The organism is Vibrio sp. CUB2, from assembly GCF_001557945.1.
GTDB lineage: Bacteria > Pseudomonadota > Gammaproteobacteria > Enterobacterales > Vibrionaceae > Vibrio > Vibrio owensii.
Genome location: NZ_LNRB01000001.1, coordinates 1 through 57671 on the forward strand (window position 1 = coordinate 1; position 57671 = coordinate 57671).

The window sequence follows — 57671 nt, forward strand, 5'->3', positions numbered from 1 at the left end:
ATACATTGGTTTCTCGTCAGTATGCCCCGTAATATTGAGGTCACACCGGAGAGAGGAACATTCCCCGCAAGTAAATGCATTGTGCGTCCTTTAGGAAAAGCCCTCACATAACACTCACCCTGCGGTAGCCATTCATCTTGTATATGCGTAGAGCCAAGTTCGGTATCAATAATGTCGTAAAGCGCACTCTTAGAGCAAAGGAGCATTGCAATCCAATTTGCTTCTAGTTTTGCCATTTGTGGTGAATACCCCAAATAAGTAATAAGAGACCGAATATATGCCCTTCTTCTTGAATACTCTTCGCTCTTCCAACGCTGCCCCGTTGTATAAAGAAAATTGATGATGTTATTTATATTTAGATTATTTAAATAATCATGTGTAACCATCTTGGTTAAGTGAGCATGATTAAAGGAATCAATCTTAACTATTTTTTCTTCAAAACTGATCTCAAATCGATTTTCTTCAGTAGAAACTATCTGCCCATTTATTATTAAAGGTAAGTGTTTTTCCATATCAAGAGCTTCTCTTTTAAATTTTGGAAAACATTAATTCCTTGGATCATTTTTTTAAAGTTAATTAAAAACTTTTAACCAAATACATTAAACAGATCAAAGTAATGAGAACTATTATCACTTAATTTAATTATAGTTCTCCTTATCTATAATTAGTCGTAACACTTAACAAATAACTAAATTTCAAACACTTTAGTTTTTGATTTTATCAGCGCTATTAAACACTAGCGGAATCATACTCATAAATATTGCATAAATTATTAATGTTATTTGTAACACTATAATAAGTAATGATGTTTAAGTAGTTGTTACTACTAGAGTTAATTGTAATTCCTCAATAATACCCTCTCAGCCAAAGTAGTACTTTCGGTGAAAAAGTATGGACTTCATGAGAAACCACCAATGGGATCGATCCCAATTACGTGCAGGATAGATGTGCGAGGGTTTACGTACGGGGCTTTTGGCAAGACGCCTGTTTTGAGCGCCGATTTATCTGCTTAAACCGAGAGTCATTTTGAGATTCATATTAAAAATAGTGGCGAACGTATATTTAAGGCATTGATATACTGCATGTTATCAGTTGGCACATTCCTTTCATTGCATATATCACGAACCAATGAGAGGGCGAATTATGAAAAGGACATCACTACTACTTGGGTCTCTAATAGCGAGCGCTTATGCACAAGCGGCGCCATTTGACACATGCCCGAGCAAAGCATACCTATTCCAATCAACCCCGGTTCAAATCTATGGCGTCAATTTGGTTACAGGTTCTACGACTCTTTTAGAGGACGACACAGGTTTGGCTTCGGGTATCAACGGCGTAGGTTTTAACTTCACTGACCGTTATATCTACGGATACGACACCACAAACAAAAAGATTGTTCGTCTTGGTCAAGACTTCCAAGCAGAGACGCTTGATGTTTCGGGTCTTCCTACCGATCACACCTTTTACGTTGGCGACGTTTACAACCACGTCTACTACTTGTACCGCAAAGGCAAAGGACTTTTCTCCATTGACCTTTCTCCGCTCGATTCTGATCCAAATGCGACATTGAGCATCGTGAAAATCAGCTCTACAGCGACTGTCAACCTAACCGACTTTGCATTCCATCCAGGCGACGGCTCCCTTTACGGCATCGACAATAACTCTGGAGTGCTGTACCAGTTCAACCCATCGAATGGTAATACGACTGCGATAGGTGACACAGGTGAGTTAGGCACATTTGGCGCTGGCTACTTCGATGTAAACGGCAACTACTACGTGTCACGCAACCAAGATGGCAAAATCTATCGCGTTGACCTTTCGGAAGGCAACGCAGCCAATATCGCAGCAGGTATCGTTCCAGCGGTTGAGTTTGTATCCAACGGTCCTAGCTCAAGCCAAAATGATGGCGCACGTTGTGCAAATGCTCCCGTGATTGACGAAGACGAGCCAATTGATTTTGGTGACGCTCCAGACAGCTACCACACAACACTTGCGTCAAACGGCCCTCGCCACGAGGTGGACGGTGTCACTTGGCTTGGTTCAGTCGCTCCAGATGGTGATGCCGACGGTCAAGCAAACGACAACTCTGTGGGCACAGCTGATGAAGATGGTGTTGGTTTTGTATCCGCACTTGACCCAGGCTTGAGCTCAATTGTGAATGTGACGGCTTCTACTTCTGGCTACCTATCAGCATGGTTTGACTGGAACCGCGATGGTGACTTTGATGATGAAGGCGAACAGGTCTTTACTGACCAATTACTGTCTGCGGGTAATAATCCCCTACCGTTTGTCGTTTCAACCGCTGCAACGGAAGGTTCAAGCTGGAGCCGATTCCGCTTTAGCCAACAAACCGGATTAAACTACGATGGTGGCTCAACGTCTGGTGAGGTGGAAGATTACCCAATTACCATCACTGGTAATGGCTACTCAGTGGAATATTTCCCGAGTGCAGAAGATTACGCCACCGTGGCTTATGAAGATAATTGGCCATACACCGCAGACTACGACATGAACGATGTGGTCGTGAAATTCCGCATCACTGAAACCAGTCTTGCTGGTCATGTTGAGAATATTCAGATTACAGGTGACCTAGCGGCTTACGGCGCAAGCTACAAAAATGGCTTCGCAATCCGACTACCGGGTGTATTGAGAAGCTCGATTGAAAATGGATTAACGACGCTATCCTTCAATGGTGTAGAGCAAGCATCTAATGGCTTGGAAAGTATTTCTGATGAAGCAATTTTCATCATCAGTGAAGACTTAAGCACACACGCGGCGAGCAGCTGTAGCTACTTCCGCACAGAGTCTGGCTGTGATGATAACGTTTCACTCACCTTTACCTTGAATGTGTACTTCACTGAAGGTTCTGACCGTTCAGCCATTCAAGCCATGCCATACGATCCGTTCATCTTTGCAACACCGGGCACTTACCATGGCGATGGTATTACCTTCCAACCAGGTCGTAAATGGGAAGTTCACTTAGCAGACCAAGCACCAACAGAACAGTTTGATGACCAAAACCTCTTCGGTGTCGGCGTCGATGCAAGTGACCCAGCACAAGGTGTGTACTTCAAAACAGCAAACAACTTACCTTGGGCACTGTTGATAGTAGAAGATTGGGATTGGCCGCTAGAGCGTGTAGACATGGTCGATGCATACCCTCAATTCCAAACTTGGGCTGAGTCTGGTGGCGAACTAAGCACAGATTGGCACACCGCTCCAACACCTAACAAATGCTACATTCCATAGGGAGATAACATTATGAAAGCACTTATCACAATCATCATGGGATTAGCACTAACAGCTTGTGGCGGAGGCGGCGGCGGAGGTGGTGGTGGTAACAGCACACCTCCACCAACCCAAACCACCGTGCCAGAGGAGGATACTACCCAGCAGGAAGAAACGACCGAAGAAGAGACAACGGTAACAGTAGAAGAAGATGCAACTATGCAGGATCTAGTAGTACCAGATGACTTTAGCTACAACCCAGTGACGGAAGGTACGCTCAATGTAGACATCAGTGGTTTCTCTTCACAACGAGCACACCTAAGCGTATACAAAGAGTTTGTAGAGAACAGTTCAGGTAACTACGACGCAAGATACCCAAGTAAAGTCGCATCGGTTCCACTCAACAACGGTACAGCAAATGTCGACTTTAATGTCTCTGATAGCCAAGGTAGCCTGCTTGTTGAGATTTGGTTCTATGATGGTAGTGACCCAATTCAGAAAGTGATTACTTCTGGAGACAACACTTGGACCATGTAACTGGGTAAATTGAAGGCATAGCGAAAGCAGCCTTTCAGAATAAATCTTCAATCTTTAACTTAAAAATCGCATCGTTCTTTTGAACATGCGATTTTTTTGTTGTAAAACAGTAGGATTAATCATCGAGCGGGAAAACACGTTGGACAACCCGAAAACCTTCATTTTGGTCTTTGTTGCTGCCATCGTCGCATTATGTTTGACTCTGTGGCTAACATCTTCTGATGAAACACAAACCATCACCGCAAAAGTGATTTCAAATACCCTGACACAATCCCTCGATGGGCAAAGACGCTATCTCACCGTCGAATCAGAGTTACTCGGAACAAAGCGTGTTGCGGTTCCAACCTCTGTACATTGTCCTGAAGGTGCCTTAGTGACATTCAACCAAGCTACGGATTCACTCTTCGAGCAACCGCTCACGTTTTTAAGCTGCGAATGAGCCTACTCTTCGAATTCATGTCAAACGTCATACTACTTTGAGGAAATGAAAAACAATGCAAGCACTGATCAGTACTGATGAACTCAATAGCCTTCTCGGCCAACCTAACGTCAAGCTCCTCGACGCTAGTATTGCGTTTCAAATCCCTTCTGAAGGTAAAAAGATCCAAGATAAGTGGATTCCAAACACTTTACGCTTTGATTACGACAATGACTTTTGTTTACCCGGTTCCTCCCTGCCGCATATGATGCCAACAGAAGAAGGCTTCAACCAAAGTGCGCAACAACTCGGTTTGAACAACGAGGACTTGATTGTGGTTTATGACAACTCTGGTACTTTAGCCGCACCAAGAGCTTGGTGGATGTTCAAGGCCATGGGACATAATAATGTTCGAGTCTTAAACGGTGGGCTTCCTGCTTGGATTGAAGCTGGATTACCTGTCGAAAGTACCCTATCGCAACCAAGCGAAAGAGGTAACTTTGCGGGTAAGCTCAACCAAAATGCCTTTTTGAGTGCACAAGATGTTCTTGCTCATTCAACCAATAAAAGTGCCAATATCATCGATGCCAGAGCCAAAGCCCGCTTCCTTGGTGAAGTGCCTGAGCCACGAGAAGGTCTACGTAGTGGGCACATTCCAAACTCGGTTTGCTTACCGTTTCAAGAACTCTTAACCAACGGTCACATTAAACCGAATTCAGAGTTGCAACAGATATTTAGCGCACTAACAATAGATAGTGATAATTCAATCATTTTTAGTTGCGGTTCCGGTGTGACCGCATGCATTTTATTACTCGCGGCGTATCAAATTGGTCTGGACAATCTGTCGGTTTACGACGGTTCTTGGACCGAATGGGGTGCGAACCACTCTCTACCTATCGAGCGTTAAGATCAGGAGCAGTAAAACGATATGATCGGCTTAAAGAAGAACATTTGGACGCTCTATATGACACTGTTTGCAATTAGTGTCGGATTGTTCTCTCTGTTTGGTCACTATCATTACGAATCCACTCTCGATAAATATAAGGACAAACAGCTCCTTCAATTGGAGTTGTTTGCTTCTTCTGTCGATTCTCTATTCAAAGGGCAAGAAACGCTGTTAGAGGTCGTTGGGCATCAACTGATTGACCAAAACGATTTCACTCGCACCGCGTCATTGCAAATGCGCCCATTGCTTGATGACTTGATGGACATCCATCCCGCCATCGCCGCTTTTGGTCTGACGAATCCTGAAGGGGATTATCTCGCCATTAGTTCTAATCTGGATTTACAAAAACTCCACAACCTCAAGCAAGATCCTCAGACTAAACAGACTTTCGAAGCCGCACTGCAATCTGAGCACATGGTCGTCGGTAGAACCTATTTCATGCCTGCGCTCGATTCGTTAGTGATTCCAATTCGAAAAGCGATTCGAGATAAAAGTGGTAAGGTGCTGGCGGTGATGACAGCAGGCTTCAACATGAACTCGTCTTTGGTGTTTAGAAATGATGTGCACGCCAACAAACACAATCGCGTGTCTTTGGTCCGAGAGGACGGCTACCTAACCTTTACCTCAGCAGAACAAGCAAGCCTATTCAGTTATACCCTTCCTGCTGATGGGCACAAAAAATCCATTGTTTTTGAACAGGTTGAGAAAAAGTACGGGTGGAGCCGAGAAACCGTCAAGGCATTATCTGGTGCGGTTAACATTGTTGCTGATGATCCAAGAATCAATCAACTCGTCACGCTGAAGTACCTGCCAGATTACAAGTTGTGGGCCTCGTCTTCCACTGATCTACGCTACATCCAAAGTGGTTTTTTTGACCAATTTGCGCTGTATTCCATTGTCTTTCTTTTTATCCAAGCGGGTTTTTACGCACTCGTTCGCTCTATTGCCAACAACGAACTGGCGACACGCCAAAAGCTCCTTTACCAAGCGCATCATGATCACCTAACGTTGCTGCCAAATCGCGAATATCTCAGAACACATATCAAAAGTTGGTTAAGCGAGTCTTCAACGCCATTTACTCTGATGTTCATCGACATCGATAACTTTAAATCGGTCAACGACACCTATGGGCACGAGTTCGGCGACGAAGTGTTGAAGCAAATCGCACTGCGCTTGAAAAGCTTCGACAGTGATGGTCGATTGATTGTCAGAGAAGCCAGTGATGAGTTCATACTGCTCGTCAACCGTACCGATGAAAATGCCGTGCGAACGCTAGCAAGTGATCTGATTCATTACTTGTCTGAGCCTTACCTTGTGAACGAAAACCAGTTTCTATTGAGTTGCAGCATCGGCGTTGCCATCTACCCTTCACACGGCAAAAATTTAGACGCATTGCTTCGCTCTGCAGATATCGCGATGTATCAAGCAAAAAAAGAGCGCAATGCATACAGTGTGTTCGACCAACAAATGCAAGCCAAACACCTGCATAAAATGAAGGTTGAACAACGTTTGAGGTTAGCAATAGAACGACAAAATCTGTTCCTAGTTTATCAACCACAATTGAACGTCAGCGGTGAAATCTATGGTGTTGAAGCCCTAATTCGTTGGCAAGATGAAGAGCTTGGTTTTGTTCCACCAAATGAATTTATCCCCGTGGCGGAAAGCTCAGGCTTGATGGTGAGATTGGGTGAGTTAATCATCGAGAAAAGTTTGATTGATATGGCTCGCCTAACCAAACTAGCCTCTCAACCAATTCAAATGTCGATAAACATCTCGGTCAAACAGTTCATTCAAGTCAACTTTATAGATGATTTAGTGGCATTGATTGATAAACATGGGGTCGACCAACATCGCATCACACTCGAAATCACCGAGAATCTATTTATTGAAGACCTCAACAAGTTTGCCCCGATTTGCGAACGCCTACACACTCTAGGCTTCAAGATTTCTCTGGATGATTTTGGGACGGGCTACTCTTCACTTTCGATGCTCAAAGCGTTGCCGATTGATGAAGTCAAAATCGATAAGAGCTTTGTCGACAATATCGAGAACGACGAAAAAGCACTGAACATGGTACAAAATATCATAGCTATCGGTAAAAACTTTGGGATGAAAGTGCTTGCTGAAGGGGTTGAAACACGTCAGCAACGCGATCAACTTGCCGCTTGTGGCTGTGATTTGATTCAAGGCTACTTTTATTCCAAACCCCTGCCTTTTGAGCAATTGATTAGCTTCGCCGCAGAGAACCACAACGAAAAAGCCGTCGAACGATAGCGACGGCTTGATTTAAGTAGTTATAGCGTAAGGGACAGAGACTAGTTCTGCATTTCCTTATACATTACTTCGACTAACTCCCCTTTTGGATCTCCTGATAGTTCCCATGTAAAGATCCCACCAAGGTTTGATTGCTTCGCCCAGTCTGCTTTGGCTTTTATAGAGCGCTGATCTTCGAATGAGATGAACACCTTCTTATCTGGGTTCCACAGGTAAGGCGCTTGAGCTTGCTCATCATATTTGTATTCATATCCCTGTTTCGTGCTGTAGTTCTTCATCAGATCCCAAAACATGAAGTAACCATTCTCACCAGTACCGAACTGTGCGCCTTGCTCAGAAACTAGGTCTTGAGTTGGTAAACCACCAGAAAAATCTTTGGTACCTTGCCAGCCACGGCCGTAGAACGCCGCACCAATCACTAGCTTTTCACTCGGAATGCCCAACTCAATCATTTGATTAATAAACACGTCTGCGCCCATTCCCCACCAACTGCGGTCAGTCGCATGTAGGTTAGTTGTATGCCCTGTTTGCTGCCCCCAACCACCAAGGAAGTCATAGGTCATTGCAAACATGTTGGTTAGGTAAGGCTGCGCCGCTTTCCAATCGATGCCCGCCGCTTTTGGACCAACACCCACCGCGGTTGAAAGCTCGTACTCACGCTTGGTCTTTTTCGCTAGTGTATCTAAATCACCACGCATGGTTTTAACTAGATATGTGAAGGCGTCACGTTCAAGCGCTTTCTGCTCATCCGTCAGCTTAGTATCTGGGTTCCAAGGAGACGTCGTTAAACCGCCGCCACCTGGGTATTCCCAATCCAAGTCAATGCCATCGAAGAAATCGTATTGAGCAATCAACTCAACAGCCGTTTTGGAAAACTGATCCATCGCTTGTTGGTTTTTAGCCATTGCATGGAAAGGTTCAGACATGGTCCAACCGCCAAAAGAAGGGAGAATTTTCAGATCAGGGTGTTGCTTCTTAAGTTCGGCTAATTGAGCGAAGTGCCCTTTATATGGAACGTCGACAGAGACCGGACCAAAGTCTTTTTCAAGTGCCGCCTCGGTATCAACCAGAATCGCGGTATACGGCTCTTTGCCTTCACATTGCTTAGCGACTAACTTTTGAACCGTCTCAGATGCGCCAGTATGAGGGCCACACATGCTCAAAAACGCATAGATGATATGGGTCAGGTTATCAGCTGGGATGTCTTTTACTGTGTATGGGTTGTCTGCGTTAGCGTATTGCCAGTCTGCAAAATAGCCTGCCACGACTTTTTGCTCGGCGTGCGCCATGCCTGTTAACCCCGTAAATAAAGCAGCTGCGAGAAGTGTCTTTTTCATAATTTCCTCCAGAGTAATCAACTACAAATTACTCCTGAGGATTATTTTTAACTTGGAAACGAAATCAGGCTGCGAGTCATTTATAAATCCTCGCAGCCTGATTACATAGTTTGCATATTATTTGTGCTAAACCTCTGATGTACTGTTGCCGTGCATCTGCTCATCCAAGTTAAGAACCGTCAGTGCATTACTAACGCTGGTTGCAATAACATCTATCGCGCCAGTTCTTAAAGCGCCTAATAGTGCGAGTGGCTTACTGTTTTCCGCCGCAATCGCAATCACTTCTGCAATCGGTCTAAACTCTTCGATACCTAAACCGATGACTCGGTCACTCATCACTGTGTTTGCGACGTTGCCGTGAATATCAAAGAAGTCATAGCCAGCAAAGTCCCCGACGACACCTTGCATCAAACGAGATTGCACCACTTCATCTGGAGTGAACCATCCAAGGTCAACCATGTAGCTGTTTTCACTCATATCACCGATACCGACAAGGGCAACATCTGCTTTACGTGCAAGATCGAGCGTTTGTTTGACCGTAGCATTTTGCATGAAGGCAATTTTCTGCTCTCGGTTTTCAGCGTAAGCTGGTGCATAAAGGGTTTCGGAGGTTCCGCCATATTTCTTAGCAAACTGTCGGCAAATGTGGTCGGCGTTAAACATACCGCCACGAGGATGGATCCCGCCGATGCCGCATACAAACTTACAATCTCGTGGAGTAATAACACCAATGTGATGAGCGACAGAAGACACGTTACGCCCTTGCCCAACCGTTACTACCATGCCGTTCTTGAGCGTGCTAGTGAGATAGTTAGAGACCAAACCTGACACTTGAAGGCGCTGCGCTTCTTCATTGGGCTGATCCAATGCCACCAGCGCACGTTTCACACCAAAGCGATCAATCAAGCGTTGCTCGATCTTGGCGCTGAACACTGGATGGTACTTTACTGTGATTTCAACAATCCCTTCATCACGCGCCTGTTTGAGCATTCGCCCTACTTTGGCACGAGAAATGGAAAATTTTCTGGATATCTCTTCCTGTGTTGCACCATCTTGATAATAAGTAACGGAAATCTCCGTTAGTAAGTCTGTGCTTTCAATAGAAATATCTTGGTTAGAACTGCTCATGGTTTTTCTCGCCCTTTTAGAGGATCGACATTGTATGCATTAGTGAGCATCTGCTCATTGACTTAGCATATGTTACCTTCCAATTTTACTGCGACATTTGCTCACTGCAATGACATTTTCTCACTACTTAATTTTATTAATCTCAGCACTGCTCAAGCCTTGAACAATAAGGGCAAACGTTTATTTCGGCCATGCTCTGAACACACAGCAAAAAAACGTTGATGAACTTCACTTAAAGTCGGTTTCGGCGATTGACTTTCAGCATGGATAGGATAAATATGGATTCATCATTTACTCAGCTACCGATCAAATGTTCATAGCAAATGTTCGGTACCGAAATTTTCCGTAGTTGGCTGAGCAGATGTCTCGTTAAATATGATGAGACGATTAGCCAACACGCTTGCAAATGCACAAGCTGTGGTATTGAAAACCACACTTAAGCCCATTTATATAGGATGATCGATTATGAGCAACAAGTTAGAGCAACTTCGTAAACTAACAACTGTAGTAGCGGACACTGGTGAAATTGACGCAATCAAAAAGTACCAACCTGAAGATGCAACAACGAACCCATCTCTTATCCTAAAAGCGACTCAAATCGAAGAGTACGCACCTCTAATCGACGCTTCTATCGAATACGCAAAAGCACAAAGCAACGACAAAGCACAACAAGTACAAGACACTTGTGACATGCTTGCAGTAAACATCGGTAAAGAGATCCTAAAAACTATCCCTGGCCGTATCTCTACAGAAGTAGATGCTCGTCTTTCTTACGACACAGAAGGCAGCGTTGCTAAAGCTCGCCAGCTTGTAAAAATGTACAACGACGCAGGCATCACTAACGACCGCATCCTAATCAAACTGGCTTCTACTTGGGAAGGTATCCGCGCTGCAGAGATCCTAGAGAAAGAAGGCATCAACTGTAACCTAACGCTTCTATTCTCTTTCGCGCAAGCTCGTGCATGTGCTGAAGCAGGCGTATTCCTAATCTCGCCATTCGTTGGCCGCATCATGGACTGGTACAAAGCGAAAGAAGGTCGTGACTTTGAAGCTTCAGAAGATCCAGGTGTAATCTCTGTAACAGACATCTACAACTATTACAAAGACTACGGTTACAACACAGTTGTTATGGGCGCAAGCTTCCGTAACATCGGCGAGATCCTAGAACTTGCTGGCTGTGACCGTCTAACTATCGCTCCTGCTCTTCTTGCTGAGCTAGAAGCTGCTGAAGGCGAAGTTGTAGAGAAACTGGTTGATTCTAAAGGTTCTAAAGAGCGTCCAGCTCCAATGTCTCACGCTGAGTTCCTATGGGAGCACAACCTAGACGCAATGGCTGTTGAGAAAGTAGCTGAAGGTATCCGTAACTTCGCGGTTGACCAAGGCAAACTAGAAGACATGATCGCAGCTAAGCTTTAATTGCTTACCAAAAGCGAGTAGCCAGCCTACTCGCTTTTAGCATCAACGCTTTATTCAAAAAATTCTATTTGAACTTGTTCCGACGAGTTCCCTCTATTTAAATCAAATATCGAGAAGTAACTACTATGGATCGTAAATACCTTGCAAATGCAATCCGTGCACTAAGCATGGACGGTGTTCAACAAGCTAACTCTGGTCACCCAGGTGCACCTATGGGTATGGCTGATATCGCTGAAGTACTTTGGCGCTCTCACCTAAACCACAACCCATCAAACCCAGAGTGGGCTGACCGCGACCGTTTCGTACTGTCTAACGGCCATGGCTCTATGCTTATCTACTCTCTACTGCACCTTGCAGGCTACGAGCTATCTATCGACGATCTTAAAAACTTCCGTCAGCTTCACTCTAAGACTCCTGGTCACCCAGAGTACGGCTACGCACCTGGTGTCGAGACAACAACAGGTCCTCTAGGTCAAGGCATCACTAACGCTGTTGGTATGGCGATGGCTGAGAAAGCACTTGCGGCTCAGTTCAACAAAGAAGGCCACGACATCGTTGACCACTTCACTTACGTGTTCATGGGTGATGGCTGTCTGATGGAAGGTATCTCGCACGAGGCTTGTTCTCTTGCTGGTACGCTAGGCCTTGGCAAACTGATCGCATTCTGGGATGACAACGGCATCTCTATCGACGGTCACGTTGAAGGTTGGTTCTCTGACGATACACCTAAGCGTTTTGAATCTTACGGCTGGCACGTAATCCCTGCTGTAGATGGTCACGACTCTGAAGCGATCAACGCAGCAATCGAAGCGGCAAAAGCAGATCCACGCCCTACACTTATCTGTACTAAAACTATCATCGGTTTTGGTTCACCAAACAAATCTGGTTCACACGACTGTCACGGTGCGCCACTAGGTGCTGAAGAAATTGCAGCGACACGTAAAGAACTAGGTTGGGAGCACGGTCCTTTTGAAATTCCGCAGGAAGTCTACGCAGAGTGGTCAGCGAAAGAAGCAGGCGCAGCTAAGGAAGCAGCGTGGGACGAGAAATTTGCAGCTTATGAAGCAGCGTACCCTGAGCTGGCAGCTGAATTCAAACGCCGCGTAAACGGTGACCTACCGGCTGAGTGGGAAGAGAAAGCAAACCAAATCATTGCTGACCTTCAAGCAAACCCAGCAAACATCGCGTCACGTAAAGCATCTCAAAACGCACTAGAAGCGTTTGGTCAAATGCTTCCAGAATTCATGGGCGGCTCTGCTGACCTAGCGCCTTCTAACCTAACTATGTGGTCTGGTTCTAAGTCTCTAGAAGCGAACGACTTCTCTGGTAACTACATCCACTACGGTGTACGTGAATTCGGCATGACAGCAATCATGAACGGTATCGCACTACACGGCGGTTTTGTTCCTTACGGCGCAACATTCCTAATGTTCATGGAATACGCACGTAACGCTATGCGTATGGCTGCTCTGATGAAAGTTCAGAACATCCAAGTTTACACGCACGACTCTATCGGTCTTGGCGAAGATGGCCCAACTCACCAACCGGTTGAGCAAATCGCGTCTCTACGTCTTACTCCAAACATGAGCACATGGCGTCCATGTGACCAAGTTGAGTCTGCAGTAGCATGGAAACTGGCGATTGAACGTAAAGATGGCCCATCGGCGCTTATCTTCTCTCGTCAAAACCTAGCGCAACAAGAACGTACAGCTCAGCAAGTTGCTGATATCGCTAAAGGTGGTTACATCCTGAAAGACAGCGATGGTAAGCCTGAGCTAATCCTAATCGCGACAGGTTCTGAAGTTGAACTAGCAGTGAAAGCAGCAGAGCAACTAACCGCTGAAGGTAAGAAAGTACGTGTTGTTTCAATGCCTGCAACAGATACATTCGACAAACAAGACGCAGCTTACCGTGAATCAGTACTGCCATCAGACGTAACAGCACGTATCGCTATCGAAGCGGGCATTGCAGACTTCTGGTACAAGTACGTTGGCTTCGACGGTCGCATCATCGGTATGACAACATTCGGTGAGTCTGCGCCAGCTGACCAACTGTTCGAAATGTTTGGTTTCACTGTAGAAAACGCAGTAAACACAGCAAAAGAACTGCTAGCTTAATCGCATAGTATTATCAGTTTTCTCTATTGCGAATTTGAAAACTGAAAAGCCCCGCTTCGGCGGGGCTTTATTTTATCTAATCATTTTTCAACAACGATTCAGCTAGCTGGTTTGAATCACTTCTCTTCAAACTGAATAGCAAGTCGATAGAAGTCTTGAACTTGATCTTTCAACTGCTTACTGTTTTGTTCTACAGAATGTGTAGCCGCTAAGTTCTGCTCTGCTGTCGACGCAATCGAATGAATGTGCTGATTCACGTCGCTAGAAAGCTGCAACTGCTTATTGGCAGAGTCCGCGACATTCACCATCAAACCACTCATGGTTTGCATCATCTGTTCTACCTCAGACAGACGCGCCCCACTTTGTTCAGCCACTTGCGAACAGGTGTCTGTTTGATCTTTATTAGCGATGATATCCTTCTGCCAGCCTTGAATCGTCATTAGCATAGCTTCAATCGATGCTTTAATTTGCTCAGTCGCATTCGAGGTACGTCCGGAAAGCGCCCTCACCTCATCAGCCACAACAGCAAAACCACGACCTTGTTCACCCGCTCGCGCTGCCTCAATTGCAGCATTGAGTGCTAGCAGGTTAGTTTGATCGGCAATTCCACCAATCTCTTCCATTAATTGACTGACCTTTTGTGCTTGGTCACTCAATTGATAGGTCGTTTCTGTCGCCTTCTCAGCTTGCAAGCTTAGTTGCGCTAGGTTGGTATGGGTTTGATCTATCGTCTCTTTCGCCATTAAACAGGATTTCAGAGTATCATCAATCAGCAGATGAGCATCGTGAGTGCTGGATGAAACCGAATTCGCTGATGCCTCCATCGAGTCAGCAGCATCACGAACTTCATGAATGTCTTTGTTCTGCTGCGTCAAAGCAGTAAGTACTTCTGCTGTGGTATGACTTAACTCTTCAGCGCAATTTTGGAGCGGTCTTGCCGAGTCCGTCATACGACCCAGAACGGTACGAATACGAGCAGAGAGCATTTTGATGTGAAAGTCCGCGATAGAGAATGGTTTATTACCGGAATACACCAAGCGACTCACACTGTCGTATTGTGCTTGCAGTTTTTTAAACTGTTGCGGCGTATCAATGAGTTCTTGGCGGAATAATACGGTAAGCACGCCTGCCGGTAATAATGTCGCAAGCCAAGCGAGTGGCCCTTCAAGTGATAAAGCAAAGCTAGTGACCGGTGCGGCTAATGCACCTAGAAGAGTCGCATAGCGTAGTGTTTCATTTAACTTCAGTGACCATGCACGTCCCGACTTTTCCGCTTTCAAAAGCCCTTGGTAAGCCTTAGAAGCGATATCAACCCATTCACGCTTTGGTTTCACACGAACCGATTGATAGCCCACCATTTGATGGCCTTCATAAATTGGGGTTACGTAAGCATCGACCCAATAGTAACCACCCGACTTCGTACTGTTCTTTACAATTCCACGCCACGCTTTGCCTTGTTTTAGGCGAGCCCACATATCACCAAAAGCGGCTTTGGGCATATCTCCGTGGCGAACGATATTGTGGTTTTGTCCGAGCAGTTCGTCGTGGCTGTATTCTGCGATTCGACAAAACGCATCATTACAGTAAGTAATGACACCTTTAAGATCGGTTGTTGAGACCAGCTCGTCGTAATCCCCTACAAGGGTTTCTTGAGCTTTATTGGAAGTTGAGACTGACATAGATGAGGCTTCTATAGTTTTTATTAAATTGCGACAGGTTATATACACGATTGTTATATTTATTACAAAATGCTAGAGAAAAAACCTTACAGATGCGACATTTCGAGCTCGAAAAACTTACTTAGATAACAATAATTAACCAATTATTTTGTGGGTTGTGAGCCGATAGACAAAAAAGACCCAGCGTACATAACTGGGTCTTATAAAATCTTGAAGTTGATTTATGCAACTTGAGATTCAGAGTTATTATTCGCCTTGATAAAAAATATTCCCATCACCAATAGGACAAAAGGCAGAACGTACAAATTCAAGCTCTGCCATCCTACGGTAGATTCCAACCAACCAGACAAAAGCGCAGTAACGGTGACGCAGCTGAACACGAAAAATTCATTAAACGCCTGCGCTTTACTCTTGTTCTTTGCTTCATAACTCTGGCTAAACAAGCTTGTTGCAGCGATAAACATGAAATTCCATCCAACCCCGAGTAAGATCAACGCGGTACTGAAATGCCAAATAGAAAGTCCGTGCATATTAATCGCGATACACGCAATAAACAGTACTCCACCAGCTAAGATCATCTTCTTCGCCCCAAACTTCTCGATCAAACTGCCCGTAAAGAAAGCAGGAACAAACATGCCCAAGACATGCCATTCAATCACGCCAGCCGCTCTGGTGAAGTCAAAGCCACAACCAATCATCGCCAATGGCGTTGCTGTCATCAGAATATTCATGACAGCATAGGCAACCATCGCGGCTAGAACTGCGATCATAAAGTTAGGACGGCGAACAATGACTTTTAGCGAGTCTGTTTTTAAATGTGAATTCTGGGTGTGTGCCGGGGGGAATCGAATCGTTTGAAGCAAAATGAGGGCGGTAACATACAAACCAATCAATACAGCAAAAGCACTAATATACAGTCCATCGCTTGACCACTTTTGTGAATAGACAGCGAGGTTTGGCCCTAATACTGCGGCAAGTCCCCCCCCCGCCATGGAAATAGAAATTGCGCGGTGCCTCGCAGATTCATCACAAACTTCAATCGCAGCAAATCGATAGAGCGTACCAAACCCAATCCCTACACCTAATAAAAACGTAGAAGCACAAAACAAAGTGAAGTTTTCTAACGAAAGCGCATAAGTTGCTAATGAAGCGCCAAAGATGCCAATAACGTTACCCAAGCTAAAACCTAGACGACGCCCTAGTTTTCCCATAATTAAGGAAGCAGGAATCGTCGCTGACATTAAGCCTAGAAATTGCAACGCTACTGGCAGAGTAATCATGCTTGAAGAAGGAGCGATTTGCTTTCCGATGAGCGCGATGACTGAGATTAAGAGAATGTTCCCTGTCATTAATAAAGCTTGGCAAAGTGACAATAGCCAGACGTTTCTGTTCATCTCATTCCTTGAGTGTTTTTTAATCGATGCCCACACCATAACGGATTTAAAACTAAAACACATGACTTATGTGCAACACGTTTATTCTTGTTTTGGTTTAGTTGGATATAACCGATTTCATTCTATGTTTTCAGAACATTAAAAAAGCCAGCAAGTTGCTGGCTTTTATGGACACGAAATATTGATGCTTATTTAGCGCGACGAGCTTTTACAGCATCTGATAACTGACGAAGAACGGTTTCCGTATCTTCCCAACCAATACATGCATCTGTAATAGATTGGCCGTAGTTAGCGACTTTGCCGTCTACTAAGTCTTGACGACCTTCAACAAGGTGAGACTCAATCATTACACCGAAGATTGCGTCTTCGCCGCCAGAAATCTGCTCTGAAACATCATCAGAAACCAGCATTTGACGCTTAAATTGCTTAGAACTATTTGCGTGGCTGAAGTCGATCATGACTTTCTTCGGCAGACCAGCAGCATCTAGCTCATCTTTGATTTGTGCTACATGAGACGCGCTGTAGTTTGGCTCTTTACCGCCACGTAAAATGATGTGACAGTCAGGGTTACCTGCCGTTTCTACGATTGCAGAGTGGCCGTATTTTGTCACTGATAAGAAGTGGTGAGATGCGCTTGCAGAGCGGATTGCATCGCTAGCGATCTTGATGTTGCCATCAGTACCGTTTTTAAAGCCAACTGGGCAGGACAAACCTGACGCTAGCTCACGGTGTACCTGAGATTCAGTTGTACGTGCACCGATAGCCCCCCAGCTAATAAGATCAGCGACATACTGTGGCGTGATCATATCTAGGAATTCACTTGCCGTAGGAAGGCCCATGTCAGTAAGGTCAAGCAACAGCTTACGACCAATACGAAGACCATCATTCAGCTTGTAAGTATCATTTAGGTACGGGTCATTGATTAGACCTTTCCAACCAACCGTTGTACGTGGCTTTTCAAAGTAAACACGCATGACCACTTCAAGTTGCTCACCTAATTCATCACGAAGCACTTTGAGCTTTTTGCCGTACTCGACAGCAGCTTCTGGATCGTGAATAGAACATGGACCAACGATCACAAGCAGACGGTCATCTTTACCTTCAAGAATATTGTGGATGGCATTACGACATTCAAAAGTGGTTGTGGAAGCAGTTTCGGTTGCCGGAAATTTCTCAAGCACTGCAACAGGTGGCAATAGCTCTTTTACTTTATTAATTCTTACATCATCAGTTTGAAACATTACTTCTACTTCCTAATTACTATCCTAGACCCACTAATTTGCCCAAACTTTACTCAGTGCAACATTGTTCACAAAGCAAGCAACAATAAGGGCTGTGGGCTTATTTAATTGTGTCAATGCAAGTAACTTATCGGCTTAGAAGAACAGTTGCAATCACTTTTTTTAAAAAAATGCAAATTAACACTCTATGTTCAAAACAAAACACAGTGTAAATTATAATGTACAGAAAAAGTTCAAAATAATCATATATTTTCCTGTAACTTTGAAAAAGTTGTCTACAATGTAAGAAATATCAGAAGTTTGTGAGGGAGTTCGCGACTAAAAGTGTAGCAAGATCTAAGATATTGTTGCTTGATGTTAAATTAAATGACTATTAAACTAATTTCTTATAACTACCTAGTTTTACTCAAATTGTTAAAACAAAGTAGAAATTAATATGCAATCAATACAAGGAAACACTATGAAAAAAGTAGCAATTGCAGTAGCAGCAGTGGTAGCTGGTGGTTTAATTAACTCTGCTCAAGCTGAAATGTATATCGGGGGCAAAGTAGGCATGACAACACTAGATGATGCTTGCTATTTGAACAGCCCTTGTGATGATGATGCTTTCGGTGCCGGAATGCACATCGGTTACGACTTTACCGATATCATTGGTCTTGAGTACGGCGTTGATTACTTAGGTAACTACGAAGCTAACTTCAAGTCAGGGGCTAATACAGTTGATACGATTGACGGCGATCTGTGGGCACTAACGCTTGCACCTAAATTCAATTGGCATCTAAACGATACGTGGAACCTATTCGCGAAAATCGGTGGTGCTTACATGATCTCTGGTGACGAGAAAGACATCGTTCCTACAGGCTCATTGGGCGCTGAATACACTATCGATAGAAACTGGAGCGTTCGTGCAGAGTACCAACGTTACCAAGATATTTCTGACGACGTTCTAGATGATATGGACGCGAACTTCTTCGGCATCGGCGTTAACTACAAGTTTGCAGCAGCACCTGTTGTAGCGGCAGTAGTAACAGAAGAGGTGATGGAAGAAGAACCAGTAATGATGACGAAGACGCACAAAGAAGAGTACGGTACAGGTACGTTTGAATTCGACAGTGCAACACTTACTGATTCAGTATCTGAGCGTCTAGACAACTTTGTGAACTTCTTGAACGAGTACCCACAAGCTCAAGTTGAAGTCACTGGTTACACAGATAGCTCTGGTCCAGCAGCATACAACCAAAAACTGTCTGAGCGTCGTGCTCAAGCTGTTGCAGATTACCTAATCGCAGCAGGTATCGATGCAGACCGCTTCACAGTTGAAGGTATGGGCGAAGAGAACCCTGTAGCTGACAACAGCACTCACGAAGGTCGCGAGAAGAACCGTCGTGTTGAAGTTGTGGTTCCTGAGTTCCAATACGAAGAACTAGTTCAACCAGAATAAGAGTTACCGCTCTAATTTCTAGTCTAAGGGATGTTTCGGCATCCCTTTTTGTTTGCCTCTTATTTGTTCACTTCAGTACCATTTGCCGCTAGGCTTCTCTTAACTAGACCACTATCTAAATCAAACTTCTTATTTGCTCCGTCATAACACTTCTGGTTCGAGCTCTTACATTAAAGACGACAGTTTAAGCCCATAGATTAAGGATTTGTTCAGCAAGACTTGACGGGGTTAAACGGAAGCCGTGTGGCACTTCTTCATGAGCTCTCCTCCTCTCTCCCGTTACTTACTAAAGCGTGATTCATAAATCCTCAGCTATTGGCACAAGCGCTCAAAAAGTATTTATCAAACGGTTGGGGTCGCACCACTAAGCAGTTACACAACAAAATGGTTAGATATAAAGACCAACAAAAAACCACACCTGATCAGTGCGGTTTGGCGAAACAAAGAAGAGAGCATCTATAGCGAAAAGAGCAAACCAAGATAATGGTCTGCCAACAAAGCAACAAACAAGGCAAGTAAGTGATAAATGGAGAATTTGAATGTTTCCATAGCGCTGTTTTGTTCAGGTGAGAACTTCAATTTCCACGCGTGATACATAAAACCAATATTAAGAAGCAAAGAAGAGAAAAGATAAACCGAACCGACCATCCCCACCAGCACAGGCAGAATACAAACGAGCGTGAGTAGAACTGTGTACAGAAGAATCGAAGTTTTGGTGTACTCAATACCGTGAGTGACCGGGAGCATTGGAATATCCACTTTTCGATAATCTTCAACACGATGAATCGCCAATGCCCAGAAATGAGGTGGCGTCCATATAAAGATAATCATCACCAAAAGCCAAGCATGGGCGTGTAACTCTCCTGTCACTGCAGTCCATCCTAAAAGTGGCGGCATCGCACCTGCAATTCCGGCAATTACAATGTTTTGTGGGGTCGCTCGTTTAAGATACATGGTGTAAACCACCGCGTAACCGAGCAAGCTTAAAAACGTCATCCAAGCTGTTAACGGATTAACCAGTGCATACAGAAGTAGGAAACCAACAACACCTAACGTAACAGCAAACAACGCGACTGATAACGGATTCGTGTCACCAGAAGGCAGAGGACGCTTGTGAGTTCGGGCCATTCTCGCATCAATTCGGCGATCGATGAGGTGATTAAACGCTGCCGCGGAGCCAGCCATTAAGCCAATTCCGATAAGGCCAATCGCCGCTTGTAGCCAAGGAAAACTGGCCACCGGCGCTAAGCTCATTCCGACAATGGCGGTAATCAACATAAGCGCGACGACTTTGGGCTTTGTTAGTTTTAGATAAGTTGAACCGAGCTTCTTCTTACCACTTTCTAGAGGTAATGCGATTTCTTTACTCATAGCGAACTCCTTTCGCTTGATGACTCCAACGAGCTTTACCCTGCCATAGGTAGAACTGACTAACACAGATAAGTGAAAGCATGACCGCTGCGCCTAAATTGTGCGCGACTGCCACATAGATAGGAAGTCGGAACACAACATTGCTTACGCCCAATAGGATTTGGCAAACCAAAGCTAAACCAATCCATACACCCAAACGTTGAGAATGGTGTGAGTCTTGTTTTAATAGTAATACGCAGTAAATCAACACAACACATGCGGTAATGATGGCACCAATACGATGGCTGACATGAATTGTCATTCGTGCTGGGTAATCTAGAACACCAAACTCATAGTTATCAAACCCTGATTGCCAGAAAGAAAACGCCTCTTTCCAAGATAAGTAACTGGTCCAGTTCCCCTCACAAATAGGTAAAGCGGTGCACATAAGAGCGGCGTAGTTGGATGATGTCCAACCACCAAGCAAGACCTGTGTTAACACTACACCAAACGCGATCAAGGAAAAGGTTCTTACGTTTTTGGAAGATGGCGAAAAGTAGAGGCTGTTCTGAGACTTTATCTGGCAATAGAACACCGCTTGGAGAGCAAGTAATGTAAATCCGCCCAGTAGGTGCAGCATAACAATCACTGGCATGAGTTTTAAAGTCACGGTCCACATCCCCAATGCTGCCTGACCAATAACTAAGACGCAGAGTAAAATCGGAATCGTCGCATCGACACGTTCAGCCCTAACGGCAACAATCGCCATCATCAAAATCACGAGCCCCAAAGTGCCCGCGAAATAACGATGAATCATCTCCAGCCAAGCCTTTCCCTGTTCCACTGCTCGTTCTGGAAATAATGCATTCGCTCGAGAAACTTCAGCATCGGTTTGAGGAACCAGTAACTGGCCGTAACATCCAGGCCAATCTGGGCACCCTAAACCTGCATCAGCGAGGCGTGTGTATGCGCCCAGCATAATGACGACGAGGGTAAGACAAAGACAGAACTTAACTAAACGTTTTAACGCCATATCACTCTCTCCCTAACCTACACGTGATAGCTTCAATAGTTTTCGTAGATCCGCCAAAACGTCTTTACTTAGTTGCACCAAATCCTCGTTGGCTTCCGGTGTATACGCCATCACAAGCTGTCCTAACGGATCAACGATCAGCATTTGGCCTGCTTGTACTTTTTCCGACAGCGAATCATTCATTTGCATCACCATCATCGTTTCGCTCGTACTTGCTGACTGCTTTGATGTCCAAATAACTGGGACTACTCGCTCTTGGTACTTGCCCAACGCAATATGACTCTGCTGCATGAGGTGAAGTTGTTGCTGACACTGTTCTTGGCAATCAGAAGGCAACACATAAGCCAGTTGCCACCCTTTTTCACTCAGAGGTGATGTCTGCCCCAATTGTTCAAATGTGGTATAGGGCTCCACCAGCTCACCTCGATTGGTAACACCTGTTTCGTACCAACCTTGACTAAGCACCACTTTGGCAATAACGGCCGGGAGAGCAAAAAGAACAATGAGCGACAACAGTACAATTCGTCCTTTCGTGACTGCATTTGTCATTTCTCACCTCCTTGTGAGCGTGAACTTTTGAACCATCGAATGAAGATCATCACAGTGATGAGCAGAAATACACCTGCCATAGCAAACCATTGAAAGGAGTAACCAAAATGCTTAGCACTGGTTAATGGCAAAGGATTCCATGGGAAAAAGTACGGCCATCGGACTAAATTATCTGGCTGAACAACGGTTGGCATTAATTCGACATTGAGTAACTGGCTCAGTTGATTGATGTTGAGGTTTTGCACGCGTATCGTATCTCCAACTTCTGCCATTAAGTCAGAACTCAAAGGGTTCATAGATTTACGATATAAACGCCCAGTAACCTCGTAAGGGGCTTGTAAAGTTTTCACATTGGGTAACACAGAGCGTGAAGTTCCCCCTTTCACAAACCCTAACTCCAGGAGGGTCAATGTGGTTGGGTCTTGGGTCAAGGAAACGACTTGGAACGCTAAATACCCCACTGCCCCTTCATACGTCTGGTTATCTAAAAGGATGACCGGAAGTGCCTCCGGAGTCACATTGGCTTTCACCTTAATGCCAATCACACTCTCCTCACGCCAATCATTGTTCTCCAGTACAGTGCGTATATCCTGATAAGGTGCATTCGCTCTTGCCAAAATAGCTTGTTCTAAAAGCTGCTTTTCGTTACCACGTTCGAGCTGCCAAAAGCCCAGTTTGACCAATAGAGAAAACACGACCACAGTTAAACAAACAGCAATCCAAACCCATTTCGATAACATCAAAAACGAAACCGGAGGTGCTATGTCCACCGTATTTCTGTTCAAATTAACGCTTGTCCTTTTGCTGCTTTTCATCATCTTTAACCTCGCAAAAGCGCTTATCGAAATGGTTCGCGAAGACCCAGAGGACTCATCGAAAAAAAGCAAACCAATGAGCCATTACCTTGGTCGTCGTGTCATGTTTTCTGCGTTAGTCGTGATACTCCTTCTGATTGCTCTAGGGGCAGGATGGATCGCCCCTAACCCTCGTCCTTACTAGTTTTACAGGACATAAACAAAAACAAATAAACACAGCCAAACCACATCTACAAAGTGCCAATACCAGCTGCCCGCTTGGAACGCAAAATGGTTTTTTGGTGAAAAGTGGTCCTTGGCGATGCGGAATAGCAATACGATGAGGAAGATGGTACCAAGGCAAACGTGCAAACCATGGAAGCCCGTGAGCATAAAGAAGGTATTGCCATAAACGCCCGATTGCAGTGTCAGACCAATATCTTGATAGGCGTGCGCATACTCGACCGCTTGGTAATAGAGGAAGAAACCCGCTAAGACGATGGTGATCTCCAACCAAACAATCAGCGCAGTTCGCTTATCTTGTTCTAAGCTAATGTGTGCCATATGTAACGTAATCGAAGACAATAGCAGCAAAATCGTATTGGTTAATGGAATGCCTTGCCATGGCATTGCTTGGGTCGTATCACCACCCGGCGTGGTAGTGAGCGGCCATATCGCCTCGAAAGCTGGCCACAACACTTCATGAGTCATGACATTGTTATCTGCGCCACCTAACCAAGGCACGGAAATCATTCTTGCGTAGAACAGAGCACCAAAGAACGCACCAAAGAACATGATTTCTGAAAAGATGAACCAGCTCATGCCTTGTCGAAATGAACGGGTGATTTGCGCGCTGTATTTTCCGGTAAGGGATTCGGTGATAACGTTGCTGAACCACCCGGCCAACATGTAAAGCAAAAACAGCATACCAACCGCAAGAATAATGCCTCCTAGCGTCCCAACCGGACCGTCACTTTGAGTGCCTTGAACGGTCATTCCAGCACCGACAGCGACAAGGAATAACGCAAATGCCCCTACAATAGGCCAGCTGCTTTGTGCGGGAACATAATAGGTGTCAGGCTTGTTACTCATGAGTTCTCTCCTTACAGACGCGCTTTGGTTTGAGGCGTTAAGGTCTGTTTCTCACTCCCTGAGAGGCTAGCTGTCGAAGACTCGCCCGATTGAGGAGGAAATTTGTAGAGTGTGTAAGACAAGGTCATTGTATGAATTGAATCCGGCACGTCCGGCTCAATGTAGAAAATCAAAGGCATACTCGCTTGTTGCTTACCTTCCAATGGTTGTTGATTAAAGCAAAAACACTCGATCTTATTGAAGTAAGCCGCACCAGTACCCGGCGATACGGAGGGCACAGCTTGTCCTACTAAATCTTCACCGCTTTGATTAAAAGCAAGATACTCCGTTTGAATCACTTCGCCAGGATGAACATCCATGGATACAACTTTTGGTTTGAATTCCCAAGGCATGTCTGGACTGACGTGCGCCATAAATTCCACACGAATCGTTCTGCTGATATCCGCTTGCATGCCTGTTGGTTGAATCGCTGCGACCTCACTGGTTTTACCGTTAATACCCAATGCATCGCACATAATGTCGTAGAGCGGTACAAGGGCAAAACCGAAGCCAAACATCATTGCTGTCGCTAACAGCAACTTGATAGTGAGTTTCTTATTTGATGAATTACTTTGCATCTCGCTCACCTCACTCTTTTCTTAATCGACTTTTGGCGGCGTTGTGAACGTGTGGTGTGGCGCTGGACTTGGCACTGTCCACTCTAGACCTTCCGCCCTCTCCCATGGCTTGGCTGGTGCTTTTTCACCACCACGGATGCATTTAATCACTAGCCACAAGAAGATCAGTTGAGAGAGACCAAAGGCAAAGCCACCTATCGATACGATTTGGTTTATGTCAGCAAACTGGATGGCGTAATCGGGAATGCGTCGTGGCATCCCAGCTAAGCCCAAGAAATGCATTGGGAAGAACAGTACATTAACCGAGATGATGGAACACCAGAAATGCCACAGACTCAGCTTGTGGTCATACATATTGCCCGTCCACTTCGGTAGCCAGTAATATGCTGCCGCCATAATCGAGAACACCGCACCAGAGACCAAGACATAATGGAAATGCGCAACAACAAAGTACGTGTCGTGGTATTGGAAGTCCGCAGGCACAATTGCCAGCATCAAGCCTGAGAAACCGCCTATTGTGAATAAGACAATAAAGGCGATGGCAAATAACATCGGTGTCTCGAACGTCATGGCACCTCGCCACATGGTCGCCACCCAGTTAAACACCTTTACCCCAGTTGGTACCGCAATCAGCATGGTGCAATACATAAAGAAGAGTTCGGCGAATACTGGCATACCCGTGGTGAACATATGATGCGCCCACACTAGGAATGAAAGCAGCGCAATACTACAGGTAGCGTAAACCATCGAATGGTAACCAAACAGTTTCTTGCCGCTAAACGCAGGGATGATTGCCGAAACAATACCAAACGAAGGCAAGATCATGATGTACACCTCTGGGTGACCAAAGAACCAGAAGATGTGTTGGAACATCACCGGGTCACCGCCACCAGCGGCATCAAAGAAGCTGGTACCGAAGTATTTGTCGGTCAATACCATGGTCACCGCACCAGCTAATACGGGCATCACAGCTATCAGCAAGAATGCCGTGATTAGCCAAGTCCAAACAAACATTGGCAGCTTGAACCATGTCATGCCCGGTGCACGCATGTTTACAATAGTCACTATGACGTTAATAGCACCCATGATGGAACTGATGCCCATGATATGGACTGAGAAAACAAACAACGCCGTACTGTCAGGACCGTAGGTTGTAGAAAGAGGCGCGTAGAAAGTCCACCCGAAATCAGGACCACCACCCGGTAAGAACAAAGAGCCGATCAAAATGAGGAAAGCAAAAGGTAAGATCCAAAAGCTCAAGTTGTTCATTCGTGGTAACGCCATATCTGGAGCGCCAATCATCATTGGGATCATCCAGTTAGCTAAGCCGGTAAACGCAGGCATGACGGCACCAAATACCATCACCAAACCATGCACGGTCGTCATTTGGTTGAAGAACTGAGGGTCAACCAATTGCAAACCCGGTTGGAACAACTCAGCGCGAATGATCATCGCCATCGCACCGCCAGTGAGGAACATGGCAAAACTAAACCATAAATAAAGCGTACCGATGTCTTTATGACTGGTGGAATAAAGCCAACGCGTTAGCCCTTTTGGTGCGTGATGATGATCGTGGTCGTCTTCAATCGCAATGGTGGTGTTTGCGGTAGTTTGCGCTTCTGCAGGAGCAGACTTCACCGCTTTTTCAATTGGCTTACTCATATTTCCTCCTTGGCACTTTCTTGTGCCTTAAAGGCGTTAACATCAGATGCTTGAACGGTATCGCCGGTGTCATTTCCCCAAGCATTTCGTTGATAGGTAATAACAGCAGCAATTTCTTGGTCGCTAAGTTGGTTAGCAAAAGCTTGCATCGCTGTCCCTGCACGACCGTTTACTAATACATCGATGTGAGCCATAACCGGGCCTTTAGCTATTTCGCTGCCTTTAATCGCTGGGAATGCGCCCGGAATACCTTCACCATTAGCTTGATGACACACGGCACAACGCGCGGTGTAAATCGACTCGCCTTGTCCCATCAAGTCTTCCATTGAAAGGTCTTGTGTTAATGCTTCTTGTGCAGCCGCTTTTTGTAATGCAATTTCTTGTTTCTTGTCTGCCATCCATTGGTCGAAATCGTCTTCCGCCATCGCATGAACGACAATCGGCATGAAACCATGTGCTCGACCACAAAGCTCTGCACACTGACCGCGATACACACCTGGTTCGTCAATCTTGGTCCAAGCTTCATTGATAAAGCCTGGAATCGTATCTTTCTTAACTGCGAAATCAGGCACCCACCAAGAATGGATTACGTCATCAGACGTCATTAAGAAACGAACTTTACGGTTGATTGGCAGAACGAGCGGGTTGTCCACTTCGAGTAAGTAGTGCGCCCCTTTCGCTTCGATGCCATCAATTTCTTTCTGGCTGGTAGCAAGTAGGCTGAAGAATTCGACGTCCTCACCGAAGTAACTGTAGTGCCACTTCCATTGGGAGCCCGTGATCTTCACAGTGAGGTCAGATTGACTGGTATCCTCCATCGCCACCAACGTTTTTGTTGCAGGAATCGCCATGGCAATGAGGATAATGACGGGAATGATGGTCCAGATAATCTCCACTTTGGTACTTTCATGGAAATTTGCCGCAACTGCCCCTTTTGACTTGCGGTGTCGGAAGATGGAATAGAACATCACACCAAACACCACAAAGGCGATGGCACAACAGATGTAGAAGATCAGCATATGTAATTCATACACTTGCTCACTGATCCCTGTGACACCTCTCGTCATGTTGTAATCGTTTTGCTCTGACCAACTGTACGAAGAAAATGTGATAAAAATCACATTCGTTAATAAGGCTAGAGTAGTCGCTAATCTTTTCAAAAGATCTCTCCTCTGCTCAGCCGCTGCGCTTGCGCGAGCTTCCTTGTTTCCCGATGCAAATATCGAACAAATTTACAAAAAATCACAAAAACTACGATTTCAATGCACTTTGTTATATTTATGTTAAAAGGCTAGTTATAGTTCAATAGTTCTTCAAGAAATAAAATGTGAATAAATTCTGTACAGAGAGAAAAATAAATTCGGTTTATCGATTGCCCTCTTTGAAATGTAATTGAGAACCATTTAGATTAATAAAAAGAAAACATTGGGACACTTTCCTGATAAAAGTGTCTAAACAAGTAGGCTCCCCCTGCTAAGGAAAGATGAATATGACAACACAAATTACTCAATGGCTAGCACGAGATCCTGACCCAAAAACTCGTGAAGAGCTTCAGCACCTAGTCGATGCGAATAACGAACAAGAACTGACAGATCGATTCGGCTCACGCTTAGCATTTGGTACGGCGGGTCTGCGCGGTAAAGTTGGTGCTGGTCCAAATCGCATGAACCGTTTGGTGATTCAAGAAACAGCAACTGGTCTCGGTCACTATCTGATTGAACAAGTGAAAGAAGCATCGTCTCGCGGTGTCGTTATTGGTTACGATGGCCGCCCTGATTCTAAACAGTTCGCGCACGATACAGCTTCCGTACTTACTGCTTTGGGCATCAAGGTTTACCTAACCTATAAAGTAGCGGCAACACCAATTGTTGCTTTTGGTGTTCGTGAGTTAAATGCAGCAGCTGCTGTAGTCGTTACCGCCAGTCACAACCCTCCTGAGTACAATGGCTTTAAAGTGTACTGGGAAAATGGCGCGCAAATCATTCCACCGCACGATTCTGGTATTGCTGCAAAAATCGATGAAGCAACAACAAAACCACTTCCTCTAATGTCACTGGACGATGCGAAAGAAAAAGGTTTGTTAGTTTGGCTAGAAGACGAGTACTACCAAACATACCGAAAAACAATGAACGACAATGCCCTGTTAACACCGGACAGCAACACAGATATCTCGATTGTTTACACGGCAATGCACGGTGTCGGTGCGGACATGGCAGAAACGTTGCTCGCAGACGCTGGCTTTAAAAAAGTGGCAAGTGTTCCAGAACAGCGCGAACCGGACGGCACGTTCCCTACCGTAAACTTCCCGAACCCGGAAGAAGCAGGTGCAATGGACATGGTGATGGCGCTAGGTAAATCTGTCGATGCCGACATTGCTTGCGCGAACGATCCTGATGCAGACCGTTTTGCTGTGGCGGTAAAACGTCCAGATGGCGAATACCAGATGCTAACGGGTGACCAAGTGGGCTCATTGTTTGGTGATTACTTACTGCAAGCTCAACCAAACGCGCTTGTTGGTAATACTATTGTATCTTCTCGACTATTGAGCAGCATTGCGAAAGCACACGGCGCAGAATACTACCAAACGTTAACTGGCTTTAAATGGCTAACCAACGTAGCAATGACTCAAGAGACAGAAGCGAATCCGTTCCTGTTTGCTTACGAAGAAGCACTAGGCTACACCGTTGGCAATAAGGTTTGGGATAAAGATGGCCTGTCAGCGCTGGTCGCTTTCTCTCAATTGACAGGTAAATTGAAAGCACAAGGCAAAACGCTGTGGGATAAGTTAGAAGAATTGTACCGCCAACACGGTTTCTACTTCAACGCGCAACGCAGCATTGCGCTTGACCCTAAATCACCACCAATCGGTGACAAGCTTCGCGCAAACCCACCGACAGAGATCGCGGGTAAACGTATCGAAGTCATCGAAGATCTGAAATCATCACTTCGCTTTGTGACCGATGGTCCAACAGAAGAGATTGACTTGCCTGCAAGTGACGTATTGGTTTACCACCTAGAAGACAAATCACGCGTGATTGTTCGCCCTTCAGGTACTGAACCGAAGTTGAAGTGTTACTACGAAGTGATCAGCGACTTCCCAGCAGAGATGAATTACGCGCAAGCTAACCAAGCAGCAGAAGCGAAGATGAACGCATTGATCGAAGCACATCAACAAAGCTTGTAATTCGGGTTTGATACATCGATTCTGTGACAACAGAAAATAACAAATCACAAATAGTAAGAGAGGCGCATCGAGCGCCTCTTTTTTTGTTTAATTCAAACCAAATCAAGCAATCTGTTTTTGCAGGAAATGTTTATCAATGCCTGCTGCTGGGTAACCTGAATACTGTCCTACTTTTTCAAAACCCAATTTCAAGTAAAAATCGAGTGCTTGAAAGCTATAAGTATCGAGGTACAAATGCGTTACTCCACGCGGTTTCACTTGTTCTTCCAGTAGAGAAATCAGTTTGCTTCCCAATCCCGAAGTGCGTGCCTCTGCATCTACCCAAAGATATTCAACGAACACGGTGTTATTGAACATCTCTCCCGTGAGTCCACCAATCACTTTGCCCTCGTCATTACGGGCAAAACAGCCAATGGCATTTACATCACCATCCGGTAAATGCATGCGGTTATATGCTCGGATGCCATCACGGATAAAATCGAGATCGTTTTGTTCTGGGTTGAGTTTAAATTCAAGTTTCATACTGCCACTCCTTGGAAATCAGAGTGATACTAAAACAAAAAGCCAGCGAGTGCTGGCTTTCGTTCAAAAATCTGATTGTTCCTACACACTACATCGCGAAGCTACTGAGCATCCATACCGCAAGAATAACGAACACCAAGCCCATCAGTTTACCTTGGTACATGCGGAATTTATCGTTTTCCAATAATCCTTTACCCAATGTCCCCGCCAAGGCAACCAGCAAGATATTGAATAGCAAACCTAATACGTTCAGCAGCAAACCAAGTGCGAGCATTTGCTCACCCGACGATGCGGTAATGTTGCTAGAGACGAACTGAGGTAAAAACATCACGAAGAACACCAAGGCTTTCGGGTTCAGCAGGTTACTCATCAAAGCGCGTTGATAGTAAGTCGATGCCATTTTGTTTTTTTGGTCAAGTTCTGGGGCAGCAGATACATCCGCTCGTAGACAGTCCCAGCCCATTTTTAGCAAGTACGCGCCCCCCAGTAGATGAAGCACTTTTAATGCGATTGGGCTCATTGCAATCAAGGTTGACACGCCCATTGCGGCCAATAAGGTTAAGATCACACCGGATGTCGCGTTGCCCAAGCTCGCAAACAGACCAACTTTCTTACCATAGCTCATGCTAGAACTGGCAATCAGCAACATGTCAGGCCCAGGTAACAAAAGAAGTGCAACAACAGCAGTGAGATAAACAGGGAGTACAGATAAATCGATCATGGTGGAACTGGCTTTCTAAAACAGGCGGCGGATCTTATACCAACGAATAGATAACAACCAGACCAAATATCTAACCAAGGAGTAAAATTCAGAAAATAGAAAAGGTTTAATGTTCAATTTAAAAACAATTAACCTTTTTGGTGTTTATTTTTAATACCGATAGCAATTTTGTACAAAAATAAGCAGGATGGATCCGGTAGACTCCAAATGATGTGATGCCACGATTAATGCTTGCGCAGTTCGGAACAAGATGAAAGAAAAGAATAAGGAAATCGCGACTTTTAAGATTGCTCAAGAGCTCGGTGGCTTGGAGCTGCTCGACGCAAAGTACGAAAAACAGAATTTCTCTCGTCATAGCCATGAAGGCTACACCATAGGTGTGATTGAAAAAGGCGCGCAACAGTTCTTTCGTACTGGCGGCAACCACATCGCACCGCAAGACAGTATCATTCTTGTAAACGCCGACGAGGTGCATAATGGTCATTCAGCGTCAGAAGGCGGTTGGGAATACAAAGCCATGTATCCTGTACCAGAGCAGTTTCAAACGCTTGGGGAAGAACTTGGCGCCCCCAATGTCGCGCAGCCCTACTTCCCCCAACCTGTCGTTTACGATCCAGAGCTCGCAAACCAACTGCGGTTGGTGTTCGATACTCTAGAGAAGTCCGATAACCGCCTATTAAGAGAGACACTTGTCTACGGTACGTTGGTCAAACTTGCCAGCAAGCACAGTACACATCGAGCTCCTCTTCAAGATGCAACCAAAGCGCAAAAGCAAGTACATCTGGTCAAAGAGTTTCTTGAAGACTTTCCTCAAGCCGATGTCTCTTTAGAAGAACTAGCGAAATTAGCGGGATTAAGTCCTTTTCATTTGTTGCGTGAGTTTCAAAAGCAGTTTGGTTTCCCACCGCACGCATTTCAGATTCAACAGAGGCTCAGAATGGCGAAAAAACTGCTCAAGCTAGGACAAAAGATTTCCGACGTTGCTCAAGAGTGTGGCTTTCACGATCAAAGCCATTTGCATCGTCACTTTAAAAAAGCCATGGGCGTAACGCCTGGGCAGTACATCAAGCATTGTTAGCAATTTTGTACAAGGCAGCGTGCTGAGGTCAGCCTACCTTAACAGCATGTTTTTCTATTTAAGTTGAAGTTATGGATACTACTTTGCCAACTCATCAAGACTCAAAATCCTCACTCTTTTTACAAGGCACCATCGCAATGATGCCATTGAGCATTGCTGTATTGCCTTGGGGATTACTAGCCGGCTCATTTGCCATTGATACTGGCTTACACCCTTTGGAAGGTCAGGCGCTTTCCGCCATTCTGTTTGCAGGCTCCGCACAGCTCGTGGCTATGGGGATGATTAAAGCAGGCGCTGGCTTGACGACTATGTTGCTGACTACCTTTTTTATTACCTCTCGCCATTTTCTTTATAGCGTTTCAATGCGCAGTAAAATTTCGCCATTGCCATTAAAGTGGCGTCTTTCACTTGGCTTTTTACTCACTGATGAGCTGTTTGCCATCGTCGGGCACCAATCCGATAAACAATTTGATCGATGGTACGCCCTAGGAGCAGGATTAAGCTTCTACTTATTTTGGAACTTCGCAACGCTTGCTGGCATCGTCGCCGGCAGTTTGATACCTGAATTGAATGAGCTCGGATTGGAATTTGCCGTTGCTGCCACCTTTATCGCGATTGTGGTGCCAACGATAAAAAACATTCCCGTGTTATGCAGTGTTTTAGTGGCATTAGTTAGCTCAGTAGCACTGAACTATTACCAAGTGGAAGGAAGCTTGATGTTCGCGAGTATTCTCGCCATGCTGACAGGCTATTTAGTGGAACAGCTCACGACGAAAACACCAAACCTTGAGAGTAAATCGGAGGAACGCCAATGATCTTTTTGTCTATCTTAGCCATGACAGCCTTGGTGTTCACCAGCCGTTATCTGTTCTTAGAACCAAAATTACCACTCAGGTTGGGGGTAAGAACTCAGAAAGTATTGAGCTACGCAAGCCCTGCAGTACTCACCGCAATTTGGGCTCCAATTGTGTTTATGCCAGAGGGTGAACTGAGCGTCACATGGCAAAATCCATTTCTATTGGCTGCTCTATTAGCCGCTGCGATTGCGTACCTCACCAAGAATGTCTTGCTCACCACCATAGTAAGTATGGTCGCGTTCTTATTGCTTCGAATTTGGTTGTAAGCTCACGACTAAGTAGCTACCCACTCAATCTCTAACAAGGTGATGTCTCCGCACTTCAAGCGCCCAAGGAAGACATCGCCTTGATGCACTTCTCCCACGCCCTTTGGTGTGCCTGTCATCACGACATCGCCATCTTCTAGTGTTGTATAACTCTTCAGTTCATCGAGAATATTTATTGGAGGATAAAGCATCTGTTTAACGTGTCCTTTTTGAACATGAACACAGTTAATCAAAAGCTCTAAGTTGAGATCGTCTATATCGACACCTTGAAGAGAGTGGAATCGACTGAATACCGCTGAGCCGTCAAACGCTTTGGCACGCTCCCACGGTAGTCCTTTTTCTTTGAGGGTAGATTGTAAGCCGCGTTTGGTCAGATCTAAGCCGAGCCCAACCGCACTGTATTGACCATTTTTGATCAGAAAACAGATTTCTGCTTCGTAATGCAAAGGCTCTTGATGAAATGAGGTGAGTTTGGTTGAAACGGAAGTCGCCGGTTTATTAAACACGACCATTTGTTCTGGCATGGCATTATTAAGCTCTTGAATATGCTCAACGTAGTTACGTCCAACACACAGAACTTTACCAACTTTGACTTTCTTCTCTTCAACCTGAACGACGCTCATTGCTCTTCCCTGCAAAACAAAACGCACATGATAATCTAACTGCTTGAGTTGCCCACACTAGTTCCCGCTCTGGAATGTTAAAAACAAGACATTCAGCCCGTTTTGCTCTCGCACTCTTCAAGACGAAACTCTCTGGTTTATCAAACAACAGATATGAAAAAAGCCAGCACGAAGCTGGCTTTTATAGTAACTAGGACAGGTTACTATTATAGGTAGTAACGAGCACCAAGTGCCCATTTGTCGTCTGTTTTACGATCGTTAGCATCGTTTAGGTCGAACTGGTAACCAGCGTAACCAACAAACTTAGAAGTGAAGTTGTATTCAGCTTGAACAGCCATCTCTTCACGTGCAGTTTCAGTCTTATCGCCAGAGTTTACCTTACCTTCAACCATTTCGTAGTTGATGCTTAGGTTTAGGCTGCTTGGTAGAGCGTATGCTAGTAGCGCTTCGTACGCATCACTTTCTACAAGGCGAGCGCCGTTTGTGCCGAAGTTCATGTTTTCGTTTGAACCGTATACTGCTGCAACGTATAGGCCTTGACCGTATGAACCGTATGCCGCAGATACTAGGTGAGATTCAGCTGACTCTGAACGTAGACCTTGGTTGATATCGCCACCGTTGTACGTGTAACCGATTTTCGCACCCATGATTGAGTATGAAAGAGCTACTTGTAGACGATCATCGTAGTCTGCGCCGCCAACAATTTGGTTGTTCTCGTCACGAGCGAACTCGTCTTTAGAACCTTGCCAACCTAGACCGAAGTTGATTGCACCAGCTTCACCTAGCTCGATTGCATTGCGGTAAGAAAGCATCTTGTCCGCACGACCAGTACCTAGGTTACCGTGGTCATCGTAGATAAAGTCGTTCGCAAACGCGATTGGCATATCAGCAACACCAGCTACGTCGTAGTAAGGTGCCCATTGAGTACCACCAACTGCACGGCCGTATACGTCGTGAGTTAGGCCTAGGTAGCCAAGACGAGTAGTGAATGTTTCTTCACCGCCATCTAGGTAGTTTAGAGCCCACTCACCACGAGCGTCAGCTGTGAAGCCGTTGCCTAGGTCTTGAGTTGCTGTGAAGTTGATACGTGGAGAGTTAGTACCTACATCTGTGTCGCCTTGCTCAGAACCGTTTAGGTTAACTGAAACGTGACCACCGATAGAGAAAGTAGTGCCGTCGTTGTTGTAAAGCTCCACTGCTACTGCTTGTGTACCAAATGTTGCTGCTGCGATCGCTGCTGCTAGGAATTTTTTGTTCATTATAAAATCCGTGTATTTATGCATTAGTTTATAAGTCAGTCTTATACAAAAGTGGATTGGGGCATCTCTTCCACCAATGTCGCGTCACTTTTGCTTAACAACTGCTAATCAATGTATTTCAGAAGTTCCCAAGAGCAGAGTGAAAAGATGTAATAAAAAAGAAAAATGGCAAACGTTTAGCTCGAATCAATACACAAATTTGGAAAACAACACCTAAAAACAGAAACATTTTGTTACATCCATGAAGAAACACCAAGCATAAGTTATTGTTAAACGGTCAGATAGTCGAATATTTAAGAAACCCAATGTTACATTTCGGGTAAAGAAATATGATTAGGAACTTTTTTAAAAACACACTGTCAATTAGGTAAGACAGAAACATCAAAAAAGATAAAAAGCCCTTTCCTCTTATTTTCATGAATAGGAGAGCATTCATGCATTTGAAATAAAAATGCAATGGAATCATAACTTAACAGAAATCTATCTTTCATTTTCGCGGTTTACCTTAAGCGTCATCGACACAAATCGAGCAAGTAAGCTCATCGATTACAACTAGGGTAATAAGAAAATGAAAAAGGCAGCACTAACTACTGCAGTTCTAACAGCATTGGTATCATCACCATCTTTCGCAGCAACAGTTTACAAAGACGACGGCACTGAATTAAAAGTTGGTGGTCGTGTTGAATTTCGTGGTGACTTCATCGGTTCAGACGGTGCTGAAATCGATGGCTCTATGGAAGATGCATCACGTGCACGTCTAAACCTAAAAGGTAAGACAGACATCGGTAACGGTCTTTCAGCTTTTGGTGTTTACGAAGCAGAACAAAAAACAGGTAAAAGCGAGTTTAAAAACCGTTACATGTACGCTGGTGTGAGTGCTGATGCAGGTGATTTTTCGGTAGGTCGCCAAGACATGGCTGCTGTTATCATCTCTGATATGACGGATATCACTGAGTTCTCAGGTGTTCAACAAGTTATTGATTCATCTTCTGATAAGCAAGACAGCGTATTCGCTTACCGTGGCGAATTTGATGCTCTACAAGTTCAAGCAACTTACCAAGCTAACTCTGGTGACAGCCAAGACAAATACGGCATCTCTGGCCTTTACTCTCTACCAATGGGTCTAGACCTAGGTCTTGCTTACTCTGGTGGCGATGTAGATAAAGATAACTCAGAAGACCAAATTCTTGGTGGCATCGCTTACTCTCTAGAAAACCTTTACCTTGCAGGTACATACTCACAAGGTGCACTAGATGATTCTGAAGACTTCACCGCTTACGAAATTGCAGCAAGCTACAAACTAGCAAGCAAGTTCACTGTTGTTGGTCTTTACACATACCAAGAAAACGATCCAAATGGTGGCGCAAAATACGATGCTCTTGATGGTTTTGAGCTAGTTGGTTACTACAAGCTTAACAGCAACTTCCGTACTTACCTTTCTTACTACATGAACCAACTCGACGAAGAGAAGGATGCAGAAGGTAAAGTGATTCAAGGCGAAGACACACTACGTCTAGGCGTACGTTACGACTTCTAATAAAAACTTGTCCTAATAGCGAGTCTTTTGGCCGGCACTATTGTGTCGGCTTTTTTGATCGCATTAACTAACAAAGAACTTGCCCTCTTTTAATGCACCAAATCCCGAAGTTAGTGCATTTCCTCTAGTTTATCTTAAGCAATACCGATCTAACCCTTTAAAATCAATAAATTAAAAGTTGGCACGCTAGCTGCAATATTTAGACCGAGCAAATGCATGGCAGCGTTTGTGCTTCTCGTTCTTTGTACCTACTTCGGTAGGCACGTCCTTTGAATTGGTAATGTCGCCTCCCTCTGGGAGGCATTTTTTTATTGGCTACCTACAGATTAGGACGTATGATTCTGATAATTCTCTAAAACCGGAAATATCCAATTGAATCATCATCCTGTCCAAGGGGCATCTTGGATGCTTACCGCAGGTTTGGCATTCGCCATCGTCAATAGTTTTGCTCAAGTTGCGAGTATTCACTTTGGTGTGTCATCCACCACATTTGCACTCTTCCAGTACGCCATCGCATTTTTCGCTATCTTGCCTTACTTGCGAACCTTAGGTATCCGCCAATCTCTGCGCACGAATCATTTTGGTTGGCACGCATTACGTATCTTCTTAGCGGTTATTGGTATTCAACTTTGGTTGTGGGCGCTCGCTTACCCCGTTCCGATTTGGCAAGGTATTGCGTTGCTAATGACCTCTCCTCTTTTTGCTACCGTTGGCTCAGGCCTGATTCTTAAAGAGAAAGTGGGAATCGCTCGTTGGATTGCGACACTAACAGGCTTTATTGGCGCGATGATCATCCTTGAGCCATGGTCAGACTCCTTCACATGGGCAACCTTGCTTCCTGTTGGCGCAGCGTTTTTCTGGGCTTCTTATTCTGTGATGGTGAAGAAACTATCAGTGAACGATCCACCTTCCACTATGGTGGTTTATCTGCTTCTACTGATCACACCATTTAATATCTTGCTCGCCGTTCCGACTTTCGCAATGCCAGAAGGTTGGAGTATCTGGGGAATTTTGGTTGCTGCAGGTGTACTGACTGCTCTTGCACAGTGGGCGGTTGTTAAAGCTTATGCCGTAGCGGATGCATCTTTTGTACAACCCTTTGACCATGCAAAGTTACCGCTTAATGTGTTCGCTGGCTGGTTAGTGTTTAACTGGGTTCCACCTGGTCGATTATGGCTTGGCGCCGCAATCATTATCGGCTCGATTGCTTTCATTACTCATTGGGAAGCAAAAAAAAGAAAGTAATTTGAAAGAAATAATTGGGTTTTGGGTTCTATATTTTCAGGAAAGGAAATGAGGAGCATCTTATGACACAGCCAATCAAAATTACATTGTATCGTTGGGCGGGAAGTTGGGGACCGTTTAAAGTAAACATCCCATGTGGCGAATGCACACTAACAAAAGACATTCTTGCAGATACGTTTGAGAATGAATTAGCAGACGTACCTGTCGAGCTTGAAGTGAAAGATTGGTTGTCTCACTGGTGGGAACCGTTGAAACTTGGTGCTTGGCACGCCCCTATCCTAGTTGTTGAAGGCAAAGTCGTCAGCCAAGGGGAAGCGCTAAACAGAGGTGTGCTTGTCCAGTCTGTTATTGCTGAATGGACCAAACGAGACCAACTTCAAGGCAACATCGTTTATGGTAAAGCGACCTGCCCTTACTGTGTAAAAGCCAAAAAGCTGCTTGATGAAGCGGGAGTGGAATACAAATACCATGACGTTGTAAAAGACAGTGCAGCACTTTATCGCATGATCCCAGAAGTAAAAGCGATCATCGGAGAGAAAACACCAGTCACTGTCCCACAAATTTGGTTAGATGGTCAGTACATCGGAGGCGCCGATAACTTGGAAAAGTGGTTAGCGGAAAAGGGATTGGATAGTGTGCCAGATAACGTGGTTGAGATCCCAAGCCAAACAGCTTAAAGCTCCAAATTCAAAAACCGATACCTAGAATGCAAAAAGCCCCGACCTGATGTCGGGGCTTTTCTTATTAATTCGCTAGCTTTTTCATAACGCGAGCAAACATAGAAGGCTTTTTCTTCTTCGCTTTACCGTAAAGCGCTTTGTGCATCGCATCTTTGGCAATCATTTGGCCAAAGTAAACACCACCAAGTTCGTAACCCATGACCTTCTCCTAAGAAGTAATTGACTGGTTTATGTTGTAATTTTACACCACAAAAACCATAAAACAAGACATTGGTCACAATTATTTTGTAATTTACTTACAGAATTTTTTATCCTAGCGAATCAGAACGGTAATTAACGCTTAGGCTGTTGGTACGTTTTACCTGCTGCTTTGTACGTGTCTTTTGGCTTGATTTCAAAGAAAGTCTCAAAAAACCAAGCTGCGAATTTGATCAGGTGATCACCTTCATTCATTACATGTTCAACGAATTCTTTCTCTTCACCTGATTCATCGGCTTGAATCGTGATGTGGTAGATACGTTTTTCGCCTTCTACTTCAGCAAGACCAAATTGACCAGTCAGTGATTCAGCCGCTTGCGCTACTTCCTCTTCCTCACACGCTTTTAATAGCTCTAGCGCTTGAGGCAGGTTTTCTTTTTGACAGATTTCTTTTAGCAGTGCTTCAAATTCGTTTTGTTGCATGATTTCACCTAACGATTAACGGGTGTTGTCGAACGCTCACTTCCATAAGCCAAGTGTAGGTAACGACACAATAATTGGTTGCGCATTTTAGAGAGGAGCTTAAATGCTTGCAACCAGATTTAACTATGAACGTTCCGGTTGAACCAAGCCATTTGAAGGCGTACGAAACTGCCCGAGCAGCAAAACAACGCAAGAGATAACGGCGACTAAAACGTAGAACACACCTAATTGATGTTGAGTTGTTACCCAACTTTCAACGAGGTAACCACCAAACAAACCTGCCAAACACATCTGGATAGATCCTGACAAAGCAGACACAGCGCCCGCTTGCTGCTTGTGTGGAGACAATAAGAGGCTAATTGACACAGGAAAAGACATCCCTTGTGCAAAGCTCAAGCAAGTGAACGCCACCAATAACGACACAACGTTAAACGGCAAACAAAGTAACATAACGCCAGAAGCCGCGACGATGACAAAGCTCATCAGTAAAATCTGTTGTTCTTTATAGCGTGAGTTGATGAAGTTAAGCACCAAACTGCCCATCAATAAGCCAGCCGAAGGCACGATCATTAGTGTTCCGTAATCAGCAGCGGTTAATCCAAGCTCTTGTTGCATCAAAAATGGATAAAGAGACAAGGTAACCAAAGCAGATAAGTAGCTAAGCCAGTTGTAGCTTGCGCTGCCAATCACTTGTTTATTGGTTAGTAATTCAAGGTAGTTCAGCATTACACGTTTTGGTTCAAAGCGTCGCTTGGGATACGGCAGTGTTTCATGTAACACAGCAAAGCCCAATGTAAAAATAGCTAGCAGGTAAACAAGCACGAACACAAAAACCGCATGCCAACTGATGTGATAGGCAATCCAACCACCAAACAAAGGAGCGACTATCGGCATCACGGACGCTGTGACTGATATGTAAGAAAGCGCTTTGGTTAACTGCGCCCCATCGTAACTATCACGCAAGACGGAGCGTCCAAGCACGGAGGCACTACCCGCCCCAAGTCCCTGCAACAAACGTCCGGCTTCAAGGGCAACAATATGATCAGCAAACACAATACAAATGACCGTACCAATCAAGTAGACGCTCTGCCCCAAGAGAAACACCGGTCTTCGTCCAATGGCATCCGATAAAGGCCCATAAAACAGCTGCGAAACACCGAAACCAACAAGGAAAAGAGTCACTAGGTTTTGAACGGTATGCTGTTGCAAAGCGAGGTCATGACTGATCAGAGGCAAAGAGGGAAGATAAATGCTGACGCCTACTTGACCGGTCGCGATGATCATCATCGCCAATAATAATGGTGTTTTACGCAATATACCCTCCTTACAACATGACAGTTTCACGACAGACAGTGTATATTTGTTACTCAAAGATGATAATCAACCAAAATGGAAAGGGATTATTTCCCCTGAGGATGGAATTGAATGGACTGGATACAGAGTGTTAATAGCTACATTCGCGTTGTTGAAGAAGGCAGTTTTAATGCAGCAGCACGTAAACTCAATACCACCAGCTCCGCCATCAGCAAACGTATCCAGTGGTTGGAAGATAAGATCGGCGTCCAATTACTAAAACGAACGACGCGCTCCATTAGCCAAACCGAGGCAGGCGCTTTGTTTTACGAGCGCGCTAAAGTGCAACTCGACTCTTGGCAGTCCGTACTCGACGAAACTCGTTCTGTTAACCAATCTCCTGCAGGGCTCCTCAAAATTGGCGCTACGCTGGCCGTTGGCTCTAAGTTCTTGGTGCATTACCTTGATGACTTTCTGGAAAAATACCCAGACATAAAGCTGCAATTGATTACAACCCTACCCGGTCAAATACCTGAACTCAGTTTAGATTTGTTCATCAGCCGAGAGTTAGAACAATTGAATTCGCTTAGCTTTAAAGCCAGCCCTCTGTTCGAACACAAGGCACAGTTTTATGCGGCGCCAAGTTACCTAGAGAAGCATGGCACACCGCAAAGTGTTGAAGAGCTGTCACAACATAACGTTTTGATTTGGGGCGAAAAGCCCGTAAGAGAAATCAAGACCAACCGAGGGAAACGCATCAGTCTTTCAGGGAACTTCGCCACTACAAACCCAGAAGCTCTGTTTCACGGCGCAAAACGGGGCATGGGCATCTTGCTATCAAACAACGTGATGATAAAAGAAGACCTGAGATCTGGGGCTTTAGTGCCGATTCTTCCAGACATCACAGCTGATGAAGCTACCGTCTATGCGTATTACCCTAAGCTCGATTACCAACACACTCGAACTCAACTCTTCTTGGACTACTTAAAGAGTCGTTTAGAAGAAGAAAAGCGCGCTTAATCTCATGGCTCTCTGGTGCCTTCAGTATTAGAGAGCTAATACCCTTCCCCCTATGAACTACCACTTTGATGAGAGGCTGCTCCCATCATCTCTAACCCTATGGTTGAAATTTTTAAGCAAAACCCTTGTTGAGTTTGAAAAATCACGTGAAGTAAACAATAGTTAACGTGATGCATATCGATTAAATGAGAAAAGATCGTGTAACAAAACCAACATAAACACGATATGGCAAAACACAACGTCGGGTGAAATGTTCAATGGATCATGAACAAAACAGTATCCAATTGCTTGATGAGATTCTAAAACTTAACGGTAGTGCATTACTCGATAGAGTAACGCTGGAGCTCCATCAACAGTTTCAAAGCTACTGCACATGTGTAGTAGAAATAGCGCACCTACAGCACTGTGCCGTAACCCTTTCCAATTCAAGTGGTGGCACCATTGCTGACAGCATGTGTTATGGATTAGAGGGCACACCTTGCGAAAAGGTGGCACAAGACATCGGTGAGATTATTTTCTATCAAGATGAGGTCTACCGTCTCTACCCTAAAGACCAGCTATTCCAAGATGCTGGCATTCAAGCTTACATCGGCCTTCCACTGAAGACACACAATGGGGAAGTGCTTGGTATCTTACTATCGACCTTTCCTCGCGCGATCAATGAGCAAGAGGCAAAGGAGATCATCTTCTATCACCGTTTCTTGTCCAACGTGATCATCCACAGCTTAAGAGAGAAGTGGATCAGTGAACGTTCAGACAAACTGCTTAACCAACTGAGTTATGAAGTCTCCCATGACAACCTCACTGGTTTGCTCAATCGCAGTTGTTTGGCAGACACGCTAGAAACACTCACACAACAAGCTACGCGCCCTTTTAGTCTCGCCTATTTGGATATCGATAATTTCAAATCGATTAACGACATTAACGGTAACTACATTGGCGACCAAATTATCAAATTCACCGCCAATGCGATTCAGCAAAGTTTAACTTCACCAAATAATGCGTTCCGTGTTGCAGGCGACGAGTTTGCCTTCATCACTTATGACGAAGACCCTGTCGCGGTTTGTCAGGAAATTTTAGATAAGATTGAAGCGGGTTATTCAGACAAATCCAACCGTATTTCCTTTACGGTTAGCATTGGTATTGCTCGTGCTCCTGTTCATATGCTCAACAGCGACGACCTAATTCTCAATGCCAGCCTTGCGCTCAAAGACTGTAAAAAGCACCGAGATACACGCATACAACACTACGACACCCATTTAAGTGCGCTTTATCATCGCCAAACACAATTGATTGAAGCACTACGCGAACAGCTGCGTTTGAGTATCGATGAAAACGAAGAGTTATACGTCGTCGTTCAACCAATTGTGGACATCACGAGTGATCGCTGGGATTACTTTGAAATCCTAGCGCGATGGAACAGCAGCGTTTACGGCAGTGTCTCTCCCGTAGAGTTTATTGAAGCCGCCGAACAATCTGGGTTGATCATAGAGCTGGGCGAACGAATTGTTGAACTGGCTTGCCGTGCGAAACAAGATCTTGAACGACAGCTTGGCTACAAGGTGAAGCTTTCTATTAACTGTTCTGCACACGAACTGGTCGATTCAAACCGTTACATGAACTTTTTGACGCGTATTTTGGAGAAATACGACCACCAAGCGACTGACTTTGTTATTGAGCTCACCGAAACGGTTCTGCTGTCTCAGAGTGGCCGCGAACAGATGGTTCTGAACTCACTTCGTTATCTCGGGTTTAAAGTTGCACTGGATGATTTCGGTACGGGTTATTCTAGTCTGAACTACATCCATAACTACCCTATCGACAGCATTAAAATTGATGCCACTTTTGTGAGAAATATGTTGGCGAATACCACGTCAGAACAAGTGGTGCTGCTCATTGCTCAATTAGCACAACTGTTAGAAGTCGATTTGATTGCGGAAGGGGTTGAAGACGACAGAGCCTTACAGAAACTGATAGAGATGGGGTGCCATCATATCCAAGGTTATTTCTATTCGAGGCCACACAACGTCAATGAACTGATAAGTATCATCAACGAAAAACAAGTGAAAAGCGCATAAAAAAGACCAAACAATGTTTGGTCTTTTTTATATTTTATAAAACTGCTTTTTCTTTGTCTTTCAGCAGTTTGTCCATCTCGTCTCGATTAGCAACAAAGCTTGCCATTTCCTTCTTAGGCACTGAACTCGCCATAGGAATATTGGCACGCATTGCGTTCACCGGACGACCGTATTCGATCAACTCATAGTGAAGGTGCGGACCTGTCACACGCCCTGTTTTACCAGATAGACCAATACGTTGACCACGAGACACCTTTTGGCCTTTCTTCACGAGGATCTTGCTAAGGTGCAAGTAACGCGTTTTGTACTTGCTACCGTGCTCGATCACCACGTAGTTGCCCGCATATGGGTGTTTACGCGTCATGATAACAGTACCGTCACCGGTCGCCTCTACTGGTGTACCAATAGGCACAGCCCAGTCCGTACCGTTGTGCGGTGCAACACGACCTGTTACAGGGTGAAGACGTGTCGGATTAAAGCCAGAGCTGATACGCCAGCTACGACTGACAGGATAACGTTGGAAGGCACGCTGTAGGCTCTCGCCTTTCGCGTTATAGAATTGACCATCGGTATGAAGGTAAGCGGTAACTTCACGACCACGGTTATAAATTTTGATTGCTTCTATTTCGTTCTTGCCAGTTGGTACGCCATCAATGCTTTGAGATCGGCGAACCACTTCGAATCGGTCACCAGCACGTAAATCTTTACCGAAGTTCACTTGCTCTTTTAGCAGGTTAACTACTTGGCTGATTTCAGCTGAGCTCAAACCTAAGCGATTTGCAGATGACGAGAAACTGCCTCGAATCACACCAACCAATGGCTCTTGTTTCCACACACCTGGGATTGAGATGTCTGAGAAATCGTAACTGCCATCGTCATTACGGTGGTAAACCACTTTATCGGCAATGGAGAACTGAAGCTCCATCTTTTGTAGCTCACCTGTCGATTCATCACGCCAAAAACGCAATGTATTGCCAGGTTTTAGGGTATCAAGAGCAAGGAAGTTCAAATCCGTTTCCATCACTTTCATCAACGAGCTGTAGCCGAAGCCCAGTTGGCTGAAAATGGTACTCAGGTTATCACCTGCTTGAATTTGGTATTCAAAATTAGGTGGAGTGACAACTTCTGTTGTTGTCGCTTCAAGAATATTTTCGACAACCTGCGATTCTGGCAGGTTCAATGCGATGGTTTTGGTAAGGGAAGACTCTTTGAGAGAGTTGGAAACACCAATCGCAACTAATACTGGCAAGGAGTACAACAGTAGCGCTTTACGACTTGTCAGATTCGGCAACCGTCTTGTTGTAATTTCATTTGTAGACACGGGAATTACTATCTCCTTTATAACAAGGCTCATAGCTTATGCATTCCCGCATAAGAAATCACTATGAAATTACGAGATCTAGCGCAGAAAACACTTATTTTTTACAGAAGACAAAAAAATTCATTACTGTTGCATATGTAGGTTATTACCTACACGTTTAAGCGTCGTTGAATTCAATTGATTTGGTTGTTCTGCCATCGCTTGATCTTCGCCATGTTGAAGATAAGAAAGCGAAATTTGCGTATCACTTTCCCACTTCAAAGAAGACATCTGAATTCGATCACCAATGAAAACACTGTTCAATAGCACAACTCGGCTTGGTACTGCATCAAATTTAAACAACCCGATGTAATAAAACGCCCCTGAGCCTTGTGTGGTAACAATCACTGGCGCGACAATCCAAGGGGTTTCATTGATGTCGCGTTGAGCAATAAACTCGGTAGGAACCAGCACTTCACCTCTGGTGCCACCAGCGTCATATTGACCTTTCAGGAAGCCGTTCTCTTTATCCCAATCTTCTAGAAACGTTACCGCTCCTTGTTCAGGAACTTGAACCGTCCACGGATTTCGTGACTGAATCCCCAGAACTTCGGCCACGATAGGATTAGATTGTGCCTGCGCTTGAGGAAACTTCGCCATAATTTCTTCATCGGAAAGACTAAATCGATAAATGCCCGCAATGATCACCACGGCTAACAGGACGATAGGGATCAGTAGAATGAGAGGGATAGGTAGGATTCTCTTACGAGCCATGAAGACTTCCTTGTGTTCTTGTTCTCTTAATTATGTTCGGAGTATATACCAATTCCCCCGTGAAGACCTCAACGCCTACTCTTTCAATTTGACTCAAGTGTTTCAAAATTAAACTAAACTGTTTGGTGGGCAACCAATAGGTAATAACGATGACAAAAATCACCCACACATGCGAGTGTGCCTGTGGCTTAGTCCAACTTCGTTGCACGGCGGAGCCCATTCGCACTTCTATCTGTCACTGCTTCGAATGCCAAAAGCGAACTGGCAGCGTGTTCGGCGTTCAAGCTCGATTCAACAAAGACCAAGTCATCCTCGATGGTGAGGTCACCAGTTACATTCGAATTGCTGATTCAGGCAATCAAGTTCAATACGAGTTTTGCCCTGCGTGCGGCACGACCATGCGCTTACTCTTGTCGGACGCACCAGATTACGCCGTGATTCCGATGGGTTTGTTTAACAATAAAGAATTTGCAGAACCAACGGTCTCTATTTACGAACAACGAAAACACGGCTGGGTAAGCTTTGATTGCACCATGGAACACATTGGTTAAGCACAAACAGCCCCAATCTGAAAAATTCTTAGCAGTCAGCCTATCTACTTTCGATATGCTTATTTACTCTCGATACGAACAGATCATTCAACAAAAGTTGAGACTTTATTGAGAATGATCAACCGCGTAATAGCAGAAGTACTTTCGTTCCGCGCCACGAGCGCTATAATCTGCTCCTAACATTTGGTGAGGTTTTATTGTGATTTCCAGACTTCCTCGTTGGGTGGAATATGGCGCTTTTTTGCTTGCTCTTCTCGCAGGCTGCGTCAATGCCGTGGGTCTTCTCGGCTTTCAACATCAAGCGATAACGCATCTTTCCGGAACCGTAACTCAGCTAGGGAACAGCTTACTAACAGGTGTGGACTCAACCATCCACCTGCTCTTTATTGTATTCAGCTTTTTAATAGGCTCTGCGTTTAGCGGATTCTTTATTGAAAGTAGTGCCCTCAAACTTGGCCGCCGCTACGGTGTTGCACTTTGTATTGAAGGCAGCTTGCTACTGTTGAGCTTAGGCTTTTTGGTACAAGGCAATGTATATGGTCAGTACCTCGCTTCTGCTGCATGTGGTTTGCAGAACGCGATGATCACGACCTTCAGTGGCGCTGTGGTACGAACGACGCATATGACCGGCATCATTACCGACCTAGGTATTATGATTGGAGAGAGCTTACGTGGCCGTCAATTTGACCGACGTAAAGCCAAGCTGTTCATCTTTATCTTTTTAGGTTTCTTGTTAGGTGGTACTGCTGGTGCGGCTTTGTTTAACGTTTATGAGCTGTATGCGTTGGCCTTCCCTGCACTTCTGGCATTTGTTATTGCCATCGCATATTGGTGCTACTTGTACCTACTCAATCGCAATCAAACAGCCTAAATGTAATATGACGGTTTAAGCATTCGACTTAAGCCGTCACTCTTATACTCTCTCACCTATCTCTTTCCGCTTTAAACTAATCCCTTCGATTGCTCTGATTCAGCTATTTGTTCTTTAATCCCTTAAAAGTTGTGCCACTACTGGGAGAAAACACCGCTTTCGCCTTGAGATCCGAATCACATTTGCTAGGCTTTTTATTGCTTTGGTCACACTGTGCCGTTTAACAAGCTGCTCAGAGGGGCTTGCGTGCTACAATTTTCTAACACGAGCAACAAATTCATATACAAGATTCTGGTTTTAATTCAATTGACCGAAAAAACAGCTGAATAACTAGATGTATTTAATGAATAGTATTGCAAAGGATACAGTTTGCGGGTAATCTCCGCACACTGTGATTAAATACGGATGTTTAGTGAATATTTATGTCATGGAATATGGCGAGTATTGACTAGTAGTAACACGAGACAAAAAATGCATAACAACACCAATGCTGCTGAAGCGCCTAAGGGCAACTTTTGGATGTTCTTCATCCCATCCCTGATCGGTCTTCTACTTTTCATGGCTCCAATCTCTTACGATGGCGGCCTGACAATCCCTGTTGCGGTAATGGCAAAAGTCATTCCTGCGGTTCTTGGCGATACTTTAATTGCGATCGTGACCGCTATTGTTGCTTTCATGGCTATAGCTTCTGTTCTGTGCAAAATTTTCAAGCCAGCAGCAATCCTACGTAATGGTTTCTTGAACGGCCTATTTAATCCTTCTCCACTTTGGTTAATGGTTCGCCTAATCGGTGGCGCAGCTGTGCTGATGACTTTCTTCCAAGTGGGTCCAAAAGCGATTTGGGAAGAAAACACTGGTGGCCTTGTGCTTACTGGTCTTCTACCAACACTGTTTGCGGTATTTATTTTTGCAGGCCTATTACTGCCTCTACTACTTAACTTCGGTCTACTAGAACTGTTCGGTGCACTTCTAAGTAAAGTAATGCGCCCTGTGTTCAACCTTCCTGGCCGTAGCGCTATCGACTGTATGGCTTCTTGGTTGGGCGATGGTAGTGTTGGTATCCTGCTAACCAGTAAGCAGTATGAAAACAACTTCTACACCCAGCGTGAAGCAGCGGTTGTAGGTACGACGTTCTCTGCGGTATCTATTACGTTCAGCTTGGTGGTACTTGCTCAGGTTCAATTAGAGCACCTATTCCTGCCTTTCTACGGCGCAATCTGTTTGGCAGGTGTTATCGCAGCGATCATCATCCCTCGCCTTCCACCATTGAGCCTAAAGAAAGACCGCTACATGGATGGCAGTGAGCCTAAGAAAGACGCAGACGCAGTACCTGCAGGTCACACAACTTTCTCTTGGGGTATGGATCTCGCACTAAAACGTGCTGGTCAAGTCACTTCAGTACGCTCTGTATTTAAAGAAGGCGTACACAACGCAATCGACATGGTCTTTGGCGTACTACCAGTGGTTATGGGTCTTGGTACTGTTGCGCTGATCATTGCTGAATACACATCGGTATTTGAAATCCTAGGTCAGCCATTTATCCCTTACCTAGAATTACTACAAATCCCTGAAGCAGCGGCAGCATCTCAAACTATCGTAGTTGGCTTTGCGGACATGTTCATCCCAGCGATCCTAGCGGCATCAATCGACAACGAGATGACTCGCTTCGTGATTGCAGCTATGTCAGTTACACAGCTCATCTACATGTCAGAAGTGGGCGCACTGCTTCTAGGTAGTAAGATTCCAGTAAACATCGTAGAACTGTTCGTTATCTTCATTCTACGTACGCTGATTACGCTACCAGTTATTGCCGGTATAGCTCATTTGATCTTCTAAAATCATGCATCTTACAAAGGCTCCGCTCTATCGGGGCCTTTTTTGTATCTGCTGACTCGTTTTGCAATTTCCCGCCTGTTTTGTCACATCTCTCCTTATGCATTCAGCTTTCGAATAGCCTCACTTTAAACACATAAGTTATAAATATAACTTTAAATTCATTGATTTAAATTGCAGAAAACCAACAACTCAGACTTGTTTCTATAAGGCTCAATGATACTATTCTTATGTTTTTAACAGTTTAATGACGAAGTTCAACAAATTAGATCAATCTCACAACTTTATAAAACAAGCGGCTTTTTGTTCTCGTTTCGCCAACAAAAGTCGTAATTAGCCTTCAGGTTTCTGATAAATCTGTCGATAACAAAAATAACAAACACAATAATGTGTTCACTTCTGCCGAATGTGCCCGACAAATAAGAGGTGCAAGCAGAGTAAGCCAGCCGGGAGACTCGAGAGGGAAAAGTATGAAATTCAGACATAAGGTTGTCACCGCCTCTTCTATTTTGTTGCTTGTGACTGTGGCATTGCTGTCGACACAACAAGTGATGACCATTCGTTCACAGATCGAAGAAAACATCGACACCAGCGTGAGTGAGATCCTATCCAGTGTGGGGAACACGGTAGAATCTGAAATGAACGCTAAGAAAGAACTCGCTCAATCCATGACTGAGATTCTTGAAATTAACCCAAGCGACCACGATTACGTGAAAGAAGTGCTAGAGAAGCCAATGCCAAAGTCAAGCTTCTTGGCCATCGGTTATGCTTACGACAGCAACGGATTCGTGATTGAAAACGATGACGGTTGGGAAGCAGGCCCTGATTACGATCCTCGTGTTCGCCCTTGGTTTGTATCAGCAAAAGCAGAAAACAAACTTGTTGTCACCGACCCTTACGTGGATGTTTCTTCTAAGAAAGTGATCATCTCTATCGGTACACCAGTGCGTGAAGCTGGCCAGTTCTTAGCAGCCATGTTCTACGATATGGAGCTAACTACCCTTTCTGACTTGGTCAATCAAGTAAACTTATTCGATGCTGGCTACTTGTTCCTAGTGACTGCGGATGGCACAACCATTGCGCACCCAGAAGCAAAATACAACGGCGAGAAGCTATCAAGCTACCTACCGCAAGTATCACTAACGTCTGGTGCTCAGCACATCGAGATGAATGGCGATAAATATATGGTCAGCCTAACGCACATCGCGAGCGAGAACTGGTATGTGGGCGCGGTTGTAGACGAGAGCATTGCTTATGCTGCAGTAGGTAAGCTGCGTAATAGCGCAATCATCTACTCATTGATTGCCGTAATTGCCTCTATCATCGCGCTGACTATCCTTATCCGTACTTTGATGCGCCCTCTTGATGAGCTAAACACCGCAATCCAAGCTGTAGCATCAGGCAAAGGCGATTTGACGCAGCGTTTGGACACCAATACCGATCAAGAATTCTCTGAGCTAGCAAAAGGTTTCAATACCTTTATGGAGAACTTGCAGCATCAAATCATCGAATCGAAGAGCATTTCTGATCAGATCCTAAGTGGTACGCAAATCACCGCTGAAGGCGCTCGTGATTCGGCTTCTGCGATTCAAACTCAGCTGCAAGAACTTGAACAGCTCGCAACCGCAATGCACGAGATGTCAGTGACTGCGACAGAAGTTGCGAACAACGCACAAGGCGCGGCAAGTGCAGCGAAAGAAGCAGACGATGCAACGGTGCAAGGTTCTTCGATTGTGAATGAGTCTACAGAGACGATTAACCTGCTTTCAGACAGCATCGATCAAGCGGTTGAGGAAGTGCAAGGTCTTGAGTCAGCTACGGCAAATATCGAAACGATTCTAAAAGTAATCAACGACATCGCAGACCAAACCAATCTACTGGCATTGAACGCAGCAATCGAAGCAGCACGTGCTGGTGAATCTGGTCGCGGCTTTGCAGTCGTAGCGGATGAAGTTCGTACTCTGGCGCAACGTACTCAAGAATCCACGACCGAAATCCGTAGCATGATTGAACAGCTTCAATCTGGTGCCTCTTCTGTGGCTAGCGCTATGCACCAAAGCAAAGGCAGCGCAGTAGAAGCGGTAGAGAAAGCAGAACACGCCAATGACGCCCTGCAACGTATTCGCGATGCAATTCAACGTATCTCTGACATGAACTTGCAGATTGCATCTGCTGCTGAAGAACAAAGCTTGGTAGCGGAGGAAATCAACAACAACACGGTTAACATTAAAGATCTGTCGACCCAAGTTGCTGATTCAGCGAACCGCACCAACGATGCAATGCAAGCCCAACATGAAGACGTTCGTAAACAAGACGAGATCCTAAACCGCTTTACGGTCTAACTTCTCCTCTTTGACCCAGAACAAACTTCATCACCCAACAAGTAAAACAGCGAGCCAAAGTGCTCGCTGTTTTTTTGTTTGCTTACAAAACCACATGTATATAGCGATCTTTCGAGCGCTTGTAATAAAAGTCATCCACTTTTAGGTAGGTAAAATTGCCAATCTGAATATAGGTGCTACGTGGTGGAATGTGTTTGTAATGGTAGTAGTGATGCTTCGGTCGCTTGTGCTTCACCACCACAACCTTTTTGTGTTTATGTTTATGTTTGTGCTTATGATGATGGTGATGATGTCCGTGTTTGTGGTGATGTTTAGGGTGTGCCATTGCTTCAGCACTGAACATCCCCAAAGAAAGCATCATTCCAACGACTGTGAAAGAAAATCGCTTCGACACTCGGTTCCCCTTTACTTTATAACTTGTTAGTCATCATAAAGAGAGTGGTCGCAAGCCATGTCAGCCTGTGGCGAGACAGTTTCACCTCAAGGTCAAATATCATCACGATTTATCAGGCAACGGTCAGGCCATACACGCCGCTGATGCAGCACTAACAATTCTGCACAAAAAAGCCGCTTGCCCAGTTATGGACAAGCGGCTTTCTAGATTCAATTTGTGTGTTCGTAAAGTCGATTTATACCGCTTGAGCGAACAGCAAGAAACAACCGAATAGGAAGATCATGCTCATACCCATCGCACCGCCACCAGCTTCGTACACACTGTTGTCTTCTACAGGAACACGACGTACTTTCATGGTCATCGATAGTGGAACAAACACCGCTAGGAATACAAGGATGATGCCTGCGTAGCTAAGGATCGCTAAGAAGTGCTCTGGAGCAAATACCGCGCCAAGCAACGGCAGAATAAACGTCGTCACGAATACCACTGGCTTACTTGCTTTTAGAAGGTCTGCATTTTGGTCGTAAAGCGCCATTGCTACACCCAAGAAAGACGTCAGCAATGCCAAACCAGTAAACATAGACAGAATGAACTCAAGACCTGTGTACTGTTGACCAAGAACAGAGATCAATTCAGACACGTTTGAGAACTGGATAAGTTCGTGTGGTGGCAAGTTACCCACTACTGCAAACAACCACAGTAGGTAACACACAAGAGGAATCGTCGAGCCAACAATAATCATGTTGCGCAGTTGGGTCTTGCTCGCTTCTTTGTTGTAAGTCACCAAAGAAGGAATCACGACCATGAAGCCAAAGCTTGTGAACAGAACTGAGCTTTGCTTGATCAATGCCATTTTGTCTGCGTTCACGACTTCACTTAGACCTTCAAACGATACGTTTGGTGCAAGAGAGAATAGCGTAAGAACAAGTGCGACAATCATACCGATGAATAAGCCACGGTTTAGCTTATCAACCACACCGGTACCCGCCGATACAATTAGACCAACCAAAACGGTAAAGCCAACTTGGCTAGAGATAGTAGAAAGTGGTAGGCCCATTGACGCAGTCACTTTTTGTACCAAGTCACCAGCACCGATGATGTACGCCATCAAAAGACAAACAAGCAGCGCGTACAAAAGACCGTTAGTAACAAACTGACCGCCTTTACCAAGGGTTTCACGAGCAATCGCGTTCATGCTAACGCCACCACCCACTTTACAGCTTGCTTCCAATAGAAGAAGTGCAGCGTAAGTTGTACCCGCCCAGATGAACAGCATAAGAAGAGTGCCCCAAAGGAGGCCGAATTGAGCAAGCACCATTGGTATAGCAAGCATACCAGCGCCAAGAGCAGTACCTGCAACGATCAGGGAGCTGCCGACAAGTTTTAGGTTCACGGTTAATACCTCTAAATTTAATCCGTTTTGTTTTGACTTATCGTGCTTTTGGTTCGAAGCACGATCTACGGAAACGCCCTACTTTGCAGCCAATGAATTCGATGCTAAACAGCAATTCAGGATGCAAGAAGCCTAGACTCAAGACGGAGCTATCCTGTCTGAGTATATTGGGGATGTAGGGAATCATTTCCGGGCAGAGTTCGATTAACGGAATGTCTCACTTTGGGTTCGAAGCAAAATCAGCGCATCCTTTTTCGTCAATCCCATTCTCTGCTGAATGGATTTGGTTCGAAAGGATTGTAAGGCATAAATAGGACGATTGAAAAGCAAAAGCTCCATCTTATAGCCATATATTTTAACAACTATCAGTTGATGCAACAGATATGTTGTAAAACCGCCGATTATTTAGCCCTTTGTTGTTATAAAGCTTAAGAAGTGAGCTTTGGCACTCAATTTTAGAGGTGTACATGAAAATGTACACTTTGTTGAGAGGTGTTAGAAACCCGGAACATAGCCTAGATTCAGCAATATCGTTATTATTCGCTCCGTACCGACACGTTTCGGTTCACATACCTCTAAACACTGATTTACGGTTCGAAAATATAGGTAAATGAGTGTTCCGAATGCTGGGTTTGGTTCCCCAGCATTTGCATCCTTTCTTTAAATTCCTTCAGTGCTTTTATTTCACACAATTGGCTTTGTGGGATTTCGCTCGCTCATGCTTTTACTGCTCACGTTCATGTTGTTACAGCTCTCCATACTTTACAGTTATCCATGCTTTACAACGAGCAACGCTTTCAACCGATCACATTTCCTTGTCAAGTGCGTCAATAATGTAAGTGAGTGCTGCAACACCCATATCTGCCACTAAACGCTCTATCAGGCTCAAATTCTCATAGGTTTGATTCAGCTCAGTCTGGTCAAGATCGCATCGATGCAAAAACAGCTCTTTATACTTCATCAACCTTTTCTGTGATTCTCGGGTTAACCATGTCATATCCAAGCGACTATCACGGCTGCGATTGCGAATTTCATCAAGCAATTGTTCTAAAACGCGTTGCATTTTGCGAATACCTACTTCACCAGAAATTGATTTATAAAGCTGATATTTTTCCATTTTCTGAAACTGACTGAAATTTAGTAATTTTTTTGTGGAACGTCATTCTTATCGCTATATCAATTTGGGTAAATACGAGGTGGTTAAACTGGTCCGGATATTGCGTGCTTCAGGACAAAACTGTCCTTTAAGGAGCGCCTATGCATGTAGACCCACTGATTGAAGTACTGATCGCTCGACGCAAAGAGAGAGGTATGTCGCGTGAGCAAATGGCAAAAGTCGCAGGGATGAGCGAAAAGACTTATCAAAGAATTGAGAGAGGCGAATCGGATTTAAAACTCTCCCAATATCGCTCCATTCTGCGGGCTCTCAACCTAACGGATTTAGATGTCGCCCTCGATGCTAGAGGGGTTGGTAACATCTCTGCAAGCGATGTTGCCTCAGCAGCGAGATTACTGTCACCAGAGGCACAATCCATGCTGACTAAGCTGATCTTCTTGGTGTTAGAACAGAAAGCGAACGAAAGCAAAAGCTCAACGAGAACATAAAGTCGTGCCCTAGACTCCTCAGTCAAACAAAGCTATGGTGAGCTAAACTTAAAGATTAGAGCTTCGGTACTCCAACCATGGGGGAAAGCATTATGAGAAGCATCTGGGTCATGACCACCGCCATTCTCTGCTTGCTAGGGGCAACAAGTCTGTCTGCACAGCCGCAAGCTAAACCCGCGGTAAAGCCGATCACGCAGCCGGGTAACAAACACGATTTGCGCCCTGTGAATCGCCCTCATAGGCCAATAAAGCCGCCCCACTATAATCGGCCACCTTATTACCGTCCGCCCTACTACAGACCCCCCTATTACCATCGACCGCCATATGTTGTTAGGCCACCGCGCTATCATTCATCGTTTATCTATGTGAGACCGGGTTTTTGGTATCCACCCTATCGTGGACGTTATTACTATTATCATAGCGATCTCGTCGGCATAGCGACTTTCGCCATCTTTGCAGGCATCACCTATGCCATCGTTCAAGACTCGTATTACCGTAGAAACGGAGACCGCTATGATTACGTCCGTTACCCACCAAGTGGTAACTACACGATTGTGAATGGAAACACCATCACGACGTCTTCCTCAACGTCGCCGAGCTATTCGCCATCGTCCGGGCAAATTGTGTCTTCTTCGCCAAGTTCGAACACGCCTCGAGTCACCCACGTTGTTCCGACGGCTAAACCTGAGCCTAGCCCTTACAAGCTTGGAGAGATCGTAGATACACTACCTCACACGAAAGAAACGGTCGTCGTCGATGGACAGAGCTATTTCAAATACAAAAATACTTGGTTTGCACCACTTAGAGCCGAACGTAAGTTTGTTGTGGTGGAATCACCGTTGTAGCGCTTAATGTGTCCCCCTAAACGAACTAAACCCGCACGCTGCGGGTTTATGTTTGTTTGTAGATAGCCGTTTGAGTCACTCGCTTTTCAATAGAGCGCTTCGAACTCTGGAATCCTCGCTTTACCTCTCAGTAATAAGAAATTCAGAAATAGGCTCGTCGATGTAGTGAGTATCTTCTCTTCTTCCACACCATGTTTTTCCAGCAAAGCAATCGCCAAGTCTAACTTAGAGATCTCTTCACAAAAGTGAGCATCCGACCCTGTACTGAAGTAAACGCCAATCTCTTTGCCAAGCTCGACAATGCGATCACAACGGGAATCACTGCCCTTGCGGCTTTTGCCTGTCAAAGATGTATTGTTAACTTCAATTGCGACATTGTGTTCTTTGGCACAGCGCAGCACTTGTTCCATATCGAATGGGTAATTTGGGTTACCTAAGTGACCAAGAACATCCACTCTGCCGCTTTTAATCACATTTATCAGGGCAGCGGTATGTTCAGCTTCAGTCGCGGGTTTGAATACGGGTTCATGAAAACTCGCAATCACCCAGTCAAGATGTTGGTCAGAGGACGGTGGTAAGTCTACCTCCCCTTTCACATTCAGCGTGTTGGCTTCTACGCCACGGAGAATACCTACATCGTGTAAAAAGCGGGGCAAAATTCTTTGATTGTTGAAATACCAGTAGTGAGGGGCTCCTGGCATCTCGGGAGCATGATCGGTGGTACAAAGAAGTTTTAGCCCCTTATTCTTGGCAGACAATGCGTTCTCTAGAATGGTGCTGTAAGCGTGTCCACTGGCAATAGTATGGGTGTGGCTATCAATCACGATATCCATGGTGACCTCCTGAGATTGTGGACGAACTATCGAATTTCGAACGAACCGTTTTGATTGAGGAACAACGATAAGTCGGCAGGAATCGAGTGATTCAATACTTTATTAACGTTGACCGCATCCGAACGCAAGTAGAACTCCAAGGCGGCTTCTGGGTCTGTGCCACCACGAATCTTACGATTGACTAAACGCTCTTGTAGAAACTCCGCTTGGGTATCAATAAACACCGTAAAATCAGCCAAGCGATGCAGCTCTTTCCATACTGGTTCATCAAGCAGCAGCCAGTTGCCCTCAACGACGACAATATTGCGGTTAACTTGAATGGCATCATCAACCGGATCATGTAAGTTACGGTCGTAGTAAGGCCATTTGCTGTCTTTCACTTTAAGCTGTTTCAGCTTGTCGATAAGCTCGGTGAGATTGAACGTCTCGTAAGAGCCTTTAATGCTGCGCAGCGGGACAACTTCGCCATTACGTTCAATGGTGTTGCTGTCGAGGATTTCGTTCGGGTAGTGAAAACCATCAAAAGGCAGAACCTGAAGTGGCTCTTGGTTTTCATCTTGTTCAGAGAGGTATTCCCAGAACGCAGCAAGGGTGGACTTACCGCTGCCCGGAGGGGCACACAAGAACACAACAATGCGCTCCTGCTTCTCATGATAAAGACGGGTAAATTTTTCGATAAGAGGTTGATGGATTCGCTTTACGTCGGCATCGGGAAAGGTAGCTTCGGTTTCAAAACCACTGACGTTTAAATTCACTTTCATGGTGAACCCTTATTGATTGATCTCCCCTTCGATTCTTTCTATCAACATTTCACATGACAGCTTCAACACTGTTTTAATGAGAGATTCGTATCTCATTTGCGAAAAGGACTCAAACGAAGAGAACTTAAGCTGATTGATCGACTCAAGATAAAAGCTGTCTTGCTGAGAAGAGAGTACCGCTTGGTTTTTGATGAAATCGTAAATCACGTCATCCGTGAATTCGACTTTCTCAGGTTGGCTAACCACGTATTCCAAGACCTGATCGTACAATCCGATATCGGCGTATGTTTCCAAAGAGATTTTGCCCATCGCAAACATCAACTTTGATACCACATCGGTCGTCACCAACGGACCATCTTCTTTCAATAAAGGATCCACAGCATACTCCTTCACTAGGTCGTCTTGGACGAACACACTCGGAAGTAATGCTTTTAACTTGAGGTTAATTATTTTGTTAGAAACCTGAAGAAACGCAGTCGCATTTTCGCACTCGTCCAGTTTCTCCAGTAATTCGTCTTCACGTGACAACGTATTATGACCTCTCCATTATGTGGCAGCGCAAAGGCTACCACACAAATTCGTTGCAACTAAACCGTTAAGCTCACGTCATAAAACTCAAGTAACGCTTTTTCTGCATGTGCATTCCACACATAGTTATTCGCGTTCAAAATTGCGTCTAATTCGGCGAAGAACGGGTCTTGGTCTGCCAACGATAAGAAATCATCAATCGCGGTCAATGGCAGGTCGATGTGTGGGTAAATCAACTTCTTACCGCCCGGAATATCCAATTGATTCAAAATCGTATGTGGCGCAGCTTGCAGACCACCAACGTGCGTGATCATGAATGATGGATTGATCTTACCTTGTGAAGA

The 57671-nt window shown here is 44.9% G+C and carries 54 protein-coding genes (1 of these 54 running past the window's edge); 24 read left to right on the plus strand and 30 right to left on the minus strand.

The window, feature by feature from the left end; translation table 11 throughout:
- Window positions 1-512: acyl-CoA reductase (locus tag ATB78_RS00005; protein WP_276277142.1), on the minus strand; the 512-nt coding region annotated here is incomplete at its 3' end.
- Between the two features lie 631 nt (window positions 513-1143).
- Between ATB78_RS00005 and ATB78_RS00010 the strand changes: the two genes are divergently transcribed.
- The 5 genes from ATB78_RS00010 (at window position 1144) to ATB78_RS00030 (ending at window position 7403) form a co-directional block, all read left to right on the plus strand.
- Complete coding sequence (locus ATB78_RS00010; RefSeq protein WP_020196633.1) at window positions 1144-3249, plus strand: LruC domain-containing protein; 2106 nt, start codon at window positions 1144-1146, stop codon at window positions 3247-3249.
- Between the two features lie 12 nt (window positions 3250-3261).
- Entirely contained in the window at window positions 3262-3765 is a 504-nt protein-coding gene (locus ATB78_RS00015) for a hypothetical protein (RefSeq protein WP_038895740.1), read from the plus strand.
- A gap of 139 nt (window positions 3766-3904) precedes the next feature.
- Window positions 3905-4204: a hypothetical protein gene (locus tag ATB78_RS00020; RefSeq protein ID WP_061007436.1), complete on the plus strand. Its 300-nt coding sequence runs from the start codon at window positions 3905-3907 to the stop codon at window positions 4202-4204.
- A 55-nt stretch (window positions 4205-4259) separates the two neighbouring features.
- Entirely contained in the window at window positions 4260-5090 is an 831-nt protein-coding gene (locus tag ATB78_RS00025) for a sulfurtransferase (RefSeq protein WP_061007437.1), read from the plus strand.
- 21 nt (window positions 5091-5111) lie between these two features.
- Window positions 5112-7403: an EAL domain-containing protein gene (locus ATB78_RS00030; protein WP_061007438.1), complete on the plus strand. Its 2292-nt coding sequence runs from the start codon at window positions 5112-5114 to the stop codon at window positions 7401-7403.
- Between the two features lie 41 nt (window positions 7404-7444).
- Here ATB78_RS00030 and ATB78_RS00035 read toward each other — a convergent pair whose 3' ends face one another.
- Entirely contained in the window at window positions 7445-8740 is a 1296-nt protein-coding gene (locus ATB78_RS00035; RefSeq protein WP_020196638.1) for a glycoside hydrolase family 18 protein, read from the minus strand.
- Between the two features lie 126 nt (window positions 8741-8866).
- A complete protein-coding gene (locus ATB78_RS00040) occupies window positions 8867-9868 on the minus strand; it encodes a sugar-binding transcriptional regulator (RefSeq protein WP_061007439.1) in 1002 nt (333 codons plus the stop codon).
- 465 nt (window positions 9869-10333) lie between these two features.
- Here ATB78_RS00040 and tal point away from each other — a divergent pair, with 465 nt between their 5' ends.
- Together tal and tkt are read left to right on the plus strand one after the other, a co-directional pair.
- The gene (gene tal / locus ATB78_RS00045; RefSeq protein WP_061007440.1) at window positions 10334-11284 is read left to right on the plus strand and encodes a transaldolase; all 951 of its coding nucleotides are present in this window, start codon (window positions 10334-10336) and stop codon (window positions 11282-11284) included.
- Between the two features lie 125 nt (window positions 11285-11409).
- A complete protein-coding gene (gene tkt / locus ATB78_RS00050; protein WP_061007441.1) occupies window positions 11410-13401 on the plus strand; it encodes a transketolase in 1992 nt (663 codons plus the stop codon).
- Between the two features lie 116 nt (window positions 13402-13517).
- On the opposite strand, the gene ATB78_RS00055 is transcribed toward tkt, so the two are convergent.
- From ATB78_RS00055 to aroG, 3 genes are all read right to left on the minus strand, one after another.
- On the minus strand, window positions 13518-15080 hold the full coding sequence (locus tag ATB78_RS00055) for a PAS domain-containing methyl-accepting chemotaxis protein (RefSeq protein ID WP_061007442.1): 1563 nt from the start codon (window positions 15078-15080) through the stop codon (window positions 13518-13520).
- A gap of 221 nt (window positions 15081-15301) precedes the next feature.
- Window positions 15302-16474 (minus strand): MFS transporter, encoded by a 1173-nt coding sequence (locus tag ATB78_RS00060; protein WP_061007443.1) that lies wholly within the window; start codon window positions 16472-16474, stop codon window positions 15302-15304.
- A gap of 188 nt (window positions 16475-16662) precedes the next feature.
- Window positions 16663-17715 (minus strand): 3-deoxy-7-phosphoheptulonate synthase AroG, encoded by a 1053-nt coding sequence (gene aroG, locus ATB78_RS00065; protein WP_009706150.1) that lies wholly within the window; start codon window positions 17713-17715, stop codon window positions 16663-16665.
- A gap of 460 nt (window positions 17716-18175) precedes the next feature.
- Between aroG and ATB78_RS00070 the strand changes: the two genes are divergently transcribed.
- Window positions 18176-19156 (plus strand): OmpA family protein, encoded by a 981-nt coding sequence (locus ATB78_RS00070; protein WP_061007444.1) that lies wholly within the window; start codon window positions 18176-18178, stop codon window positions 19154-19156.
- Between the two features lie 456 nt (window positions 19157-19612).
- Here the strand turns inward: ATB78_RS00070 and cyoE are convergent, their stop codons facing one another.
- Genes cyoE through ATB78_RS00090 form a run of 4 tightly spaced genes read right to left on the minus strand, consistent with a single transcriptional unit; the run spans window position 19613 to window position 22852 of the window.
- Entirely contained in the window at window positions 19613-20527 is a 915-nt protein-coding gene (gene cyoE, locus ATB78_RS00075; RefSeq protein WP_061007445.1) for a heme o synthase, read from the minus strand.
- Window positions 20520-21539, minus strand: a complete 1020-nt coding sequence (locus ATB78_RS00080; protein ID WP_061007446.1) for a COX15/CtaA family protein — start codon at window positions 21537-21539, stop codon at window positions 20520-20522. The genes cyoE and ATB78_RS00080 overlap by 8 nt, the downstream gene beginning before the upstream one ends.
- A 12-nt stretch (window positions 21540-21551) precedes the next feature.
- A complete protein-coding gene (locus ATB78_RS00085; protein WP_061007447.1) occupies window positions 21552-22088 on the minus strand; it encodes a hypothetical protein in 537 nt (178 codons plus the stop codon).
- The gene (locus ATB78_RS00090; RefSeq protein ID WP_061007724.1) at window positions 22085-22852 is read right to left on the minus strand and encodes an SURF1 family protein; all 768 of its coding nucleotides are present in this window, start codon (window positions 22850-22852) and stop codon (window positions 22085-22087) included. Before ATB78_RS00090 ends, ATB78_RS00085 begins: the two co-directional genes overlap by 4 nt.
- On the opposite strand from ATB78_RS00090, the gene ATB78_RS00095 reads away from it, so the two are divergent.
- Window positions 22851-23087 (plus strand): DUF2909 family protein, encoded by a 237-nt coding sequence (locus tag ATB78_RS00095; RefSeq protein WP_039841456.1) that lies wholly within the window; start codon window positions 22851-22853, stop codon window positions 23085-23087. The genes ATB78_RS00090 and ATB78_RS00095 overlap by 2 nt on opposite strands.
- A 2-nt stretch (window positions 23088-23089) precedes the next feature.
- Here the strand turns inward: ATB78_RS00095 and ATB78_RS00100 are convergent, their stop codons facing one another.
- Genes ATB78_RS00100 through coxB form a run of 4 tightly spaced genes read right to left on the minus strand, consistent with a single transcriptional unit; the run spans window position 23090 to window position 27413 of the window.
- A complete protein-coding gene (locus tag ATB78_RS00100; RefSeq protein ID WP_061007448.1) occupies window positions 23090-23974 on the minus strand; it encodes a cytochrome c oxidase subunit 3 in 885 nt (294 codons plus the stop codon).
- 11 nt (window positions 23975-23985) lie between these two features.
- Window positions 23986-24591, minus strand: a complete 606-nt coding sequence (locus tag ATB78_RS00105) for a cytochrome c oxidase assembly protein (protein ID WP_061007449.1) — start codon at window positions 24589-24591, stop codon at window positions 23986-23988.
- Between the two features lie 21 nt (window positions 24592-24612).
- The gene (gene ctaD, locus ATB78_RS00110) at window positions 24613-26253 is read right to left on the minus strand and encodes a cytochrome c oxidase subunit I (RefSeq protein ID WP_061007450.1); all 1641 of its coding nucleotides are present in this window, start codon (window positions 26251-26253) and stop codon (window positions 24613-24615) included.
- Window positions 26250-27413, minus strand: a complete 1164-nt coding sequence (gene coxB / locus ATB78_RS00115; protein ID WP_061007451.1) for a cytochrome c oxidase subunit II — start codon at window positions 27411-27413, stop codon at window positions 26250-26252. The genes ctaD and coxB overlap by 4 nt, the downstream gene beginning before the upstream one ends.
- A 329-nt stretch (window positions 27414-27742) precedes the next feature.
- On the opposite strand from coxB, the gene ATB78_RS00120 reads away from it, so the two are divergent.
- Complete coding sequence (locus ATB78_RS00120; protein WP_061007452.1) at window positions 27743-29437, plus strand: phospho-sugar mutase; 1695 nt, start codon at window positions 27743-27745, stop codon at window positions 29435-29437.
- A 102-nt stretch (window positions 29438-29539) separates the two neighbouring features.
- Here ATB78_RS00120 and ATB78_RS00125 read toward each other — a convergent pair whose 3' ends face one another.
- Together ATB78_RS00125 and ATB78_RS00130 are read right to left on the minus strand one after the other, a co-directional pair.
- Window positions 29540-29959, minus strand: coding sequence for a GNAT family N-acetyltransferase (locus ATB78_RS00125; protein ID WP_045419111.1), 420 nt, complete (start codon window positions 29957-29959; stop codon window positions 29540-29542).
- An 88-nt stretch (window positions 29960-30047) separates the two neighbouring features.
- On the minus strand, window positions 30048-30680 hold the full coding sequence (locus ATB78_RS00130) for a LysE family translocator (protein WP_020194801.1): 633 nt from the start codon (window positions 30678-30680) through the stop codon (window positions 30048-30050).
- A gap of 250 nt (window positions 30681-30930) precedes the next feature.
- Between ATB78_RS00130 and ATB78_RS00135 the strand changes: the two genes are divergently transcribed.
- The 3 genes from ATB78_RS00135 (at window position 30931) to ATB78_RS00145 (ending at window position 32881) form a co-directional block, all read left to right on the plus strand.
- Entirely contained in the window at window positions 30931-31758 is an 828-nt protein-coding gene (locus tag ATB78_RS00135; protein ID WP_009706163.1) for an AraC family transcriptional regulator, read from the plus strand.
- A 71-nt stretch (window positions 31759-31829) separates the two neighbouring features.
- Window positions 31830-32573, plus strand: coding sequence for an AzlC family ABC transporter permease (locus tag ATB78_RS00140; protein WP_061007453.1), 744 nt, complete (start codon window positions 31830-31832; stop codon window positions 32571-32573).
- Window positions 32570-32881 (plus strand): AzlD domain-containing protein, encoded by a 312-nt coding sequence (locus ATB78_RS00145; RefSeq protein WP_005435565.1) that lies wholly within the window; start codon window positions 32570-32572, stop codon window positions 32879-32881. Before ATB78_RS00140 ends, ATB78_RS00145 begins: the two co-directional genes overlap by 4 nt.
- An 8-nt stretch (window positions 32882-32889) precedes the next feature.
- Here the strand turns inward: ATB78_RS00145 and ATB78_RS00150 are convergent, their stop codons facing one another.
- Both ATB78_RS00150 and ATB78_RS00155 read right to left on the minus strand, forming a co-directional pair.
- The gene (locus tag ATB78_RS00150) at window positions 32890-33504 is read right to left on the minus strand and encodes a fumarylacetoacetate hydrolase family protein (protein ID WP_061007454.1); all 615 of its coding nucleotides are present in this window, start codon (window positions 33502-33504) and stop codon (window positions 32890-32892) included.
- Window positions 33505-33710: 206 nt separating this feature from the next.
- Complete coding sequence (locus ATB78_RS00155) at window positions 33711-34763, minus strand: porin (RefSeq protein WP_061007455.1); 1053 nt, start codon at window positions 34761-34763, stop codon at window positions 33711-33713.
- 568 nt (window positions 34764-35331) lie between these two features.
- On the opposite strand from ATB78_RS00155, the gene ATB78_RS00160 reads away from it, so the two are divergent.
- From ATB78_RS00160 to ATB78_RS00170, 3 genes are all read left to right on the plus strand, one after another.
- Window positions 35332-36300, plus strand: a complete 969-nt coding sequence (locus ATB78_RS00160) for a porin (protein WP_005435562.1) — start codon at window positions 35332-35334, stop codon at window positions 36298-36300.
- A gap of 405 nt (window positions 36301-36705) precedes the next feature.
- Window positions 36706-37545, plus strand: a complete 840-nt coding sequence (locus ATB78_RS00165) for a DMT family transporter (protein WP_061007456.1) — start codon at window positions 36706-36708, stop codon at window positions 37543-37545.
- 62 nt (window positions 37546-37607) lie between these two features.
- On the plus strand, window positions 37608-38222 hold the full coding sequence (locus ATB78_RS00170) for a glutaredoxin (protein ID WP_005435560.1): 615 nt from the start codon (window positions 37608-37610) through the stop codon (window positions 38220-38222).
- A gap of 67 nt (window positions 38223-38289) precedes the next feature.
- On the opposite strand, the gene ATB78_RS30235 is transcribed toward ATB78_RS00170, so the two are convergent.
- From ATB78_RS30235 to ATB78_RS00180, 3 genes are all read right to left on the minus strand, one after another.
- The gene (locus tag ATB78_RS30235; protein ID WP_009706169.1) at window positions 38290-38424 is read right to left on the minus strand and encodes a hypothetical protein; all 135 of its coding nucleotides are present in this window, start codon (window positions 38422-38424) and stop codon (window positions 38290-38292) included.
- 134 nt (window positions 38425-38558) lie between these two features.
- Window positions 38559-38906 carry a hypothetical protein gene (locus tag ATB78_RS00175; RefSeq protein ID WP_061007457.1) on the minus strand — a complete coding sequence of 116 codons (348 nt, stop codon included), beginning with the start codon at window positions 38904-38906 and terminating at the stop codon, window positions 38559-38561.
- A gap of 123 nt (window positions 38907-39029) precedes the next feature.
- Window positions 39030-40220 (minus strand): multidrug effflux MFS transporter, encoded by a 1191-nt coding sequence (locus ATB78_RS00180; protein WP_045414640.1) that lies wholly within the window; start codon window positions 40218-40220, stop codon window positions 39030-39032.
- A 111-nt stretch (window positions 40221-40331) separates the two neighbouring features.
- Here ATB78_RS00180 and ATB78_RS00185 point away from each other — a divergent pair, with 111 nt between their 5' ends.
- On the plus strand, window positions 40332-41219 hold the full coding sequence (locus tag ATB78_RS00185; RefSeq protein ID WP_020194793.1) for a LysR family transcriptional regulator: 888 nt from the start codon (window positions 40332-40334) through the stop codon (window positions 41217-41219).
- 257 nt (window positions 41220-41476) lie between these two features.
- Window positions 41477-43297: a bifunctional diguanylate cyclase/phosphodiesterase gene (locus tag ATB78_RS00190; protein ID WP_041056977.1), complete on the plus strand. Its 1821-nt coding sequence runs from the start codon at window positions 41477-41479 to the stop codon at window positions 43295-43297.
- Between the two features lie 34 nt (window positions 43298-43331).
- Here ATB78_RS00190 and ATB78_RS00195 read toward each other — a convergent pair whose 3' ends face one another.
- Both ATB78_RS00195 and ATB78_RS00200 read right to left on the minus strand, forming a co-directional pair.
- Window positions 43332-44618, minus strand: coding sequence for a peptidoglycan DD-metalloendopeptidase family protein (locus ATB78_RS00195; protein WP_061007458.1), 1287 nt, complete (start codon window positions 44616-44618; stop codon window positions 43332-43334).
- Window positions 44619-44741: 123 nt separating this feature from the next.
- Entirely contained in the window at window positions 44742-45371 is a 630-nt protein-coding gene (locus ATB78_RS00200) for a hypothetical protein (RefSeq protein ID WP_005435544.1), read from the minus strand.
- 149 nt (window positions 45372-45520) lie between these two features.
- Between ATB78_RS00200 and ATB78_RS00205 the strand changes: the two genes are divergently transcribed.
- The 4 genes from ATB78_RS00205 (at window position 45521) to ATB78_RS00220 (ending at window position 50968) form a co-directional block, all read left to right on the plus strand.
- The gene (locus tag ATB78_RS00205; protein ID WP_005435541.1) at window positions 45521-45922 is read left to right on the plus strand and encodes a GFA family protein; all 402 of its coding nucleotides are present in this window, start codon (window positions 45521-45523) and stop codon (window positions 45920-45922) included.
- 199 nt (window positions 45923-46121) lie between these two features.
- The gene (locus tag ATB78_RS00210; protein ID WP_005435539.1) at window positions 46122-46793 is read left to right on the plus strand and encodes a YoaK family protein; all 672 of its coding nucleotides are present in this window, start codon (window positions 46122-46124) and stop codon (window positions 46791-46793) included.
- A gap of 471 nt (window positions 46794-47264) precedes the next feature.
- Window positions 47265-48629, plus strand: coding sequence for a YjiH family protein (locus tag ATB78_RS00215; protein WP_005435537.1), 1365 nt, complete (start codon window positions 47265-47267; stop codon window positions 48627-48629).
- A 467-nt stretch (window positions 48630-49096) separates the two neighbouring features.
- A complete protein-coding gene (locus tag ATB78_RS00220; RefSeq protein ID WP_005435536.1) occupies window positions 49097-50968 on the plus strand; it encodes a methyl-accepting chemotaxis protein in 1872 nt (623 codons plus the stop codon).
- A gap of 82 nt (window positions 50969-51050) precedes the next feature.
- On the opposite strand, the gene ATB78_RS00225 is transcribed toward ATB78_RS00220, so the two are convergent.
- From ATB78_RS00225 to ATB78_RS00235, 3 genes are all read right to left on the minus strand, one after another.
- On the minus strand, window positions 51051-51362 hold the full coding sequence (locus ATB78_RS00225) for a hypothetical protein (protein ID WP_038895482.1): 312 nt from the start codon (window positions 51360-51362) through the stop codon (window positions 51051-51053).
- 235 nt (window positions 51363-51597) lie between these two features.
- Window positions 51598-52755, minus strand: a complete 1158-nt coding sequence (locus tag ATB78_RS00230) for an aromatic amino acid transport family protein (protein WP_009706178.1) — start codon at window positions 52753-52755, stop codon at window positions 51598-51600.
- Between the two features lie 805 nt (window positions 52756-53560).
- Entirely contained in the window at window positions 53561-53872 is a 312-nt protein-coding gene (locus ATB78_RS00235; RefSeq protein ID WP_020194780.1) for a hypothetical protein, read from the minus strand.
- A gap of 140 nt (window positions 53873-54012) precedes the next feature.
- Here ATB78_RS00235 and ATB78_RS00240 point away from each other — a divergent pair, with 140 nt between their 5' ends.
- Together ATB78_RS00240 and ATB78_RS28120 are read left to right on the plus strand one after the other, a co-directional pair.
- Complete coding sequence (locus ATB78_RS00240) at window positions 54013-54360, plus strand: helix-turn-helix transcriptional regulator (RefSeq protein ID WP_009706181.1); 348 nt, start codon at window positions 54013-54015, stop codon at window positions 54358-54360.
- A gap of 92 nt (window positions 54361-54452) precedes the next feature.
- Window positions 54453-55205 (plus strand): hypothetical protein, encoded by a 753-nt coding sequence (locus ATB78_RS28120; protein ID WP_081096544.1) that lies wholly within the window; start codon window positions 54453-54455, stop codon window positions 55203-55205.
- 86 nt (window positions 55206-55291) lie between these two features.
- Here the strand turns inward: ATB78_RS28120 and ATB78_RS00245 are convergent, their stop codons facing one another.
- The 4 genes in view from ATB78_RS00245 to ATB78_RS00260 are tightly spaced (at most 59 nt apart) and all read right to left on the minus strand, a layout consistent with a single transcriptional unit that may run on beyond the window.
- Window positions 55292-56038: a phosphatase gene (locus tag ATB78_RS00245; protein ID WP_061007459.1), complete on the minus strand. Its 747-nt coding sequence runs from the start codon at window positions 56036-56038 to the stop codon at window positions 55292-55294.
- Window positions 56039-56064: 26 nt separating this feature from the next.
- A complete protein-coding gene (locus ATB78_RS00250; RefSeq protein ID WP_061007460.1) occupies window positions 56065-56799 on the minus strand; it encodes a nucleoside/nucleotide kinase family protein in 735 nt (244 codons plus the stop codon).
- 9 nt (window positions 56800-56808) lie between these two features.
- Entirely contained in the window at window positions 56809-57327 is a 519-nt protein-coding gene (locus tag ATB78_RS00255; protein WP_061007461.1) for an MltR family transcriptional regulator, read from the minus strand.
- A gap of 59 nt (window positions 57328-57386) precedes the next feature.
- A protein-coding gene (locus ATB78_RS00260; protein WP_061007462.1) for a zinc-binding dehydrogenase crosses the window boundary here: on the minus strand, window positions 57387-57671 show its end. Its footprint extends 987 nt past the window's final position; only the last 285 of its 1272 coding nucleotides appear in the window; its start codon lies beyond the right edge, outside the window; the stop codon is at window positions 57387-57389.

Excerpts from the sequence above, each read along its gene's own strand:
- ATB78_RS00185 (WP_020194793.1), top strand. The coding sequence starts at position 40,332 with ATGGACTGGATACAGAGTGTTAATAGCTACATTCGCGTTGTTGAAGAA.
- ATB78_RS00010 (WP_020196633.1), top strand. The coding sequence starts at position 1,144 with ATGAAAAGGACATCACTACTACTTGGGTCTCTAATAGCGAGCGCTTAT.
- ATB78_RS00070 (WP_061007444.1), top strand. The coding sequence starts at position 18,176 with ATGAAAAAAGTAGCAATTGCAGTAGCAGCAGTGGTAGCTGGTGGTTTA.
- ATB78_RS00085 (WP_061007447.1), bottom strand. The coding sequence starts at position 22,088 with ATGACAAATGCAGTCACGAAAGGACGAATTGTACTGTTGTCGCTCATT.
- ATB78_RS00125 (WP_045419111.1), bottom strand. The coding sequence starts at position 29,959 with ATGAAACTTGAATTTAAACTCAACCCAGAACAAAACGATCTCGATTTT.
- ATB78_RS00130 (WP_020194801.1), bottom strand. The coding sequence starts at position 30,680 with ATGATCGATTTATCTGTACTCCCTGTTTATCTCACTGCTGTTGTTGCA.
- ATB78_RS00240 (WP_009706181.1), top strand. The coding sequence starts at position 54,013 with ATGCATGTAGACCCACTGATTGAAGTACTGATCGCTCGACGCAAAGAG.
- ATB78_RS00200 (WP_005435544.1), bottom strand. The coding sequence starts at position 45,371 with ATGGCTCGTAAGAGAATCCTACCTATCCCTCTCATTCTACTGATCCCT.
- ATB78_RS00175 (WP_061007457.1), bottom strand. The coding sequence starts at position 38,906 with ATGCAACAAAACGAATTTGAAGCACTGCTAAAAGAAATCTGTCAAAAA.
- ATB78_RS00155 (WP_061007455.1), bottom strand. The coding sequence starts at position 34,763 with ATGAACAAAAAATTCCTAGCAGCAGCGATCGCAGCAGCAACATTTGGT.
- ATB78_RS00160 (WP_005435562.1), top strand. The coding sequence starts at position 35,332 with ATGAAAAAGGCAGCACTAACTACTGCAGTTCTAACAGCATTGGTATCA.
- ctaD (WP_061007450.1), bottom strand. The coding sequence starts at position 26,253 with ATGAGTAAGCCAATTGAAAAAGCGGTGAAGTCTGCTCCTGCAGAAGCG.
- ATB78_RS00220 (WP_005435536.1), top strand. The coding sequence starts at position 49,097 with ATGAAATTCAGACATAAGGTTGTCACCGCCTCTTCTATTTTGTTGCTT.
- ATB78_RS00100 (WP_061007448.1), bottom strand. The coding sequence starts at position 23,974 with ATGAGTAACAAGCCTGACACCTATTATGTTCCCGCACAAAGCAGCTGG.
- ATB78_RS00190 (WP_041056977.1), top strand. The coding sequence starts at position 41,477 with ATGGATCATGAACAAAACAGTATCCAATTGCTTGATGAGATTCTAAAA.
- ATB78_RS00080 (WP_061007446.1), bottom strand. The coding sequence starts at position 21,539 with ATGGCGTTAAAACGTTTAGTTAAGTTCTGTCTTTGTCTTACCCTCGTC.
- ATB78_RS30235 (WP_009706169.1), bottom strand. The coding sequence starts at position 38,424 with ATGGGTTACGAACTTGGTGGTGTTTACTTTGGCCAAATGATTGCCAAA.
- ATB78_RS00035 (WP_020196638.1), bottom strand. The coding sequence starts at position 8,740 with ATGAAAAAGACACTTCTCGCAGCTGCTTTATTTACGGGGTTAACAGGC.
- tkt (WP_061007441.1), top strand. The coding sequence starts at position 11,410 with ATGGATCGTAAATACCTTGCAAATGCAATCCGTGCACTAAGCATGGAC.
- ATB78_RS00105 (WP_061007449.1), bottom strand. The coding sequence starts at position 24,591 with ATGCAAAGTAATTCATCAAATAAGAAACTCACTATCAAGTTGCTGTTA.
- ATB78_RS00145 (WP_005435565.1), top strand. The coding sequence starts at position 32,570 with ATGATCTTTTTGTCTATCTTAGCCATGACAGCCTTGGTGTTCACCAGC.
- ATB78_RS00095 (WP_039841456.1), top strand. The coding sequence starts at position 22,851 with ATGTCCACCGTATTTCTGTTCAAATTAACGCTTGTCCTTTTGCTGCTT.
- ATB78_RS00215 (WP_005435537.1), top strand. The coding sequence starts at position 47,265 with ATGCATAACAACACCAATGCTGCTGAAGCGCCTAAGGGCAACTTTTGG.
- ATB78_RS00150 (WP_061007454.1), bottom strand. The coding sequence starts at position 33,504 with ATGAGCGTCGTTCAGGTTGAAGAGAAGAAAGTCAAAGTTGGTAAAGTT.
- ATB78_RS00120 (WP_061007452.1), top strand. The coding sequence starts at position 27,743 with ATGACAACACAAATTACTCAATGGCTAGCACGAGATCCTGACCCAAAA.
- ATB78_RS00205 (WP_005435541.1), top strand. The coding sequence starts at position 45,521 with ATGACAAAAATCACCCACACATGCGAGTGTGCCTGTGGCTTAGTCCAA.
- ATB78_RS00055 (WP_061007442.1), bottom strand. The coding sequence starts at position 15,080 with ATGTCAGTCTCAACTTCCAATAAAGCTCAAGAAACCCTTGTAGGGGAT.
- ATB78_RS00235 (WP_020194780.1), bottom strand. The coding sequence starts at position 53,872 with ATGGAAAAATATCAGCTTTATAAATCAATTTCTGGTGAAGTAGGTATT.
- ATB78_RS00060 (WP_061007443.1), bottom strand. The coding sequence starts at position 16,474 with ATGAACAGAAACGTCTGGCTATTGTCACTTTGCCAAGCTTTATTAATG.
- cyoE (WP_061007445.1), bottom strand. The coding sequence starts at position 20,527 with ATGAGTAAAGAAATCGCATTACCTCTAGAAAGTGGTAAGAAGAAGCTC.
- ATB78_RS00165 (WP_061007456.1), top strand. The coding sequence starts at position 36,706 with ATGCTTACCGCAGGTTTGGCATTCGCCATCGTCAATAGTTTTGCTCAA.
- ATB78_RS00140 (WP_061007453.1), top strand. The coding sequence starts at position 31,830 with ATGGATACTACTTTGCCAACTCATCAAGACTCAAAATCCTCACTCTTT.
- ATB78_RS00015 (WP_038895740.1), top strand. The coding sequence starts at position 3,262 with ATGAAAGCACTTATCACAATCATCATGGGATTAGCACTAACAGCTTGT.
- ATB78_RS00040 (WP_061007439.1), bottom strand. The coding sequence starts at position 9,868 with ATGAGCAGTTCTAACCAAGATATTTCTATTGAAAGCACAGACTTACTA.
- ATB78_RS00135 (WP_009706163.1), top strand. The coding sequence starts at position 30,931 with ATGAAAGAAAAGAATAAGGAAATCGCGACTTTTAAGATTGCTCAAGAG.
- tal (WP_061007440.1), top strand. The coding sequence starts at position 10,334 with ATGAGCAACAAGTTAGAGCAACTTCGTAAACTAACAACTGTAGTAGCG.
- ATB78_RS00250 (WP_061007460.1), bottom strand. The coding sequence starts at position 56,799 with ATGAAAGTGAATTTAAACGTCAGTGGTTTTGAAACCGAAGCTACCTTT.
- ATB78_RS00025 (WP_061007437.1), top strand. The coding sequence starts at position 4,260 with ATGCAAGCACTGATCAGTACTGATGAACTCAATAGCCTTCTCGGCCAA.
- aroG (WP_009706150.1), bottom strand. The coding sequence starts at position 17,715 with ATGTTTCAAACTGATGATGTAAGAATTAATAAAGTAAAAGAGCTATTG.
- ATB78_RS00245 (WP_061007459.1), bottom strand. The coding sequence starts at position 56,038 with ATGGATATCGTGATTGATAGCCACACCCATACTATTGCCAGTGGACAC.
- ATB78_RS00030 (WP_061007438.1), top strand. The coding sequence starts at position 5,112 with ATGATCGGCTTAAAGAAGAACATTTGGACGCTCTATATGACACTGTTT.
- ATB78_RS00170 (WP_005435560.1), top strand. The coding sequence starts at position 37,608 with ATGACACAGCCAATCAAAATTACATTGTATCGTTGGGCGGGAAGTTGG.
- ATB78_RS28120 (WP_081096544.1), top strand. The coding sequence starts at position 54,453 with ATGAGAAGCATCTGGGTCATGACCACCGCCATTCTCTGCTTGCTAGGG.